The organism is Psychrobacter sp. D2, from assembly GCF_013608135.1.
GTDB lineage: Bacteria > Pseudomonadota > Gammaproteobacteria > Pseudomonadales > Moraxellaceae > Psychrobacter > Psychrobacter cryohalolentis.
The window spans coordinates 115,344-164,303 of sequence record NZ_JACDXZ010000008.1 but is presented as its reverse complement, the minus strand read 5'-3'; the positions used below and the strand labels follow the sequence as shown (position 1 = coordinate 164,303).

The 48,960-nt window shown below is 42.0% G+C and carries 40 protein-coding genes, 2 tRNA genes and 1 other RNA gene; 17 read left to right on the top strand and 26 right to left on the bottom strand.

Going from position 1 to position 48,960, the window contains the following annotated elements; translation table 11 throughout:
• Window positions 1-69: 69 nt before the first annotated feature.
• The 4 genes from H0262_RS10940 to msrB form a co-directional block, all read right to left on the bottom strand.
• A tRNA-Asp gene (locus H0262_RS10940) sits at window positions 70-146 on the bottom strand.
• Between the two features lie 65 nt (window positions 147-211).
• A tRNA-Val gene (locus H0262_RS10935) sits at window positions 212-287 on the bottom strand.
• Window positions 288-510: 223 nt separating this feature from the next.
• Window positions 511-996: a glutathione peroxidase gene (locus tag H0262_RS10930; RefSeq protein WP_181210777.1), complete on the bottom strand. Its 486-nt coding sequence runs from the start codon at window positions 994-996 to the stop codon at window positions 511-513.
• 145 nt (window positions 997-1,141) lie between these two features.
• Window positions 1,142-1,567: a peptide-methionine (R)-S-oxide reductase MsrB gene (gene msrB, locus H0262_RS10925; RefSeq protein ID WP_181210776.1), complete on the bottom strand. Its 426-nt coding sequence runs from the start codon at window positions 1,565-1,567 to the stop codon at window positions 1,142-1,144.
• 451 nt (window positions 1,568-2,018) lie between these two features.
• Here msrB and H0262_RS10920 point away from each other — a divergent pair, with 451 nt between their 5' ends.
• Window positions 2,019-3,653: an aminotransferase class I/II-fold pyridoxal phosphate-dependent enzyme gene (locus tag H0262_RS10920; RefSeq protein WP_181210775.1), complete on the top strand. Its 1,635-nt coding sequence runs from the start codon at window positions 2,019-2,021 to the stop codon at window positions 3,651-3,653.
• Between the two features lie 109 nt (window positions 3,654-3,762).
• Here the strand turns inward: H0262_RS10920 and H0262_RS10915 are convergent, their stop codons facing one another.
• A complete protein-coding gene (locus H0262_RS10915) occupies window positions 3,763-5,370 on the bottom strand; it encodes an inorganic phosphate transporter (RefSeq protein ID WP_149409860.1) in 1,608 nt (535 codons plus the stop codon).
• Window positions 5,371-6,118: 748 nt separating this feature from the next.
• Window positions 6,119-7,789 carry an ATPase gene (locus tag H0262_RS10910; RefSeq protein WP_181210774.1) on the bottom strand — a complete coding sequence of 557 codons (1,671 nt, stop codon included), beginning with the start codon at window positions 7,787-7,789 and terminating at the stop codon, window positions 6,119-6,121.
• Between the two features lie 342 nt (window positions 7,790-8,131).
• Between H0262_RS10910 and H0262_RS10905 the strand changes: the two genes are divergently transcribed.
• The 4 genes from H0262_RS10905 to H0262_RS10890 all read left to right on the top strand — a co-directional run bounded on the left by H0262_RS10905 (window position 8,132) and on the right by H0262_RS10890 (window position 12,542).
• Window positions 8,132-8,842: an FFLEELY motif protein gene (locus H0262_RS10905; RefSeq protein ID WP_181210773.1), complete on the top strand. Its 711-nt coding sequence runs from the start codon at window positions 8,132-8,134 to the stop codon at window positions 8,840-8,842.
• A 78-nt stretch (window positions 8,843-8,920) separates the two neighbouring features.
• Window positions 8,921-10,009, top strand: a complete 1,089-nt coding sequence (ubiE, locus tag H0262_RS10900; RefSeq protein ID WP_020442954.1) for a bifunctional demethylmenaquinone methyltransferase/2-methoxy-6-polyprenyl-1,4-benzoquinol methylase UbiE — start codon at window positions 8,921-8,923, stop codon at window positions 10,007-10,009.
• A 118-nt stretch (window positions 10,010-10,127) separates the two neighbouring features.
• The gene (locus H0262_RS10895; RefSeq protein ID WP_149409857.1) at window positions 10,128-10,823 is read left to right on the top strand and encodes an SCP2 domain-containing protein; all 696 of its coding nucleotides are present in this window, start codon (window positions 10,128-10,130) and stop codon (window positions 10,821-10,823) included.
• 57 nt (window positions 10,824-10,880) lie between these two features.
• Window positions 10,881-12,542, top strand: a complete 1,662-nt coding sequence (locus H0262_RS10890; RefSeq protein WP_181210772.1) for an AarF/ABC1/UbiB kinase family protein — start codon at window positions 10,881-10,883, stop codon at window positions 12,540-12,542.
• Window positions 12,543-12,725: 183 nt separating this feature from the next.
• Here the strand turns inward: H0262_RS10890 and ruvB are convergent, their stop codons facing one another.
• From ruvB to H0262_RS10870, 4 genes are all read right to left on the bottom strand, one after another.
• Window positions 12,726-13,706: a Holliday junction branch migration DNA helicase RuvB gene (ruvB, locus tag H0262_RS10885; RefSeq protein ID WP_041772439.1), complete on the bottom strand. Its 981-nt coding sequence runs from the start codon at window positions 13,704-13,706 to the stop codon at window positions 12,726-12,728.
• Window positions 13,707-13,893: 187 nt separating this feature from the next.
• The gene (gene ruvA, locus H0262_RS10880) at window positions 13,894-14,517 is read right to left on the bottom strand and encodes a Holliday junction branch migration protein RuvA (protein WP_181210771.1); all 624 of its coding nucleotides are present in this window, start codon (window positions 14,515-14,517) and stop codon (window positions 13,894-13,896) included.
• A gap of 91 nt (window positions 14,518-14,608) precedes the next feature.
• The gene (gene fba / locus H0262_RS10875; protein ID WP_020442949.1) at window positions 14,609-15,643 is read right to left on the bottom strand and encodes a class II fructose-bisphosphate aldolase; all 1,035 of its coding nucleotides are present in this window, start codon (window positions 15,641-15,643) and stop codon (window positions 14,609-14,611) included.
• Between the two features lie 471 nt (window positions 15,644-16,114).
• Window positions 16,115-16,501 (bottom strand): hypothetical protein, encoded by a 387-nt coding sequence (locus tag H0262_RS10870; protein WP_020442948.1) that lies wholly within the window; start codon window positions 16,499-16,501, stop codon window positions 16,115-16,117.
• Between the two features lie 231 nt (window positions 16,502-16,732).
• Between H0262_RS10870 and H0262_RS13075 the strand changes: the two genes are divergently transcribed.
• Window positions 16,733-17,074, top strand: a complete 342-nt coding sequence (locus H0262_RS13075) for an IS630 transposase-related protein (RefSeq protein ID WP_220432425.1) — start codon at window positions 16,733-16,735, stop codon at window positions 17,072-17,074.
• Window positions 17,013-17,573, top strand: coding sequence for an IS630 family transposase (locus tag H0262_RS10865; RefSeq protein ID WP_220432424.1), 561 nt, complete (start codon window positions 17,013-17,015; stop codon window positions 17,571-17,573). The genes H0262_RS13075 and H0262_RS10865 overlap by 62 nt, the downstream gene beginning before the upstream one ends.
• Window positions 17,574-17,667: 94 nt before the next feature.
• On the opposite strand, the gene H0262_RS10860 is transcribed toward H0262_RS10865, so the two are convergent.
• Window positions 17,668-18,870: a phosphoglycerate kinase gene (locus H0262_RS10860; protein WP_181210770.1), complete on the bottom strand. Its 1,203-nt coding sequence runs from the start codon at window positions 18,868-18,870 to the stop codon at window positions 17,668-17,670.
• A 322-nt stretch (window positions 18,871-19,192) separates the two neighbouring features.
• Here H0262_RS10860 and H0262_RS10855 point away from each other — a divergent pair, with 322 nt between their 5' ends.
• Window positions 19,193-19,522, top strand: coding sequence for a TraR/DksA family transcriptional regulator (locus tag H0262_RS10855; RefSeq protein WP_181210769.1), 330 nt, complete (start codon window positions 19,193-19,195; stop codon window positions 19,520-19,522).
• Window positions 19,523-19,549: 27 nt separating this feature from the next.
• Here the strand turns inward: H0262_RS10855 and H0262_RS10850 are convergent, their stop codons facing one another.
• Together H0262_RS10850 and H0262_RS10845 are read right to left on the bottom strand one after the other, a co-directional pair.
• Window positions 19,550-20,230 carry a thiamine phosphate synthase gene (locus tag H0262_RS10850; RefSeq protein ID WP_181210768.1) on the bottom strand — a complete coding sequence of 227 codons (681 nt, stop codon included), beginning with the start codon at window positions 20,228-20,230 and terminating at the stop codon, window positions 19,550-19,552.
• A gap of 112 nt (window positions 20,231-20,342) precedes the next feature.
• Window positions 20,343-21,437: a serine hydrolase gene (locus H0262_RS10845; RefSeq protein ID WP_149409851.1), complete on the bottom strand. Its 1,095-nt coding sequence runs from the start codon at window positions 21,435-21,437 to the stop codon at window positions 20,343-20,345.
• A 415-nt stretch (window positions 21,438-21,852) separates the two neighbouring features.
• Between H0262_RS10845 and H0262_RS10840 the strand changes: the two genes are divergently transcribed.
• From H0262_RS10840 to H0262_RS13245, 3 genes are all read left to right on the top strand, one after another.
• A complete protein-coding gene (locus H0262_RS10840) occupies window positions 21,853-22,488 on the top strand; it encodes a response regulator (RefSeq protein WP_011513027.1) in 636 nt (211 codons plus the stop codon).
• A 40-nt stretch (window positions 22,489-22,528) separates the two neighbouring features.
• Entirely contained in the window at window positions 22,529-24,259 is a 1,731-nt protein-coding gene (locus H0262_RS10835; protein WP_181210767.1) for a PAS domain-containing sensor histidine kinase, read from the top strand.
• A gap of 155 nt (window positions 24,260-24,414) precedes the next feature.
• Complete coding sequence (locus H0262_RS13245) at window positions 24,415-26,154, top strand: sigma-54 dependent transcriptional regulator (RefSeq protein WP_181210766.1); 1,740 nt, start codon at window positions 24,415-24,417, stop codon at window positions 26,152-26,154.
• A gap of 28 nt (window positions 26,155-26,182) precedes the next feature.
• Here H0262_RS13245 and H0262_RS10825 read toward each other — a convergent pair whose 3' ends face one another.
• Both H0262_RS10825 and gpmI read right to left on the bottom strand, forming a co-directional pair.
• Window positions 26,183-27,745 (bottom strand): S41 family peptidase, encoded by a 1,563-nt coding sequence (locus H0262_RS10825; protein ID WP_181210765.1) that lies wholly within the window; start codon window positions 27,743-27,745, stop codon window positions 26,183-26,185.
• Window positions 27,746-28,011: 266 nt separating this feature from the next.
• On the bottom strand, window positions 28,012-29,670 hold the full coding sequence (gene gpmI, locus H0262_RS10820; protein ID WP_181210764.1) for a 2,3-bisphosphoglycerate-independent phosphoglycerate mutase: 1,659 nt from the start codon (window positions 29,668-29,670) through the stop codon (window positions 28,012-28,014).
• Window positions 29,671-29,907: 237 nt separating this feature from the next.
• On the opposite strand from gpmI, the gene ssrS reads away from it, so the two are divergent.
• A non-coding RNA gene (gene ssrS / locus H0262_RS10815) (6S RNA) lies at window positions 29,908-30,103 on the top strand.
• Window positions 30,104-30,224: 121 nt separating this feature from the next.
• On the opposite strand, the gene H0262_RS10810 is transcribed toward ssrS, so the two are convergent.
• Window positions 30,225-30,854, bottom strand: a complete 630-nt coding sequence (locus H0262_RS10810; RefSeq protein WP_149492976.1) for an FxsA family protein — start codon at window positions 30,852-30,854, stop codon at window positions 30,225-30,227.
• A 153-nt stretch (window positions 30,855-31,007) separates the two neighbouring features.
• On the opposite strand from H0262_RS10810, the gene ruvC reads away from it, so the two are divergent.
• A complete protein-coding gene (gene ruvC, locus H0262_RS10805) occupies window positions 31,008-31,592 on the top strand; it encodes a crossover junction endodeoxyribonuclease RuvC (protein ID WP_011513021.1) in 585 nt (194 codons plus the stop codon).
• 109 nt (window positions 31,593-31,701) lie between these two features.
• On the opposite strand, the gene H0262_RS10800 is transcribed toward ruvC, so the two are convergent.
• The 5 genes from H0262_RS10800 to H0262_RS10780 form a co-directional block, all read right to left on the bottom strand.
• The gene (locus tag H0262_RS10800; protein WP_181210763.1) at window positions 31,702-32,589 is read right to left on the bottom strand and encodes an META domain-containing protein; all 888 of its coding nucleotides are present in this window, start codon (window positions 32,587-32,589) and stop codon (window positions 31,702-31,704) included.
• A gap of 339 nt (window positions 32,590-32,928) precedes the next feature.
• Window positions 32,929-33,591, bottom strand: a complete 663-nt coding sequence (locus H0262_RS10795) for a glutathione S-transferase family protein (protein WP_011513018.1) — start codon at window positions 33,589-33,591, stop codon at window positions 32,929-32,931.
• A gap of 288 nt (window positions 33,592-33,879) precedes the next feature.
• Window positions 33,880-34,518, bottom strand: a complete 639-nt coding sequence (locus tag H0262_RS10790) for a peroxiredoxin (RefSeq protein ID WP_149409844.1) — start codon at window positions 34,516-34,518, stop codon at window positions 33,880-33,882.
• 262 nt (window positions 34,519-34,780) lie between these two features.
• The gene (locus H0262_RS10785) at window positions 34,781-35,536 is read right to left on the bottom strand and encodes a phospholipase D family protein (protein WP_181210762.1); all 756 of its coding nucleotides are present in this window, start codon (window positions 35,534-35,536) and stop codon (window positions 34,781-34,783) included.
• A gap of 142 nt (window positions 35,537-35,678) precedes the next feature.
• Complete coding sequence (locus H0262_RS10780) at window positions 35,679-37,418, bottom strand: glutamine--tRNA ligase/YqeY domain fusion protein (protein ID WP_181210761.1); 1,740 nt, start codon at window positions 37,416-37,418, stop codon at window positions 35,679-35,681.
• 371 nt (window positions 37,419-37,789) lie between these two features.
• On the opposite strand from H0262_RS10780, the gene H0262_RS10775 reads away from it, so the two are divergent.
• Together H0262_RS10775 and H0262_RS10770 are read left to right on the top strand one after the other, a co-directional pair.
• Entirely contained in the window at window positions 37,790-38,305 is a 516-nt protein-coding gene (locus H0262_RS10775; protein ID WP_020442935.1) for a peptidylprolyl isomerase, read from the top strand.
• Between the two features lie 87 nt (window positions 38,306-38,392).
• The gene (locus H0262_RS10770; RefSeq protein WP_181210760.1) at window positions 38,393-39,241 is read left to right on the top strand and encodes a UDP-2,3-diacylglucosamine diphosphatase; all 849 of its coding nucleotides are present in this window, start codon (window positions 38,393-38,395) and stop codon (window positions 39,239-39,241) included.
• A gap of 145 nt (window positions 39,242-39,386) precedes the next feature.
• On the opposite strand, the gene H0262_RS10765 is transcribed toward H0262_RS10770, so the two are convergent.
• The 3 genes from H0262_RS10765 to surE all read right to left on the bottom strand — a co-directional run bounded on the left by H0262_RS10765 (window position 39,387) and on the right by surE (window position 42,501).
• Window positions 39,387-40,688 carry a lytic murein transglycosylase gene (locus H0262_RS10765; protein ID WP_181210759.1) on the bottom strand — a complete coding sequence of 434 codons (1,302 nt, stop codon included), beginning with the start codon at window positions 40,686-40,688 and terminating at the stop codon, window positions 39,387-39,389.
• Window positions 40,689-40,764: 76 nt separating this feature from the next.
• Window positions 40,765-41,568 (bottom strand): M23 family metallopeptidase, encoded by an 804-nt coding sequence (locus tag H0262_RS10760; protein WP_181210758.1) that lies wholly within the window; start codon window positions 41,566-41,568, stop codon window positions 40,765-40,767.
• A 123-nt stretch (window positions 41,569-41,691) separates the two neighbouring features.
• A complete protein-coding gene (gene surE / locus H0262_RS10755) occupies window positions 41,692-42,501 on the bottom strand; it encodes a 5'/3'-nucleotidase SurE (protein ID WP_181210757.1) in 810 nt (269 codons plus the stop codon).
• 517 nt (window positions 42,502-43,018) lie between these two features.
• On the opposite strand from surE, the gene H0262_RS10750 reads away from it, so the two are divergent.
• Entirely contained in the window at window positions 43,019-43,456 is a 438-nt protein-coding gene (locus H0262_RS10750) for an MCR_0457 family protein (protein WP_011513009.1), read from the top strand.
• Window positions 43,457-43,953: 497 nt separating this feature from the next.
• The gene (locus tag H0262_RS10745) at window positions 43,954-45,120 is read left to right on the top strand and encodes a D-alanyl-D-alanine carboxypeptidase family protein (protein WP_181210756.1); all 1,167 of its coding nucleotides are present in this window, start codon (window positions 43,954-43,956) and stop codon (window positions 45,118-45,120) included.
• A 111-nt stretch (window positions 45,121-45,231) separates the two neighbouring features.
• On the opposite strand, the gene H0262_RS10740 is transcribed toward H0262_RS10745, so the two are convergent.
• On the bottom strand, window positions 45,232-47,088 hold the full coding sequence (locus H0262_RS10740; RefSeq protein WP_181210755.1) for a HAMP domain-containing sensor histidine kinase: 1,857 nt from the start codon (window positions 47,086-47,088) through the stop codon (window positions 45,232-45,234).
• Between the two features lie 228 nt (window positions 47,089-47,316).
• The gene (gene der / locus H0262_RS10735) at window positions 47,317-48,759 is read right to left on the bottom strand and encodes a ribosome biogenesis GTPase Der (RefSeq protein ID WP_011513006.1); all 1,443 of its coding nucleotides are present in this window, start codon (window positions 48,757-48,759) and stop codon (window positions 47,317-47,319) included.
• Window positions 48,760-48,960 lie beyond the last annotated feature (201 nt).

The window sequence follows — 48,960 nt, the reverse complement described above, 5'->3', positions numbered from 1 at the left end:
AAACACAAAAAAACCTCAAATATAAATACTTGAGGTTGAAACTTTTGTATTAAAACTAAGTTTTAAATATGGCGCAGCGGACGGGACTCGAACCCGCGACCCCCGGCGTGACAGGCCGGTATTCTAACCAACTGAACTACCGCTGCTTAGGTCGTACTTAGTTTATTTAACCACTTAGCCTACTACTTAAGAGTAACGCTATACTAAATAGTGGTGGGTGATGACGGATTCGAACCGCCGACATTCTGCGTGTAAGGCAGACGCTCTACCAACTGAGCTAATCACCCTTCGAACAATTGCTAAGCAATTTATTCAACATCAGCTGAGCTCTAAGTTTGTCACTAAGCTCTGCTGCTGTGGGTGTGTATTATATAGATTTACACATGGCTGTCAAACACTATTTTGATATTTATCGCAGATTTTTGCTTATTTTCTTGATTAAATTTATAAGCATCTGTTTTAATTGATTTTATAATTTCGCAGAATAATTAATCTTTTTCACTCTAGTACTTACTTTGCCGCCAGCGCTTGTTCTATATCTGCCTTGAGCGCTTCAGGTTTGGTCGTTGGTGCATAACGAGCAATTACCTGCCCTTTACTATCAATTAAAAACTTGGTGAAATTCCATTTGATACCGTCTGTGAGAAGCCCGCCTTTTTGATTTTTTAGCCATTCAAACACAGGATGAGCATCACTGCCATTGACGTCGACTTTTGCCATCATTGGAAAGCTGACACCATAGTTCTTTTGGCAAAATGCGCCAATTTCATCATTATTAGCAGGATCTTGGTTGCCGAATTGATTACAGGGAAAGCCGATAATTACCAAACCTTGATCTTTATATTGCTGATACAGTGCTTCTAAGCCCTCAAACTGCGGCGTAAAGCCACACTTGCTTGCGGTATTAACAATTAGCAACACTTGATCTTTATAGTCAGAGAAATTTTGCGTCGTGCCATCCATACGCTCAGCACTAAAATCATAAATAGTAGTCATTATTCATCCTTAAGTGAGTTATTTTTTTGCTATCAAGCATTAGACACTGTGGTCAATAAGCTTAGTGATATTAATAATAAGTAGAGAGATATCAATACTCCCTACTCTTTTTACTACTATCTCATTAGCTTACACGCTGCTGTCACTATTCTTCAGACTTCTCTAAATCGATAGATAACGAGTTGATGCAATAGCGCATGCCAGTGGTCTCACTTGGACCGTCAGGGAATACATGGCCCAAATGCGCGCCGCAATTGCTGCAAGTCACTTCAGTACGGCGCATGCCTAGCGAATCATCGACATGCTCATCGATGGCGCTATTATCGATACCTTGATCAAAGCTTGGCCAACCGCACCCTGCATCAAACTTATTGTCTGATTCAAACAAGTTAGCACCGCATCCTTTACAGCGATAAATGCCCTTATCATTAATATCGTTGTAAACGCCTGTAAATGGTCGCTCTGTGCCCTTCTCGCGCAGCACATGATACTCCTCAGCACTTAAGCGCTCTTTCCAGTCAGCCTCGGTCAATTGGCTGATTTCTTCTTTGCTCAGTTGATTGTCTTGCATAACGTATCCTTATGGAATGACTGATTGTCTACTCTATCGTGAGTAATGGTTTATCGAGGCTTTATCGCTATTTTTTATAAAAACGATAGGCTTTATCTGTTGGCGAGCGTCTTATTATTCAAGATGTTTATAACAAGAATACTCACTGCATTGAATGGCAGTGCCAGATACTGTAGGCAATTTGATATCGAAAAATCACAAGTTAGATCGTTTCTTATTGAGCTGAAGTCTCTCAATGCATTATAGATCTCTGCAATGCAAGATTTTCTTACATCGTGAAAATCTATAATATACAAAGAACTTGCATTTAATTTCTATATGCAATAATATCTTGCATTAACAGTTAATTAAAAGTAGTTCTCTTTTAAAGCATTAGCCTAATACTTATCCAAGAGAGTTGGTTTCGTTATTTGATTAATGACAGATTCATAAAACAAAAAAGGCTTACATAATGACGGCTGATGACAAGACTAAAAGCACACAAGCTGAACGACTGGTACAGCTGCGCCGTGACAAAGGAATGACGGCAGAGCAGCTGGCACAAGCGATGACTGCTGCTGGTGCTAAGGTCAGCCGCGGTGCTATCTCTAATTGGGAGCGTGGGACCAATGGGATTGTCTCATCTAAGCTACCTACCCTTGCGCGACTCTTAGGTTGTAGCGAAGGGTATTTGTTGCGCGGTGAGCTTGAAAGTGACAGCAAATCAAATGACGATTCTGACAGTATATCGTCTGATAATGATAAAGCTGTCGATGCAGGTGATCAAGCTCATAGCACTAGTCAAAATACACCAACAACTACCTCTTCTACTCCCCGCAAAAATTCACCAAATAACCTGATGAGTGGTCACTCTATGAACTCAATAAAAAAATCCGATAAATTACAAAACGTCTGCTACGACATTCGCGGTCCTCTGCTGCAAACTGCTAATAAAATGGAAGCTGAAGGCAAGCGTATCTTAAAGCTAAATATAGGCAACCCTGCTCCTTTTGGTTTAGAAGCACCGCATGAGATTTTGCGTGATGTGGCGATGAATCTGCCGGAAGCGACGGGCTACTCAGACTCGCAAGGGATTTTTTCAGCGCGTAAAGCCGTATTGCAATATTACCAATCAAAGGGACTGCTATCGGCAGTTGATGTTCGTGATGTCTATCTAGGCAATGGCGTCTCTGAGCTGATTGTCATGACCATGCAAGCGCTGATGAATGATGGCGATGAAGTGCTGGTTCCGATGCCAGACTACCCACTGTGGACGGCAGCTGCCAATCTCGCAGGCGGTACGGCGGTACATTATCGCTGTAATGAAGAAGACAATTGGCATCCTGATATTGAAGACATCAAATCCAAAATCACCAGCAAAACCAAAGGCATCGTAGTTATTAATCCCAATAATCCGACAGGCGCGCTGTACAGTGATGAAATACTGCTGCAAATCGTCGAGGTCGCAAAAGAGCATGATTTAATCATCATGGCGGATGAGATTTATGACCGTATTCTCTATGATGATATGGAACATACGCCGATGAGCACTTTGACCGATGAAGTACTGGTGTTGTCCTATAATGGTTTATCAAAATCACATCGTATCGCAGGCTTTCGTGCCGGTTGGATGATGGTTTCAGGTCGTAAAGAACATGCGGCTGACTTTATCGAAGGTTTAGATATGCTTGCATCTATGCGTCTATGCTCTAACGTTCAAGGACAATATGCGATTCAGACAGCGATGGGTGGCTATCAAAGCATGAAGGACCTAACGTCTAAAAAAGGGCGCTTATACAAGCAGCGCGAGTTGGCAGTGACCCGTCTTAATGCGATAAAAGGTATCTCTTGTACCATGCCACAAGGCGCGTTTTACTGCTTTCCAAAGATGGATCCTGAGATTTACCCTATCAAAGATGATATGCAGTTTATGATGGATTTATTGTTAGAAGAAAATGTATTGATGGTACAAGGCACAGGATTTAACTGGGATAAAAATGACCATTTCCGCTTGGTGTTTTTACCCAACTTACACGACTTAGAAGACGCTATGGATCGCTTAGACCGCTTTTTTGCTAAGAAGCGTAAGCAGTTTGGTACTGACTAATATATAGATGACACCTATATTTTTCTATAAAAAAACGCTTACCGATATGATATCGATAAGCGTTTTTTATTTGTATTAATCAAAAATTAAATGACTTTGATTTCAAATTTTAAAAGATATTTATCAGCACTATATAACTGATTGCAGACATACTTGCTGCTGCAGGAAGGGTAATAATCCATGCCAAACCAATTGGTTTCATCAGTGCCCAGTTAGTGTCTCTATTGACGATACCAATGCCAAGTACAGCACCGACCAAGATATGCGTGCTCGATACTGGTATACCCATCGTCGATGCACCCATCACAACCGCAGCCGCAGCCAATTCAGCTGAGAAACCAGAAGCAGGATGCATTTTTGCCAAATTGGTACCGACAGTTTGAATCACTTCTTTACCAATAAACCAAAGACCGACAATCAATGCCACACCAAAGGTTAACATCACAGCAGGTGGTACTGCTGCTTCTGTTGAAATACTATTGGTACGGATAACATCCATAATCGCTGCAAATGGACCAACAGCATTAGCAATATCGTTCGAGCCATGACTAAAAGCAAATGCTGATGCAGTAAAGACTTGCATCCAGCTAAACATAATAAACGTGGCTTTGGTCAAATCTTCTTTGTGCTTACCGCGGATACTCTTAGTATAAATATAAGTCGCAAGCCATACTAATGCTGCGATCATCCCCATGATTAAAAAGCCTTGCAACGTCGTCATACCATTATTGACGTTTTTCAGACCTTTGAAGATGACCAAAGAGGCCATGACTGCGCCGCCTGCAGCCGCCATAATAGGCGCCCATTGCTTGAGTGCTTTTAAGGTATCGAGGTTGCTGCGCTCGTTTTCAATCTCATAAAGTTCTTTGTAATAATTCGTCTCTAAATCTTCAACGACGCAATCATCATCTTTATAGATTTCTTGGTCACGTAACAACGCTGACGTATAAGCCAACTGCTCAGACTCGGTTAGACCATCCAAATACGCTTTATGCGTCAGTTTTAGCGTCTTTTTACTGTCTTTCAGAGTAGCAATATGCGCCTCTGTTTTATCGTTATACTCAATGATGTTTTTCTTAATCTGTCCATATAACAGATAAGAAAAAATGCCGCCTAATAGCGGTGATATAATCCAAGAGATGGCAATCATGCCAATCTTGTCCCAATTCACTGTTGATAACGCCATTTCAGTACCACCTAAGGTGATACCCAATACAATAGAGCTACCCACTATGCCACCAATAATCGCATGTGTGGTCGAAACCGGCAAACCTTTTTTGGTGGCAAACAACAGCCAAAATGCAGCAGCAATGAGCGCTGAAAGCATGACATAAATGAACTGATTGGGTGTCACTGACAACCCATCTAAATTGACAATGCCGCTCCGAACGGTATCGGTCACTTCACCACCAGCAAGTACCGCCCCTGATACTTCAAATATCGCTGCCACACCTAGGGCTTGTGGAATCGTTAACGTCCCTGCACCAACTGAGGTGCCAAATGAATTGGCAACGTCATTACCGCCGATATTGAATGCCATGAAAACACCAAAAGCAGTGGCGACAATAAATAGCGTTGTCTGCTGATGCATGGTGTAATCTAGACCCCACCACAAAAAGTAGGCAGTCATTCCAATCATTAAAATGGCAAAAAGTAGGTTAATTTTCATAGAGCCGACTGATTTTGTTGGTCCTGTAGAGCTACTGCTAATACCCATACGTTGATACGTCCTGCGTAAGCTGATTGAAATTATTGACAAATGATGACATTACGCGGCTATTAATGATGTGATTATTATCACCCAAAAATACAATAACATGCGCGCAACGTGGTTATTTGAAATACAATTTTAGAATACTGTGTTGAGACAGCTGCCTCAACGCTTTGACACCTTCCTTATTATCTTATCTTAGCGGTTATAGCCATTTGCAAATAAGCAATTGAGCTTAACGACAATCATAAACTAAGATAAAACGCCTAAGTAAAATGTCATAAAGCCGCAAGTGGTATTGCCAAATCGTCTGATTAAAGCATCTTGCGGCTTACGTTTTTATGATAATAGCGTTCTTCTATACAAGCTATTTATCGTGAATAATACATTGATATTAAAGACAAATAAACAGAAGACCAAGCTATTTTAATAGATAGCAACGCTCATTACGCGCCTATTATATTAAATATAGACGCATAATGCATGATGATATTACAAGATTTGTAACTGTGAATATAAGATTTAAGAAATATATACTTTAGATCAGACGTTATCGGGTTATTTTTAGCTAACATACACTTGAATTGCCATAGTCAATTCAAGGGATAACAGTGGAAAATTAATAGCTATAAATGAATAGGTAGCTGCTTAAGAATAGGATTAAAAGTACCTCTATAAGATAAATAATTTCCGCTTAGCATTTGCTACTCGTTCCAAGGCTTTAAGAAAACTTATCTATGTAGCACTTTATGACTTAGCTGGCAGCAAGCAACGCGGATAGCTGCTCGATAGCGTGGTCTAACACCTCTAAACGTGCTTGGCGCTTGTCATTATTAGCGATCACACACCAAGGGGCGTTCTTAGTATCCGTACGTGCCAGCATATCAGCCGCCGATTGTACATAATCTGACCATTTATCACGGTTACGCCAATCGTCGTCGGTCAATTTAAATTGTTTGTATGCAGTTTCTTCACGCTCCTCAAAACGCTTAAGCTGCTCTTTTTTATCGATTGCCAGCCAGTACTTGATAACCAAAGTACCTGACGCTGCCAAGGCAGCTTCAAAGCGATTGATTTCATCATAGGCGCGCTGCCATTCATCATCCGTCGCAAAGCCTTCGATACGCTCTACCAAGACACGCCCATACCAAGTACGATCAAAAATACCAACACGGCTGATGCGGTCTGTCTGCTCGTTCGGAAGCTTTTGCCAAAAACGCCACAAATAAGGATGCTGTAGCTCATATAACATGGGCGCGCCAATATTATAAATTTGATATTCGCGTGGATCTAGTGGCGCCACCAGTCTTTTAATAGCGCCGCCCTTTCCTGCTGCATCCATACCTTCAAAGGCAAATACCACATGCTGACCTTGACGCGCACGTAACAGTTCTGCCAAGCGCGCCTGCTTCTTAGTCAATGCATCATTGTAGTCAGATTTATCAATATCTGAATTTTCGATATCAGTAAGTACCTTAGGTATTTTTACTCGCTCAAACTTTATTGACTGATACTCTATTTGATTATTATGAATATCCTTCGAATCTTGTGCTTGATCTGATTCTGCACTGTTTTCTCCTCGGCTGCTAACTAAGGCTTTTTGCATCGCATGTAAGACTTCATGACAAAAATGTATGGCTGCTTGCGATTTATCCGCGCCATCGATGATAATCCAATCGCCTTGCTGGCGTAATAATTCGGCAGCAACTTCATTGAACTTAGCCACTATCGTCATATCATGCCAATCAATTTGGTATAGAAATTTCGGATCTGGCTCGTCATCATTAAGCCTCGCCTGCAAAGTCTCGATATCGACATGAAACCAGCACTTTAGTAGCTGCGTTTGATTTGCCACAAGGTCTTGCTCAAAAGCTTGCAATTCCGTTAGCTGCTGGCGTAAATAGTCTTGCCATTGACCAATTGGTAACGCTTCAATATCCCTATTCTTCTTATTTTTTTCTGACTTTTCGCTCTCTGCACTTGCCATGCGCATCACGTTATAAAGTAAATCTGCATACCAGTTGCCAAAATATACCATCACATCACCGTGGCGCGGCATGGCTTTGGTATGCGTCTGCCAAATCGGTTGGTGTGCTAAAGGACAATAACCAATGGTTGCTTCGACCTTAAGCAGGCGCGGATCGACCCACTGGCGCAATTGCGTTACCGCAGTCCCCTTACCTGCTTGCTCCATACCATTGACTAATACTAATAACCCAATGGCTTTATCAGTGCTCGGTGATTCTGGCTGGCGCGTCGCACGCAGAGCGAACTGGGCTGTAACCAATGCCAATCGCAGCGCATCTTCATCCATTGAAAATTTGCTCAAAGGATTGGGCATAAGACGCTGCTCGACGACTTGCTCGTTAAATGGCGCGCTCACATCTTCTGCTAACTTGTCTGTTTTATTCTTTTTTTTGCTCATGTTTATGCTCGCTATAGTCTTATCAAATAATTGGTTTAAAATAATCGTCTAAAATAGCTAAGTTGTTTTATCATAGCACTACGCTCTTTTAGTAAATAACGTGGCTATGTAATTTGTGTTATAAAGTCTTATAAATTGACTACCTGAAAGCGCTGAGCAATCTTTATATGTAACAGTTTGGCATTTGTATTCTGTCTTATTTTCTTTTAAGGTGAACAAAATCTTGAGGGCATGGTTTAATAGCTGCCTATAAGTAGAAAACTTAGCGCTAACCAGCCCCCTTATTATCCAGCTTTTATTATCAACTTGATGACTATTATTATTTTTATAGGATGACCTGCCATGTCTGCTTTAGCCAACTTACAACAGCACCTTAACCGCTTTTGGGCGTTGCCACATCATGAAGATGCTGCATTGAATAAGAAGCTTAATGAAGTACAATCATGGCAACAAGCCCGTATCAAGCGTACGCATAGCACGCTGTTTGAGCAACCAAAAAACCAGCTAATGGCAGATTATTTTTTAACGCAGCTGTATGGTGGTGATGAATTTAAAGTATTGGCAGAGCAATTAGGACGCATTCTCCCTAAAGCCAAGAAACTTGAGCGTCTTGCCAAAGAGTCATCTTTAGAAGCTGGCAGTATGGGCATTCAAGCGTCTATATTGGCGATTGAGCTCGACTTGCATTTGGCGCAGTGGTTACTCGAACAAGAGTTAGCCGTCAATGAAGAAAATATGTTACTCGCTTACCGTACGGTTGATGAAGCTATTGAGCGTCGCGTACAGATTAATAACTTAAAAGACGTTTGCTATCGTACTGACAAAGACTTGAATTCATTTATGCTCAAAAAAGCTTTTGCGATGGCTAAAGGCACCGCATATCGCTACAACTTTCAGCCGCTTTATGATTTTATCGATTCAGGCTTTAAAGCCATGAAACCATTAAAAAGTGTGAGCAGCTTTATTGAACCGTTTTGCGCGCGCGAGCTTGAAGTTATTGATGAAGTCCATGCCATGGATAATGACGGTAAGCCCGCTGCGTTTGCTGTATGATAAGCGCTATTGTCTCAATAACTATTAGTATTTTATCTGACTAAAAACAAGCATAAAAATAAATCATAGGACACCGCGATGACTGATCATGTAAATAATAAAACGACTACTAATGGCCGTATACAAGATAAATTGGTTCAAGACAGTATCACTCATAACCAAAATATTACCGCTCAAGTAAAAGCACGTCAAAATACCGCTACAAGTGTTAATAACGTTATTAACAATGACTTTACTCATGTTGAAGATTTACCCATAGGAACGCCACAAGGGCAACAAACCACTATGCCAAATGCCAATACTGAAAACCATGCTCAAAATAGCACTGTAAATGACGCTGCACAGACAAATACTCAAGCCCCTAAGCAAACGCTTTTTAACCAGCGTGACGATATCAATAATCCACATACGTCTGATACTGATGGTCATGAAGAAACCCATTTTGGCTATAAGACCGTTAATAAAGCAGAAAAACAAGCGCGTGTGGCTGACGTATTTACCTCTGTCGCCAAAAAATACGACATCATGAATGACTTAATGTCATTTGGTATTCATCGCTTATGGAAGCGTTATGCCATCAGCTTATCTGGCGTGCGTGCTGGTCAACATGTATTAGATATCGCTGGCGGTACGGGTGATTTAGCCAAGGTCTTTAGCCGTGAAGTCGGTCGCAACGGTAAAGTCGTGTTGTCTGATATCAATGCGGCAATGCTAGAAGTTGGTCGTGAGCGCTTGATTAATGCTGGCTGTAATAATGTCGATTTTGTTTTGGCGAACGCTGAAACCCTAGCGCCATTTGATGATAATAGCTTTGATCTGCTGACCATCAGCTTTGGTCTACGTAACGTCACAGATAAAGATGCTGCGTTAAAATCGATGTACCGTGTGCTTAAGCCAGGTGGTCGCTTATTAATACTAGAATTCTCAAAACCTATCTTTGAGCCATTATCAAAAGCCTATGATTTATATTCATTCACAGCGCTACCGATGATGGGTAAGCTGGTTGCTAACGATTCAGAAAGCTATAAATACTTAGCTGAATCGATTCGTATGCACCCTGATCAGCAGACACTAAAGCAGATGATGGAGCAAGCAGGCTTTGAAAATTGTGATTATCATAATCTGACAGCTGGTATCGTCGCGGTACATCGCGGCTTTAAAGCATAGGATTAAGTTTTAAATTACAATACATAGCGATAAAAATGCCATTATGTAAAATGATGGCAACTTATATTTATAAATGATGCGCTCTTTTAAGGCGCTCAATTGACTATGCGAGAGCCTTATGCTGACTGTTCTACTTTTGGCCGGTGCTGAAAAGCTGATTAATATGGCTATTGCCAGTGATGAGATTACCAAAGCGGGTTTAGCGCCACTTGCTGGCAAAGTGCTGCGTCTCAACATGGGCACGCCTGAGGTGAATTTAGATGTGCTATTCACTGAAGAGCGCTTGCGTTTTGAGCCAGTGACGACTGAAAGTGTGTTTGAGCAAAGTGGCGCTATGAATGAGCGTCAAAAAGCCAGTATGGATCGTGCGCGTCTTGGTCATAGCCGCCCAGATTGTATTATTACCGTCGATAACCCTGCCCAGCTACTGAATCTCATGCGCGGTACAGAAGGCAACTTGCCTATTGAGGGCGATTACAAAGTACTTATGCAACTCAATCAATTGGTTGCAGGCTTTGATCCTGATGTTGCGGGACAACTTGAACCATTTATTGGTAAATCGATGGCGAGCCAGTTGCACCTCCTGATATCGCAGCTTAAAGGCAGCTGGCGTCATAGTGCCAAGCGTGCTTTTAACGATGTTAGCGATTGGGCAAACGATGTTGCAGGTAATAGTGCACCTGACCCAATAGATGTAACTGAAGTAAATGCGCTTAAGCAGCAACTACTGAAACTGCGCGCCGATGTTGAACGTGAAGAAGCCAAACTAGCCGCTATCAAAGATGAGCAAGCACGTCTAACTCATAGTAGATAATCGCCTTTTCTACAACGCCTACCTTATTTTTGACTTTATCTAGAGTATTTATATCTCATGCTATTATCCCATCGCGCCCGTTTACTTGAGCTATGGCGCATTGCCGCCACCTATCGTATTGACACCCATTTTTCTGTCGAAGAGGCGCCGCAGCTACAATCCTTGGTGCGATTAATTCGTATGCATCCTGCCGCGTGGGGGAAAAAGCATCAGCCTAATGCGATTAAATACGCGCTTGAAGATATGGGGACTCTATTTTTAAAGCTTGGACAATTACTCTCGACCCGCCGTGACCTCGTGCCACCTGAGATTATTGCGCAACTTATTCAACTGCAAGATAAAGTTAAATCTTTCGATTCTGATATCGCGATTGCGCAAATCCAAGACCCTAGACACGGTCTCGGTCAATCTATTGGCTCTTTATTTGCGCGTTTTGACGTCAAGCCTTTAGCAGCTGCTTCTATTGCCCAAGTACATACCGCCGCCTTGCATGATGGGCGTGAAGTGGTGGTAAAAGTGGTTCGTCCTGATATTCGCACGACCATTATTGCAGATTTTGAATTGCTACGAGAACTCGCCAATTGGGCATCGGCGCGTATCGAAGCAGCTCGTGCAATACACATCATCGATATTGTTGAAGACTACCGTCAAGTCATGCTCAACGAGTTAGATTTGACATTAGAGGCAGACAATACAACGCAAATGCGTAACAACTTTTTGGGCTCGGCCTTGATGTATGTGCCAGAAGTCTATGATGCCAATAAAAACGTCATGGTCATGGAGCGCATACAAGGCGTTCCAATCTCACAAATTGAGGTATTTGATCAATTAGGCTATGACCGTGCAGCATTGGCAGAAAAAGGCTTAACGATATTTTTTACCCAAGTATTCCGTGATAACTTCTTCCATGCCGACATGCACCCCGGCAATGTTTTTGTCGAGACGCCACCAGTCAATACCTTGACTGCAAATATGGCCGCCGTGGACTTAGGGCATGAGCCACGTTATATCGGGCTTGATTGTGCCATCATGGGCACCTTATCAAAGGACGATCAGCTTATCGTCGCGCGAATGTTATTGTCCGTGATGAATAACAACTTTACAGCGATGGTTGATATCGTCAGTCGAGCTGGCTGGATACCGCCAAGTGCTGATAAGCATGCATTGATGCGTGATATGAAACGCACTGTCGGTCCGATGTTACAAAAATCCATTAACGATATCGACTTTGCCGGTGTATTAATGCAAATATTAGATATCGCCCGCCGCCATCATATGAGTATTCCACCGCAGTTGATGCTACTCCTCAAAACTTTAGTGCATGTCGAAGGACTTGGTCGCGACTTGTATCCTAATCTTGATATCTGGTCACTTGCCAAGCCAATCTTAAGCAGCTGGATTAAGGAGCAGCTCGATCCGATGCGTAATTTACAACAGCTACGTCAGCAGTTGCCTGAGATTTTATTATCGACCACTGATATCCCAAGACTGCTAGATCAAGGGTTACAGAGTCTTGCTTCACAAGGGTCACGTCAAGACAGTCAACTGCGTGAGATTCAACAAATCCGTGCCGATATGCTAAACGACCGTCGCCGAGATTGGTTGGCGCTGGCGGGCTTTGCTATTTTCATAGCCATTGCAACACAAGTTATTGGTTGGCTCTCACCTATCTTTTACCTCTTAGCGATCTTAGCAGTCGTGTGGCGTATCTTAGCCTAAACCGTTAATAGCTTTGACTAGAAGACTTCTGACAATAACAAGTACTTATTAAAAACAGATAGACATAAGCGTTTGGCTTGAGCCTTTACACACTATTTAATAGATACTATAAAAAATAAAACAAAAAAATGTGCCTACATTTAATATTCTAATTAAGTGTAGGCACATTTTTTTAGACTAACTTTATAGCATCTGATCAATCGCCATCTGCGTTAATACTCGACCACGTGCAGTCCGAAGTACATAGCCTTGTTGGATAAGGTATGGCTCAATCACATCCTCTAACGTACCGCGGTCTTCAGCCATCGCTGCTGCCACCGCTTCAACGCCCGCAGGTCCACCGTCAAAACGCTCGTGCAATATCTCAATATAACGTCTATCCAAATGATCGAGACCACGTCTATCGACTGCGAGCATATCGAGCGCACTACCAGCAATCGCCCCATTGATACTGCCATCGCCTCTGACCTGAGCATAATCACGTACACGTCGTAATAGACGGTTGGCAATCCTTGGCGTACCACGTGCACGGCGCGCAATTTCAACAGCACCATCCTCACTCATTGGCACGCGCATCAACCGCGCGGCGCGACTGACAATAGTGGTTAAATCAGCAATATTATAAAACTCTAGTCGCTGCACGATACCAAAGCGATCTCTCAGTGGTGATGTTAATAATCCGGCTCGGGTGGTTGCTGCAACTAACGTAAATGGCGGCAAATCAAGCTTAATAGAGCGTGCTGCTGGTCCTTCACCGATCATGATATCCAGCTGAAAATCCTCCATCGCTGGATAAAGAATTTCTTCAATTACCGGACTTAAGCGGTGAATCTCATCAATAAATAGGACATCACCAGCTTCCAAATTGGTCAGCATCGCTGCCAAATCGCCAGCGCGCTCAAGGACAGGCCCTGAAGTAGAACGTAGATTGCCACCCATCTCGCGAGCAATAATATTGGCAAGGGTCGTTTTTCCTAAGCCTGGTGGTCCAAAGATGAGCGTATGATCCAACGCTTCATCACGCGCCCGTGCCGCTTGAATAAAGACTTCCATCTGCTCGCGTACGACGGGCTGACCGATATATTCCGCCAATAATGCTGGTCGAATATTGGCATCAGGGGCATCTGACGCCCCTTCTAGCGGATTAATCAAACGATCTTGCATCATATTTTTTGCCATTATGCTTAAAGCATTATTTTTAAAAGATTAGGTAATAAATAGCATAACCAAACGCTGCTCATAAGTCATGCGAAACATGATAAAGCAGGTGCTAAAACGAAAATAAGCGACATCTAATGTCGCTTATTTTCAATCGCTGTTTTTTTAATTAATGTTGTGTTGAAAGATACTCTTATTTAAAACTTTGAAATTGCTGCAAGGTAGCTTTTAACAAACTCTGTGTATCTACAAATGTCTCGCCATTACTTTTTGCCGCCTTAATGGCTTGCTGAGCTTCTTTTTCTTTGTAGCCCAAGCTAATCAATGCGCCTTCAACTTCAGCAATGATACTTCCTTCAGCAGAGATTGGTACCGGCTGCATAGCAAATTCTAAATTGCTGCTGTCGACTTCGATATTCTTAAGCTTATCTTTTAGCTCAATCAATAAGCGCTGCGCTGTCTTTTTTCCGATACCTGGGATACGTGTCAATGCTGATTCTGAATCTTGCTCGACATGCATTTTCAGCTCAGCAGCTGACATTGCAGATAGCATTGCTAATGCCATTTTTGCCCCAACACCGTTGATTTTAATCAGCTGGCGAAAGACATCACGCTCTTTACGGTCGATAAAACCATAGAGCAGCTGCGCATCTTCGCGCACATGGAAATGCGTCCAAATGCTTGCCTGCTCATTAAGACGCAATTGGCAAAATGACGGCAATGGCAGCTCAATATCATAGCCAACACCAGAGGTGGTCATGATACAAGCAGTCGGTGCCATTAAGTATTGCACCTGTCCATTAATCAATCCAATCATAATCCACGATCTCTTATATAGACTATTATAAAAATGAGCTAAACCATCACCTAATTATCAATCAGTCAATCTCTTTTACTATGTCAGCTTACTAGTAAAAATTAACCATACCTTCAAGACTGATTGGACGAATCTTATGCGCTTGACCAGCTGAACCAAAGGCTTCAAAACGATTGGTACAGATATCTGACATCGCAACCATAGAGGCTTTAAAGTATTTACGTGGATCAAATTCGCTAGGGTTTTCTGCAAGGAATTTACGGATAGCGCCAGTTGATGCCAAACGTAAATCGGTATCGATATTTACTTTACGCACACCATGCTTGATCGCTTCAACGATTTGCTCAACCGGTACACCATAAGTCTCACCGATGTTGCCACCATTTTCATTGATGACTTTTAACCATTCTTGTGGTACTGATGATGAGCCATGCATGACTAGGTGAGTGTTAGGAATACGGGCATGAATCTCTTTTACGCGCTCAATCGATAAGATATCGCCTGTCGGTGGACGCGTAAACTTATAAGCACCATGACTGGTACCGATAGCAATCGCTAACGCATCGACATTGGTGTCTTTAACGAACTGCTCTGCTTCATCAGCACTGGTCAATAGCTGCTCATGATCCAACACGCCTTCTGCGCCAGAGCCATCTTCTTCGCCTGCCATGCCAGTTTCAAGACTACCTAAGCAACCAATCTCTCCTTCGACTGAAACACCGCATGCATGAGCCATTTTGACCACTTCGCGAGTCACGCTGGCGTTATAATCATAATCCATCGGCGTTTTACCGTCTGTACCAAGCGAGCCGTCCATCATCACTGATGAGAAGCCAAGCTGAATTGAGCGTTGGCAAATAGCAGGTGACATACCGTGATCTTGGTGCATAACAACTGGAATATGTGGCCACTCTTCGATAGCAGCAATAATCAGATGACGCAAAAACGCAGAGCCTGCATAACTACGGGCACCGGCACTGGCTTGTACAATCACAGGAGAGTCACAGGCGTCAGCCGCCATCATAATGGCACGCATCTGCTCTAAATTATTAACATTGTAAGCAGGAACACCATAGCCGTGTTCAGCAGCATGATCCAAAAGTTGACGTAACGATATTAAGGCCATAAAACGCTCTCTGGTTATATTCTAAAAATAGTATTTTGAAGATGATATTAAAACATCATTTTTAACAATAAGACGTTGTCACGTTTGCACTGCGACCTAGCTTTGCAATGGGTATTCCATTATAAGCCAACAAAAACCACTGCTTTCTGCTCGTCATTATCACGCCGTGATTATAGCAAAAATTACCAGCGCTTCGTAGCGCTTAACTGACTATTTGTTTGTGTGTTTGGTTTTTATGCCTTGTTTGCACAGTTAGATGGTTGATTTCGTCTATAAAAAATTCATGACCTGCTTTTTATGGATCAAATTGATTATTTTTATCCATAAAAAAAGCCTTGGCAATTACCAAAGCTTTTATATATTTTATAGACTTATAAAACAACTTATCAGCCAATAGTCTTCCACTATTATATTAATGAATAGACTGCGCTTTATGTTGCTTGATTTTAAATGACTTAGCCTTTATACGACTTAGTACTGTTGTTCTGCATCAACAGCGACATCATTTGCGCCGTCAGCAACTGCGTTAGCACCGTCAGCAACGGCTGATGCAGTACCTTCAACGACTTTGCTTGTGCCTTCAGCAATAGCATCGCCAGTTTCTTCTAGTGCATTAGTGGCAGCAGCACCAGCAACTTCAGCATTTTCTGCAGCTTCAGCGCCAGCTTCTTGGGCAGCTACTTCAGCTTCAGCAGCAGCGGCTTCTGTATTCGCAGCAGCTTCTTCTGTGTTAGCAGCAGCATCTTCGCCAGCTGACTCAGCAGCAGCATCGGTTTTATCTTGTGTTTCTTGGCTACATGCAGTGATTGCAAAAGTACCAGCAAGAACACTAGCAAGTAATAAATGACGTTTTAACATAACAAATCCCTCATAAATAAAGCATGTCAAATACATGGTTTGCGCTATTTTATAGAGTGCAAATTGGACATGCAATAATAATTTTCATTATAGAAACAAATAATTACCACTTAATAATAATCGATGACAATTCGAACTTATTGCCTTGAAAACAATAAGATATGAATAGTATAGTAGAGCCTTTATAAAAGTGGTACAGTGATTTTAAAGTAAGCGAAAAGTAAAAAGATTATGACTTATTCAGCAGACTTTCGAGCACAAGTGCTTAAAAGTGTCAAACAACAAGGTATGAGTATCAGACAAGCTTGTGCATTCTATGACATTAGTAAGGCCACGCTACAGAATTGGCTCAAAGATCCTAGTATCAAACTCACTCGCAATAAACCACCCAGTAAAATACCTAACGAAGCGTTATTAAAAGATGTTGAACAGTATCCAGACGATTACATGTATGAGAGAGCACAGCGTTTTGGCTGTAGTAAGTCGGGCATCGAGGCCGCTTTAAAACGTCTTGGCATCAGCCAAAAAAAAGACCTTAGCGCATCCAAAAGCTTGCCCATTAAAAAGAGCTAAGTATCTAAGCAAACTTAACGACTACATCGCTCAAGGCTTTACTATTGTATACATGGATGAGAGTGGCTTTGAGGCCGAGACCATTCGCTCTCATGGTTATGCACCTATTGGAGCCCCTTGCATCGATAGCTATAATTGGCAAGGTAAAAAACGAACCAACGTCATTGGTGCTTTGTATGAAAAGATGCTGTTTGCCCTGGATTACTTTGAGAGAAATATCAATGGCGACATATTCTACCACTGGTGCAAAAACACGCTAATACCATGCATCAAAACGAAATGCGTAATCGTCATGGATAACGCCAGCTTTCATAAACGCGTTCAGAGATTACTCAACAGGCATGGTCATCGCTTGTTATTTCTACCGCCTTACAGCCCTGATTTAAACCCTATTGAGAAAAAATGGGCACAGGCTAAGTTTCTACGACAAGGGTGGATGGAGAATAATCTACCTAAACTGTTCCATAATATGGGTTGTACTAATTTTATTGTGGATTGACTATAGCCAAAATATTATCCGTACAGCGTACCTTAGATACTGCGGCTAAGTTGTACGGCTAATGTTACTCATCTGCTGAAGTATCGTTAAGAGGTTATGCATTAATTTGTAAAGCAGCAACCGCTGGCAAGATTTTACCTTCTACAAACTCCAAGAACGCACCGCCACCCGTTGACATGTAGCTGACGCCATCAGCCACTTGATATTTATCAATCGCAGCGAGTGTATCACCGCCACCTGCAATCGAGAAACCTTGGCTATTTTTAACCGCTTCTGCCACTATATGAGTACCCTGACCAAACGCATCCACTTCAAAAACGCCGACTGGACCATTCCATAAAATAGTTTTCGCCTTGGTAATTGCCTCTGCCAATTTTATAGCACTATCTGGTGCGATATCTAATATCATGTCATTTTCGCCAATCGTGTCGACAGATTTGATGGTCGCAGTGGCTTGTTGTAATGAGCCAGTGAAGTCAGCAAAATCAATCTCATTTTTATCAGCAACGACGACATATTCAGGCAATAAAATCTCAGTTTTACCCATGATTTCACGAGCTGTATCGAGCAGATCTGCTTCATAAAGTGACGCACCAACACTATGACCTTGCGCGGCTAAGAAGGTATTGGCAATCCCGCCACCAACGATAATCTGTGAGCAAAGCTCAGCCAAACTATGTAAAACCTCTAATTTGGTAGAAACCTTTGAGCCGCCAACGATAGCGAGCATAGGTTGTGCTGGCGTTTCAAGTGCTAGGCTTAAAGCATCAAGCTCTGCTGCCAATAAAGGTCCAGCACAGGCGGTCTTACCAGCTTTATGCATCGCTTGGGTCACGCCTTCTGTTGATGCTTGGGCACGATGTGCTGTGCCAAAAGCGTCCATCACAAATATATCGCACAAATCAGCATATTTTTGTGCAAGCGCTGCATCATTCTTCTTTTCGCCTTCATTAAAACGTACGTTCTCTAGCAGTACGACTTCACCTGCTTCGATAGCGACGCCTTGAGTGAGGTAGTCACTATTCAGCGTAACAGGCGCGGATAGTTTATCGCTTAAATAGTCAGCAACGGGTGCTAACGAATAGATGGCTTCAGGATTGCCTTCTGTCGGGCGTCCTAAATGCGAGCAGACTATCACTGCTGCACCCTTTTCTAGCGCCATCTTAATCGTCGGCAAACTTGCTTGCAGGCGTGCATCACTAGCCACTTTACCCGCTTTAATAGGGACATTAAGGTCTTCACGAATCAACACTACTTTATCGGTCAAACTCAGCTCGCTCATACGCAAAAAATTCATTACCTGCTCCTATATATCATCTGTTATCAATCTGTATGACGGTTCGCCAACGGTTTATTGGATACTTTTTAGCAAATTTATTTCATCAAATCCTATTGCTGGCATTTTTAGAAAACTGTCCTAGCAAGCATTTAAGGCGGTGTATTCTAACAGTTTTATAGTCTGTACTTATATGTCACCTAAGATAAATTTAGCGATAAGCAAATTTATCTTCTCAAACTAATAACACCCTCATTAACATTTTGTGGTGGTACTGAGTCGTTTAGCTATCTATGATCAATAGCGTACTTGTGCCATAACAATAAATCATTAGGAGAAATAAATGAGTATCGACTTTGAAGCTGCCAAACAAAACCTATTACAACTAAAACAAGAGTACCAAACTCGGATTGCTGATATTGAGGACCATATCCAAAATCCGCAAGATGATCTCAATGAACACTGGGAAGATCAAGCGATTGCTTATCGTCAGAATGACATGCGCAAGAACTTAATGGTTGAGGCACAGCAAAGCTTAGGTTTTGTAGACCACGCTTTAAGCCGTATCGAAAGTGGCAGCTATGGAGAATGTGAGGTATGCGCTGAGCCTATCGAAGCACAGCGCTTGCAAGCATTGCCTTATGCAACTTTATGTATGCAGCACGCTGAATAAATTCGTGCTTATATTTTAAAATAGTATTCATTCAGAAGGCACATTCCACTTATTAAATACTTGCTGCCACTGTTGACAACGCATCGCGATTTGATGGACAGGTAAATCCATGATATCGCCAACGATTGCTATATAAGCAATAGGTAACCCTGCCAGCTCTGAGATGTTTTCTGCCGTTAAACCGCCTATCACGCATATTTTTATATCTTGCTGGCAGCCTTCTATCAGTTGCTGCCGCGAGATAGTGGCAGCATTGGGCTTGGTTGTTGAAACAAAGATTGCACCCATGGCGGCATAGCTTGCGCCTTCATTTTTCGCAGCTTTGACTAGCGTTATATCGCCATGACAAGTGCGACCAATGATTTGATTCGGGGCTAAAGATTGTGCTGCCTCACTAAGATCACCATCTTGCTGTCCCAAATGCACGCCGATACCAAGTTTTTCGGCCAAAGCAATATTGTCATTTATCAATACTGGCACATTATAGGTTTTAGCCAAATTAACGATTTGTAGCGCTTCTTCATAAAGAAGAGACTCACCGTCAGGCAATGCCAATATCTGCTTACGGCGTATTTGTAAAAGAGCAATCAATCCTGTTGCTAAAGCGGCTTCTAACTTTTGATATAAAAGGCTAAACTCATCATCATTAGTCAGCAAATATAGCTTAGGTATAGTATGAGAAACCGTAGAGACTGATGGCTGAATCATGTAATACTCCTTAATATCAACACGTTTTTGACATAATAAAAAGGCTGTTATATCGCATAACAGCCTTTTTATTATAAATGTCTTTTGATACTGCTCATTTAACGCTGTAATCTTATACCGTGCGGCGTGTTGCCAAGCTATTTAAGATATTTTTGGCATCACCCCAGCGCGTCGCTGAGCTATTGGCACCCAAAATTACGATAATAGCAGGACGATTATTGACGCGCGTCTCCATAACAACACAACGCCCTGCTTCATTGATAAAACCTGTCTTTGAGATACCGATAGGATAGCTGCCATCACGAACTAAGCTGCTGGTGTTATTGGCTTTGTAAGTGCGGTTACCACTTGAGAAGTTAGAGACAAAAAAATCATAGCTCTTAGTGGTTGAGAAACGACGAATCACGTCATAGTTACCAGCCGCACGAACCATTTTAACCAAGTCATTTGAGGAAGCAACGTTGCGCTTATCCAGACCAGTTGGGTCACCAAAGAAAGCGGTACTCATGCCAAGCTCTTGTGCTTTACGGTTCATCGCACGTATAAAGGCGCTATAGCCACCCGGATAATTACGGGCAAGACTTTTTGCTGCAGGATTTTCTGATTTCATTAATGCCATTAATAGCATCTCAGCACGATTGAGACGATCGCCTGACTTTAGGTTAGAGCTGGCACGCTTTGGACCAACGAAATCTTCTGGATCAAGTGTTAGCTCTTCACGCATATCTAAGCCGGCATCAAGTACCACGATAGCCGTCATTACCTTGGTAATACTGGCCATTGGACGCGCGATATCCGCATCTTTTTGATAAATTGACTCACCGGTTTCTGCATCAATAACCGCGACACTGCGCGAATCGGTGCTGATCGGAATCATATTACTATTGCCAAAACTACCGCGATACGTGGTGTTGTAGCTATTGGCATTATTATAACTGTTGTTATTACTACTACCAAAACTGGTCGTATTGGTAATACTGGTTGTACCAGAACCGTTATCTATTTTTTTAATCGTAGAGCTATTGCCAGACCTAGACATGATACTGCGCGCTTCAGACAAGCTATCGGCACCGCCCCAGCTCAGGCGAGCACTAGACTCAGAGCTGGCGCTACCATTAATTGTAAGTGCGGCTTGTGCGACACTGCCCAAACTCAATGAAATCATAGCAGCGATTAATTGCTGTTTGGTTAATGGTAGTTGCTTCATTCTGCCTCCTGCTTACGTGCTGTCATCAGTGACATACTGGACATACTGACTGACGCCAACTACGTACGTAGCGTTTATAGGTGTGTTTGTAGATACTCACATAGAGTTTTTGTATTTTTAGTGTATCATGGTTTGCATTTAAGTTTAATGTACTAAATCAATTAGATGGCATTTCAGTGCCACATTCAAATTTTACTACACTTACTTGATGTTACAGCAATATTAGTTAACATTAGCGCAATATAGCATTACATTAATGCTAGTAGACGCCTTATTGCGTCTCTACTGTCCAAATAAAGCAATTAATATTGGCTTTTTTATGCGTAAATGAGTGTTATTGGTCAAATAGATTGATTAAGATGACTTAAATTTAGCAGTGCACCCTTTATTCTGATAGATAGAAAAGAGTATAACAATGATTCGAGTATTAGTAGTAGATGATCATGATTTGGTGCGGATGGGTATTAGCCGTATGCTGGCAGATAGTGCAGATATCGAAGTCGTCGGTGAGGCAGACAGCGGTGATATGGCGATAAAGATGGCAAAACAGCTGCGTCCTGATGTCATATTACTGGATGTAAATATGCCCAATATCGGCGGTTTGGAAGCAACCAAACGCTTGATTCAGCTGGATATGGGTATCAAAATTTTGGCGGTTAGTAGTATGTCAGCTCAACCTTATCCCTCAATGTTGATTAAAGCGGGCGTCAATGGCTATATTACTAAAGGCACACCGCTTGATGAGATGATACGAGCTGTCAAAAAAATCTATCAAGGTGGACGCTATTTTAGCCAAGACGTCGCTGAACAATTAGCTGACGTACTATTATCTGATAATGCCAATTCCCCTTTTGATTTGCTCAGTGATCGTGAGAAGCAAGTAGCAATGATGGTGGTCAACTGTCAAAGCCCTCAACAAATTGCAGACCAGTTATTTGTCAGTGTGAAGACCATCAACACCTATCGCTATCGCATTTATGAAAAAGTAAATGTCGATAGTGATGTGAAATTGACGCATTTAGCGATTCGTCATGGTCTTATTCAGCCTTAATTATCAAGTCTCTCTCATTAAGAACATTAGTTATTAATCCATGAATCCTGCCAAATCTGCCTCCAAGCTTATTGCTGTTATTACTGACTATCTAGAGCGAGATGATATTTTGCCTGTGCCGCAGTTACGCAAACTGGGGATGATTTATAGCAGTTATCGCTTTATCGTCAGCTTGTTTTTTATGCTGATTGTGTATATTACGGTTCGCACGGATGGCAACCCATCATTGCCAAGTTTCTTACAGCAAACTGTGCTCAGTTTTTACGTTTTGCTGAGTTTAATCTTGCTAGGATTATTTTATACCGTTGGTAAGCATATACGCCGACAGCTGGCTTTTGGGTTGGCGCTAGATGTCATTATCCTAAGCTTACTGCTCTATACCTCTGGCGCACCTGATTTGCAGCTGACCATGCTATATATGGTGGTAGTAGCAGCAAGCTTTATGTTATTACATGGCTCACAAGCATTGATTATTACTTTGCTTGCCATTATTTTTGTGATTTATCAGCAGTTTTTTTATGCCATTGCCAATAGTATGAGTTTGGCAAATTTAGGCAATGCCCTACTCATGTCAGCCAGCTTTTTGGCAGTAGGCGGTCTAAGCTGGTCGATATCGCAGCGCTTAGTACAGCTTGAAAAAGTGGCGGTTCGCCATGCCAAAGAAGTCGAGCGTTTAAATAGTATCAATCAAGAAGTCATCTCTCAAATGGTCAATGGTGTCATCGTCATTGATAACAAGCAAGTGGTCTTAGCCAACCTTGCGGCTTATCAACTACTTAGCATCCCAAGCCGTCATGACAATAAGTCAAAACCAGTAGCCGCTTTTGAGCAGCAACTTGGTCAACAACATCTGCAATTGTTTAATGCTTGCTTATCGGTAGCCGCAGGACTAACGCGTACTTTCATTTATGAGCTGCCTGCTGTTGCCAACTCTTCTATCATTGGCAAGCTACGTGTCGATATTATTCCGTTAAAAGACGATAGTAAACTCATTATACTAGAGGATTTACGCCGTGAACAAGCCAGTGCGCAACAATTAAAGCTCGCCTCACTTGGACAGTTGACCGCCAGTATCGCTCATGAAATCAGAAACCCTTTGGCAGCTATTTCGCAAGCTAGCCAGTTGCTAATAGAAGATGTTATAGAAAGCGAGATGGACAATGACAATGCCCTAAATCCTTTCGCTAATAATAATATAAATAGTCAGATGACTGGCAACCATGAGCTTTATAAAATGATATTTTCGCAAACAAAACGCGTTAATCGCATTATCGAAGACGTATTAAAACTGTCGCGCCAGCAAACGGCCAATCAACAAACCATTATCCTTGCTGATTGGATGCCTGTATTTTTAGACAATTACTTTAAAGGACATGATGTCTTTTTACATGTTCTTACCCAGCCTACCATCTCTTTTGATATTCATCAGTTAGAGCAGGTACTCATCAATTTAATCAATAATGGTTTACGCTATAGTAGTTACGCCCACCCTCATGCCTTTGTGGAAATCGAAATTTATTGTGCCGATAACGATGTTATAATCGATGTTTTGGATGGCGGTACTGGTGTTAATGCAGATGATTTAAGCGCTTTATTTAATCCATTTTTTACCACCGAACAATCAGGCACAGGGCTTGGGCTATATTTATCACAAGCCTTTTGTGAAGCCAATCAGGCACGCTTACTGTATGTGCCTGAGCATCAAAAAACCTGCTTTAGGCTAATTTTTCCTGCTGTTCATAATGACATGGTTAGTCCAACTTTTATCTAAAGAAGAAAGAACTACTTCTCAAAGAAAATGTAAAACAAAAGGCTTTATATTGTTCATTAAAAAATACCTGTAACCAATGCAGTTATTAAGACTGATAAACCCTTAGAGAGTTATTTTATATACTTTTGTAGCACTTGAAAACAATGAGATGATGTATGACAACCACCGCGCTAGTCGTTGATGACGAAGTAGATTTATGCCGTTTGATGCAAATCACCCTGACCAAAATGGGTATCAAAAGTGATGTTGCCTATACATTGTCGCAAGCGAAATCGTACTGGCAAGACAATGACTATGATTTTTGTCTAACCGATTTAAAACTCCCTGATGGTTCGGGATTAGAGTTGGTCAAACATATCAGTGCCAGCTCTAGTAAGCCCATTGCGGTGATTACAGCGCATGGTAGTATGGATTTAGCGATTGAAGCACTAAAACTTGGGGCTTTTGATTTCGTCAATAAACCGCTTGAGCTACCACGCTTACGGCAATTGGTTGAAAACGCGCTAAAGGTAATACAACAAGATTTGAATGCCAAGTCCACACCGCAACGCTCACCTGAACAGCAGATGCTTGATGAGCGCCTGATTGGTGATTCGGCGGTAATGCATCCTTTAAAAAACACGATTTTAAAATTGGCTCGCTCACAAGCGCCGGTATTTTTGTCAGGGGCGTCAGGTACAGGTAAAGAAGTCGTTGCGCGGCTCATTCATGACTTAAGCCCGCGACGTGACGGCAGTTTTGTGCCAGTCAATTGCGGGGCAATACCTTCAGAGCTGATGGAATCAGAGTTTTTTGGTCATAAAAAAGGCAGCTTTACAGGTGCCGTTGCGGATAAGCAAGGTTTATTTCAGCAAGCCAATGGCGGTACTTTGTTTTTAGATGAGGTAGCAGACCTGCCTTTGGCTATGCAAGTGAAGTTGCTGCGGGCTATTCAAGAGAAAACTGTACGCGCGATTGGCGATACCAAAGAAGTGCCTGTCGATATTCGTATCTTGTCAGCCACGCATAAAGATTTAAACCAGCTGGTACAGACAGGGTTGTTCCGTCAGGATTTATATTACCGCATTAACGTGATTGAGCTTAAATTACCAACATTGAATGCACGGCGCGATGACATACCGGTATTAGCCACGCATTTTTTAGCGCTGATTGCTGAAGAGTGGCAGTTGGATTCGCAGCCTTTATTAACTGCAGAGGCGTGCCTGCGTTTACAGCAGCATGATTTTGCGGGTAACGTTCGTGAGCTGCGTAATGTACTTGAACGTGCCGTTACTTTGGCTGAAACCTCAACTATTGATATAAGCCATCTCGGCTTATCTGACTTAGATGCCCATCAACAGGCTCATATGCCTCAAAAAATCAATGAAAATAACACATCTGATTCAATAGAAAATATAGATAAAGACGATAGTGAACCATCATCTATCAAAAGTGTCTCGACGCAGCAAGCAACAGCTAATCTGCATCCTTATCGTACGATGACTCATCACTATGCTGCAGTGAAGCAGCCTTCGATATCCGGTACGATATCTAACTCATCGTCTTCCGCAATAGGAATAGAGCAGCAATCAGTGACAGCAATGGCGGAGCGCGCTGAATCAGTAAACAAGGATGCAAATAGTGATAAGACCGATTCTGTAGCCAATATCGACAGTGGTATTGATGGCAATATTGATATATTAAACAGTATCGCGATAAAAAGCAGCGTCAGTGGTCAGCTACCAGCACAAGGGTTAGAGCACTATCTCCAAGAGCAAGAAAGGCAACTTATTATCACTGCACTTAAGCAAACTGGCTGGAATAAAACCCAAGCCGCTGAACTATTAGGAACCACTTTTCGATCCTTACGCTATCGTATGACCAAACTTGAGATTGCAGAAGATCAAGCTGAATAAGGGGCTTTGATATAGAATTGTGACTAGATTAGAGCTTTTCCTTAGATGTTGGTTTTTCAATAACATTCTTTATAGCTGTATTGTTTTTAATAATACTATTTTTAGGATCGGGCTTTTTCTCAGAGCGTACAAATCGAATACCTGAAGTAAGTGCTTTCTTTCGTAATAAATCAAGCGCTTGCTGCTCCCACGTGCTTTCACTGCCCGATAGAGCGATATCAGGCTCTACCCCAATACCATCTATCTTTTTACCTGAAGCAGTCATATAGTTGGCAACCGTGAGCTTGACCGCTTGCTCATCGTTAAGCGGTATCACCGATTGTACAGAGCCTTTGCCGTAACTGACCTCACCTAAGACAGTGCCACGCTTTTGCGCTTGCAAGCTACTGGTCAACACTTCTGCCGCTGACGCCGAATAGCGATTTTGCAATACCACTACCGGTAACGCCTCAAGCAATGCTGCACCTCTAGTCGACAATGTACGGGAATCTGCTTGGCGACTCTTTATCTGTACCACATCCGTATCTGTCATAAATAGGCTAGCAACGCTCACAGCGGATGCCAATACGCCACCTGGATTATCACGTAAATCTAGTAGTATTCCTGTGACAGGCTTATCTAAATCGATCAAACTTTGTAGCAGTTTTTCACGGCTATTATTTTGAAATGCTGGTAACCTAACAATGGCCATACCATCTACAAAACGAGTTTCAATAATTTGAGGATGGCTATTATTACGTTGTAAAGTGGTGACATGTTTACGGCGTCCTGCCTTGGACGTCACCACATCTACTTGCGTACCGGCAATGCCTGTCAAAAGCTGCTCGATATCGTTACTTTCTTCATCTTCGCCAAGCTTAAACTCATCGACTTGGTGTAGATAATCGCCAACTGCGATACCCTTTTTATCGGCAGGTGAATCATCCAGTACCTCAGTGATGACCCAATAGCCCAAGGCTGATTGATACTCAACCTTGATACCAATATCGCCGACATCGCCTTCCGTAAAAGCACGCAGATTTTCATAGGCTTCGGCATCCAAAAATTCCGCATGGCTATCAAGCTTGGTTAACATACCGCTCATAGCATTATTAAACAGTTCTTCATCATTAACCGTATCGACATATTCACGACGCACCAAATCAATCAAAACAACAAAGGTCTTCAACGTTTCAGGAGAAATAGCATTTAATGACACTTGAGCGACTTCAGCAGGAATGTCGGTATTAATAATAGGCGATTCATTGTTCAGCACACTTTCATCCGCCACACTATCAATTAAATCGTCAGCTTGATCAGCAGATTCAAGCATATCAGCTATATCTGATAGATCATCTGCGCCGTTATCTAATGGTACATTATCAGCATTTAAACTGATGAGTTGTAAGCTTGCCGTACGACTCGCGTTGCGCCCTGCCGCAGTATCTTTGACAGCCGCTTGCGCTGGTATAGCAATCATACTTAAGCCCAGAAAACCCACGATAAGCGTCGGCTTTAAGACGTTAGTGTAGCTAGATATCGTACTCATTGATTGCTCGAGTCTTTTAGAGGTCAATGGAAATGTACGACTGATAGGATTGTTAAAATGCATAAAAATCACCTGAAAATTTGTCCAAAGTTAAGCCATCATTATTATAAGATTGTTATATGGTTACTATTGAATAATAGCCCATAAGATAGCATCAAGCACCCTCATAAGAATAGGAGAGTATTGCAAGTAACTGAGGTGAAATGTTAGACAAAATGTAGCAACAAAAAAGGGAGAGCTGATCAATAGCTCTCCCTTTTAATATTAATTTACTTTGAAAGTAATGTAACGCTACTAGTATAAATTTCTAGCGCCTTACTATAATTGGATTATTGAGCGGCAACCAACAGACTTTCGCCTGTCATCTCTTTCGGCGCTTCGATATCCATTAAGGCCAGAATAGTAGGTGCAACATCACTAAGCTTACCGCCGCTACGGACTTGTACTTTTTTCTCACCGACATAAATCAGTGGCACGTGTTCAGTAGTATGCTGAGTATGGACTTGACCACTCTCATAGTCTTGCATCTGCTCACAGTTGCCATGATCTGCTGTAATCAGCATATCGCCACCTGCCGCACGTACTGCTTCTGCCACGCGCCCAACGCAGATATCTAACGCTTCTACTGCTTGCACCGCAGCATCAAAAATACCAGTGTGACCGACCATATCACCATTAGCATAATTGACAACTAGCACGTCATATTTACCAGATTCAATCGCTTCCACCAATCTATCTGTCACTTCAGGCGCGCTCATCTCAGGCTGCAAGTCATAAGTAGCAACATCTGGCGATGGCACTAAGATGCGTGTCTCACCCTTATATTCATCTTCACGCCCACCACTAAAGAAGAATGTCACATGCGCATATTTTTCAGTTTCAGCAATACGTAACTGGGTTTTGCCCTTATCTTGCAAATACTCGCCAAGAGTATTGGTCAATGAAGTTGGATAATAAGCAATGCTGGTTTTAGGATTATCTGCTAACACATCAGAATACTTGGTCAACATCACAAATGCCGCAAGTTTTGGCTGCTTATTGCGGGCAAATCCTGAAAACTCATGATCCGGTAATACGAAAGCTTGTGCAAGCTCACGAGCACGGTCAGCACGGAAATTCATAAAAATAAGGGCATCATTGTCATCAACGGTATAAGGCACTTCGTCACGCCCAATCACGACCGTTGGATTAATGAATTCGTCGGTTTCGCGTGCTTTGTACGCAGCTTGCACTGCCCCATCAGCACGAGTTGCTAAACGATCCGCTTTACCTTCAGTGATCAGCTCATAAGCTTTTTGCACGCGATCCCAGCGATTGTCACGATCCATCGCATAGTAACGCCCGATAATACTGGCAATCTGTACACGACCACTCTCATAATGCGCATTCAGCTTTGCGATATGATCACGAAGACGATTGATGTATTTATCAGCAGACTTAGGCGGCGTGTCACGTCCATCTAAAAAGCAATGCACAAAGACGTTTTTGGCACCATGTACCAATGCGGAATGACACATTGCTTCAATATGGTCTTGATGAGAATGGACGCCACCATCTGACAGCAAGCCCATAATATGCACATTGCCGCCCAATGTATTGGCGGCTTTTACTGCATTTACCAAGGCTTCGTTTTTATAAAAATCACGACTGGCAACTTCACTTGAGATACGAGTTGAATCTTGATAAAGCACGCGCCCAGCGCCCAAATTCATATGCCCAACTTCTGAATTACCAAACTGACCATCTGGCAAACCAACATCTTCTCCTGACGCTGATATCAATCCATGCGGATATTGCTCATAAATATTATCTAAATTTGGCATATTAGCGGCAGCAATGGCATTGTCTTTATCGTCTTCACGATGCCCAAACCCATCTAATATCATTAATACACGCGGCACTTTCTTGTTATTATCACTATCTTGCTGCTTGCTTAATTGTGCCTGATTATCGTCGATAGATTCTGATTGTTGCTGGGTATTGGTCATGAATTACCGCTCCTCAAGTGAATGAACGCCTATAATGCTGTATTAGGATGTCTAAAGTTGTCTATATTAGCACACATCTTGAAATAGCTGAAAAGTGAGCTTCTAAGTCAACAATTGATTACTATATAAATAGATTAGGATTTAATAATAATCTTATGGTAATCATGCTAATTATCAAACTCACGTAGTAATCTGTAAATCGTACTTGCAATCACTCAAACCATTGGTTAAGATAATTATATTCTGAAGTGTTGGCTAGCAGATGTTTATTCCCTGAGCCGATAATGCTTTACCAGGATGTGGTACCTATTGCTTCATTGTGTATGCCTGCACCGCTTGCGGTGTATCAGGAAACCTGCCGAGGCAGTGACGCATCCGCCCTGAACTTCACGGTTCATGGGTCACCATCTTGCGGCGGCACTTCGGTTGTTATATTCGGTTAGTAGTTTTTTTATTTATAAGCACTATATTTATAAACAATGAATTACAGCTACTAAAAAGCCCCTTTTGTCATTGACGAAAGGGGCTTTTTCTATGCTTGTCTATTAATTCAACTATTCGTCATTAGCAGATTTAGTGATTTTTTTCACGTCTTTAGGAATGGTTTTTGCTGTCCCATCAATCGTTGTATGCTGCTTAAACACATCACCAAACGGTTTTTGCTGTTGACCAAACGGGTTCTGATTATTCATACCACCTGCGCCGCCAAACGGGTTTTGACCACCCATGCCGCCAGCACCACCAAATGGATTTTGTCCGCCGCCCATTTGTCCACCCATCTGCTTGGCCATCATCTCCATCATTTTTTGTTGATTGTTCATGACGTAATTATTGGCAAAGTCTTTGAGCTTTTTCTGCACGGGTGGCAAGATAACCAGTAACGCCAATAAGTCACTAAGCACACCGGGAATGAGTAGCAAAATACCAGCCGCTGCCATAGCCACACTTTTGATCATGGTTGACTCTTGCGGACGCATCGACGGATTCATCATACCGCCTGCTTTCATCTGCTGGGCCATTGGGTTGAGAGCGGCCATACCTTTGCGCAGGAGCGAAATACCGATGACGGCGGCGATAATAAACCAAATAAACACCAACCAGCCACTCGTAAATTGAGCAAGCAAATACCAAAGCAGCATCTCGATAATAAACCATACGATGGCAATACCAACTATCTGACCCATAAAGTGTCGTCCTATAAAATAAAAACCAATAAATTGAGCGCCATGCAAATTAAAATGGCTAACATATGATGTATATGGGGATTGATTGCTATACTATCAAACTTACGGCTAATTTTTAAGCCATAAAACAAAATGTAAGTAAGACGGAACACTATGGCAATTATTATTGGGATTGATCCAGGTTCACGCATGACCGGCTATGGCATCCTTCAACAAACAGGCGATAAGCTCACCTATATTGATTCAGGCACCATTCGTACAGATACTAAAGAGATGCCTGAACGCCTAAAACGCATTTTTAATGGCTTGACGCGTATTACTCAGCATCATCTAAAATATGCAGATGAGCCTATTTATACGGCAATTGAACAAGTATTTATGGCAGAAAACCCTGATTCAGCGCTTAAGCTTGGGCAAGCACGTGGCGCAGCCATTGCAGCGATGGTAGCCCTGGATTTGGAAGTTTCAGAATATACTGCACGCCAAATCAAACAAGCCGTTTGCGGCTATGGTGCAGCAGCAAAAGAGCAAGTACAAGAAATGGTGTGCCGGATACTGACTCTGGATTTTGTACCACAACAAGATGCGGCAGACGGTCTTGCCTGCGCCATCTGTCATGCGCATTCAAGCCATTCAATGAACAAATTGATATTAAATAGTGCCATGCGCGGGCGCGGTGCGTCTAAGAAAAAGGGACGCTGGCGTTTAACTGAAGAAGACTTAGGTAATTTGCGTTAAAAAGCTCATTAAATAAGGACAAAAAACACGCACCTTTTCGGACGCGTGTTTTTTATGACTTATCTAATACCACTATTGAACATCGGTAGTTAATTATAACCAATCAGCCCTACTCTACGACTGAGCTTTCAATAACGGCGTCCAAGACATAGGCATATTCTTCACCTTCTGATACCTTATCGCTGTCTAATTGATAACGTTGTAGGCGTAGCACTTCATCATGCTTACCATCATGCTCATAGCCATCAATCTCACCATTAAATGCAGCCCACTTGCCTTCACTGACTTTAATACCTTGATCATTATAGGTGACTGGTTTTACTTGCAAACACATCTCTAAGCTATTATCAGAGCACACTGTTTCATTGGCATTTACGGCCCAAAATACCGTCTCACCTTTACTATTGTACTTGGCTTGTGACGTCAACCTACCTTTCCAAGTCAAAGTAACCGCATTGCTGGTCACTTGCGTTAGGACTGGGTTATCACCTTCAGTGACACTGAGCTCACTAGTACCCTGCATCAAAGTATCTAAACGATTTTCTGCCTTATTTAGATTTTCGCATAGCATTTTGGTACTCATGCTGTCTTCTGTCGTTAACGTATGACCTTGCAACTCATAACCTGCACTCATAGTGTTACAGCCTACACCATAATTTAGTGTGTTATGACCTTGGTTTTGTTTAAACGACAGCATTACTTGGTTTTTAATATCTACAAGCGTCGTTATGACAGGTCCACCACTTTTATCATCAATATCGATTAGTGTCCAACGATAACGTGCAAGATTTTCAATCATTTGTTCTTCAGCACTCATCTCGCTTGCCTTAGCTAACGTGGTATTATTATTCGCTATATCAGCATCTGCAGTGCTAACATTGGTATCAGCTGACTCGAGATTTGCATCCGTTGGAACAGACGCATCTTGGCAAGCACTTAATGCCAGACTTATCGCTAGCATACTTGGCAATAGGGCGGATTTAAAAGATAGTGTCATGAAGATCATACCTTGCAGTTATACTTTTTAATTCAACTTTTTGACCCATTTAATCTACAAAATCTGACTGTCACAATTATAAGACGGATATCAGTCAAATTCTTCAAAGGGCATTTAAAAAGATGCTTATAAAAGGGTAATAATCTGACCACTATAGCGCTCATAAGTGATATGGGTGTAACGAAGTGTTTAATTTTATAGATTCATAGTAAATTTCACATATATGCTGATCCTATTTTTAATGTTAACCATAGCAAAACAGCCCTGCGTCGTTAGGAATTATCCTCGTTACGCAAAGCTGTTGCTGCTTATCATTACATTTTTAAAAAATTTACTACTTTAATCTTCTTCATGAACAGGTTTGGCTTTTGCCATGTTTTTGATGCTAAAACGCTCGTTCATCATTTGGTAAAAACGGGCAAGATTGTCGCCTTGTTCGTTGGGATTGACTTGAAGGACTTTGCCAAAATCTAAACCCAAATACAGCACAATATCAGCAAAGCTCAGCTGGTCACCGACCAGATACTCATGACCCTCCAACAGGGTTTCAAAATATGCTAATGCTTTGACAGCACGCGCGATAGATGGCGCGACAAACTCTGGTACTTGCTCAACACGCTGGGCTTTTGAGGGGTGGCTATGCTGAAAGGCGAGCATAAAGTTGTATAGCACCTCAAATTCGGCGATACGGCGCATAGAGCATACTTGCGCACGCTGTACCACATCATTGCCCATCACCGAGCGCTCACCATAAACACGGTCGAGATATTCGCACACTGCCTGCGAGTCATTGAGTACAGTCCCATCATCTAATGTCAAAACGGGTACGGTTTGCATGGGATTTATTTTGGTAAATGCCTCTGACATTTGCTCGTTGGCAGCAAAATCGATATCAATCACATCGAGGTCATCCATATCATCAATATCGATACCTTTTGATGCTAGCAAAATAAGTGCTTTCCGTGGATTAGGTGCTGTACGGGTGACATATAGTTTTTTCATAAAAACTCCTTGTAAGGTGGGCTTAAAAGCGATTTAGCGCTGCTATACTTTATTATGATTGTTGTGCCATCAAGTATCAAATGCACTATTAACTCAAGTATTAACGATAACGATTCATCTCTAAATCATGCATACTTGATTTAATAGTTATAGCGTACTCTGTTTATCATAGCAAAGCCTTATTTAGCTGATGCTTCTGATGTTAAGCTGAATAACAGAAAGCCCCACAATTTTGCATTATGGGGCTTTTTAAATTATATCTTCATCAAGCTCACATGCTCCAGCTTATTATTTATTAGGTGCAGGAGTGGTACGTAGATACGGCTTAATTTCTGTGTGACCTTTTGGATATTTGGCAGCGATATCTTCGTTTTTAACACTTGGCGGAATGATAACGTCATCACCATCTTTCCAGTCTACTGGCGTTGCGATGTTGTATTCATCAGACAATTGCAGTGCGTCAATCACACGAAGGATCTCGTCAAAGTTACGACCACAGCTAGCAGGATAGGTCAATGTTAGTCGAATCTTTTTGCTTGGGTCAATAATAAAGACGCTACGTACGGTATGCGTGCTGTCTGCATTTGGATGCATCATGTCATACAGCTCAGCCACTTCTTTATTAGGATCAGCGATGATTGGGAAGTTCAGTTCAGTGCCTTGAGTTTCACCAATATCTTTTGCCCAGGCATGATGGTCATCGATACCGTCAACAGAGATACAAATTGGCTTCACGCCGCGCTTTTGAAATTCGCCATTTAGCGCAGCAGCACGACCAAGCTCAGTGGTACATACTGGGGTAAAATCGGCTGGATGTGAGAAGAAAACTACCCAATTATCGCCCGCCCATTCATGAAAATTGATTTCACCATCGGTGGTGGTTGCATCAAAATTTGGTGCGGTATCGCCTAAACGTAAATGTGCCATGCTTGATTCCTTATTTATGATTGTGACGAGCGCTATTATCGAATGCTATCTACGCGCTCTCTTATTATCAACGACATACTCAGCGATTAAAATATCTACCAAGCATCTCAACAAAAAAACTGACTTTATCTTAACAAACTGGTTATGAATGTCTTGTGACGGATTGTAATGCGGTTATTCCTTTTATTACTAACACGAATGTAGCAAAATTATTCTTTGAAAACAAAGTAATGAGTTAAAAACCGAGAAGTTAAATAGACGTTTATATCACCATCCCTGAATCCCACAGACAAAACTCACCAAACTTTCCACGCTTACTCGTACCACCTGCGGCACGCCCAGCATCTGTTAATAACAACTCACCTTCTTGCTCTTGCAAATACCCCGCTGTCAGTAATTTATCGTTTAATTCTTGGGTTTTAAAGCCCAGTTCTTTGGCAAGCTTTGCCGTCGTTAACTTAGAATAATTAGGTGTTGCTACTTCTGTAGGTTTAGCAGAATGAGTTTCAGTAGGGACTTGAGAAGCACTCTCAGAACTAAGGTTGTTATCAACGCTACTACTAGGCTCAATTATTTTTTCAAGTGACATTCTGACTTCGTCACTGATACGGATAATGCGCTGGGCCTCTTCATAAGTATCGGCATAGAGTTTCGCATCTTCATTACGGTAAATCAGTACGCCCATTTCATTATTATTGACTTGGCTGAATTCATAAAGGTTTAAGCTCGTAATAATGCACTCATTTTCGTTCAGGTAACACTTTGCATGCAAGTTTTTACAAAAGCTGGTGCGAATAAAAGTCAGATTTTTGAGCCAGTTTATTTCTTCAGGGTGTAAATCATTCTTACCATAAACGATACGGATATCAATTTTGAGACGATTACGATCTTCTAACAGCTCTTTGATACGCTCATTAAGCTTTAGATAGGGGCTAATAATAATCAATCTATCAGACGCATTTTTAATCAACTCTTCTAAATGATAAGTCGTGCCACTGCTGTTTAAAAATTTTGCCATTTCAATACCCTCACCATCTACGATTAAAATTTATACTTATTCACAAAAAAGCCCATCCCTAGCGTACTAGAAATGGGCAACATTGCAAACCACTATTGTTCAGTATTTTCTTACAATAAATATGAACTGCGCTAATGATAAATTAAGCGGGTTTATAGCTATCACGTAAGCTGACGATTTGGTTAAAGACAGGCTTGTCACTGCTATGATCTTCGCTATCAGAGATAAAGTAACCTTCACGCTCAAACTGGAAGCGCGTGCCAGCATCTGCATTGACCAATGATGGCTCAACTACAGCATTTAGCTCAGTCAATGAGTTAGGATTCAAGGCTTGATGGACGTCAGCGACGCCACTTGGGTCTTCGACACTAAATAGCTGCTCATACATACGCACCGTTGCTGGAACGCCTTGGCTAGCCGATACCCAATGAATCACGCCTTTAACCTTACGACCTTCAGGATTGTTGCCCAAAGTCGCCGGATCAATCGTTGCTTTAAGCTCAATCACGTTACCGCTATCATCTAAAATATGCTCCGTCACGGCCAATACATAGGTATTACGCAGACGAATTTCATTCTTCTCTGGTGATAAACGCTTATAACCTGCTGGCGGCTCAATTTCATAATCGCCTTGGTCAATATAAATGGTTTCAGTAAATGGAATTTCACGTTCACCCATATCGACATTGGGATGATTGGGCTGAGTTAACCATAAAGTCTGCGAGGCATCGTCAAAACGAGCTTGAACGGTGTCAGCCTTTTGCAAATCCCAACTGCTAACAGCATCGCTAAAGTTGGTAATGGTCACTTTTAATGGCTTAAGCACTGCCATACCGCGACCTGTGGTCGTCTCTAATGATTGGCGAATACTAAATTCTAATAAGCGAAAGTCAACGACGCTGTCTACTTTGGTTACACCAACACGCTCACAGAAATCACGTAAGCCTTCTGGTGTATAGCCACGGCGACGCATGCCAGCAATCGTCGGCATACGTGGATCATCCCAACCGCTAACGATATTTTCATCAACCAGCTGCTTTAATTTGCGTTTACTGGTTAATGTATGGTCAACATTTAGACGAGAGAACTCATACTGATGCGGCGGTTGCTCAAAGCCAACTTTTTCTATTGCCCAGTCATAAAATGGACGATGGTCTTCAAACTCTAACGTACATAATGAATGGGTAATGCCTTCAAGCGCATCAGATAACGGGTGAGCAAAGTCATACATCGGATAAATGCACCATTTATCCCCCGTTTGGTGATGTGCTTGATGCATAATTCGATAGATAACAGGATCACGCATATTCATATTAGGGCTTGCCATATCAATCTTGGCACGTAGCACTGCTGTACCTTCAGCATATTTGCTCTCTTTCATATCATCAAAGAGTTGCAAATTTTCTTCAACACTGGCATTACGATGTGGGGACGCCGTCCCTGCTTCATTAAATGAGCCACGATTTTCTTTGATTTGCTCAGGCGATTGCAAATCTACATAAGCATCGCCTTGCTTGATCAGCTGAATCGCCCAAGCATGAAGTTGGTCGAAATATCCTGAGGCATGGTACGCCTCTCCTGCCCACTCAAAGCCCAACCATTTTACATCATTCTCGATGTTATCAATGAAGTCTTGCTTTTCTGCGGTTGGGTTGGTGTCATCAAAGCGCAGGTTGCAGATACCGCCAAACTCCTCAGCCACACCAAAGTTTAGGCAAATGGATTTCACGTGCCCCAAGTGCAAGTAACCATTGGGCTCAGGTGGGAAACGGGTGACAATCTGTTGGTATTTCTGCGCATTAACATCATCACGAATAATATTACGAATAAAGTCGTTTTTGTGTTCGTCTTTTTGTGCATTATTGCTTGAGTGCTCACTCATCGGGCATTGCTCCTAACGCAAATGGTCAATTCATGCGACGTGCCATCACGCCTCATGGAAAATTCAAAATATTTGATAAAGTAAAACGATATCGTAAAACAAGCCTCAGCCATTAAATTTAAGCCAATTTACAAAAATTTGGGTTATAAAAACAGTGTGTTATAAACACCAAGCTATGATGACTTTTTGTCAAAATCGTTTAGAAATGGGTAAAGTTGCGTTATTCTATCAGCTTTTGCAAACGCATTAACAGCCTGATACATGACACGGGATAAAAAAGCCGTTAGACTAGCCATAACTTTTTATCCGCCAACTTTTTATCCACCACTTAACAGCGTCATTTTAGGCGCTGCAATAAAGAGGAATATCCCATGGTAGACATGCCACCAGTAGTAGAACTTGACACCAGTATGGGTGCGATCGTTATCGAACTCAATGAAGAAAAAGCACCAAAAACCGTTGAAAACTTTTTAAACTACGTAAAATCTGGTCATTATGATGGCACGATTTTCCATCGCATCATTGACGGCTTTATGATTCAAGGCGGTGGAATGGACGCTGACATGAATGAAAAAGCCACCAACAAGCCAGTAGAAAACGAAGCAGACAACGGTCTAAAGAACGACGCTGGCACGATTGCTATGGCGCGTACGCAAGATCCACATTCAGCGACTAGCCAATTTTTTGTCAACGTAAAAGACAACGATTTCTTAAACCATTCTGGCAAAAACATGCAAGGTTGGGGTTATACCGTATTTGGTAAAGTAACAAGCGGTATGGACGTCATCGAAAAAATGCGTGGCGTCCCAACCGGTCGTTTCGGCATGCATGCTGATGTACCAAAAGAGCCAGTGGTTATCAATTCAGCCACCATCATCACTCAGTAATCATTCTTCAATAGTTATTACTCAGTAGCGATGAATCAGTGAAAGCTTATGAGTCGTTACTGTTTAAAGTTATGAGGATAAGGATAAATGCAAAGTTTCAGCCACCTAATTACCACCCGCCCTCATGAGGTGCGACAAGTATTGATTAGCGATTTGCATTTATCGCCTGAAGAGCCTGCCTTAGTGCAGGCTTTTTTGGCACTGCTTAATGATTGCCTTGCCTTGCCTGCCCTTAAACGCCTATTTATATTAGGTGACTGGTTTGAAGTCTGGCTTGGTGATGATTTTTATTTGTCTTTATCCGAAGAGGAACGACAAAAACATTGGCTCACACCACTTATCATTAAATTAAAGAAACTGCGCATAGCTGGCTGCGAGATTTTGGTCATGCACGGCAATCGCGATTTTTTGTTAGGGCAGCCTTTTTGTAATATATTCGGTGGCGAGCTTATTTATGAGCCATATACCTTAACCGTTGGGCAGCAAAACTATCGCTTAGAACACGGTGATGCACTATGCGTTGATGATAAAAAGTATCAGTTTTTTCGTAAAGTAATGCGTAATCGTTTGACGCAGTGGTATTTGCTCAATAAATCGTTAGAGAAACGCTTGGCGATTGCTGATAATATGCGGCAAAAAAGTCAGCAAAATAATGCCAATAAAGCGGCACATATCATGGATGTTAATGAAGCAGCAGTGAATAAAGCTATTTATCGCTTTGACGCCCTACTACATGGTCATACCCATCGTCCTGAAATCCACCAAAGTAATGAGGGTAAAACTCGCTATGTACTTGGTGATTGGCGACTGTTAAATAAGGACAAGCGCCAGCAAAAAGTGAGTGCCGTGATTGGTGCGATTACAGCAAGCGTAGATGAAGGTATTATGGCTGAGAGTGCAGAGTTTAACTTATTTGAATTTAACATTACTATTTAAATACCTAAACATCAAAACTGCTGCTGTTATCCTTATACAATGAAAAACTCCGTTATAAAACGGAGTTTTTTTATTTATTAACATCGTTATTTTTAAACAACCTTTGAAAACAACGATTATCCAAAAATAGTGATTTCAACCTATCTCACCACCCTGCCAACGAAGACGCGCTACGCTGAGTAATAAAACCATCTGGCGTTTGACCGTTGGCTGCTTGCCAGCGCTGGAACGCATTACGAGTATTGGTCCCCACGATACCGTCAGCACCTTTGGTATCATAGCCCAAGCTCGTCAAACGCTGCTGTAAATTGCGTACTTGCGATGTCGATAACGGACGCTCATAACGTGGCCATGACTTTTGTAAACCGCCTTGTCCGATAAGTGCTTTACCTAATAAGCTGACACCAAGGGCATAGCTTGATGAATTGTTATAGACTTTTATGACATCAAAATTTGGACTGAGTAGCAGTACTGGACCGTCTTTCCCCGCTGGCAGCCACAACTCCATTTGAGTGTTACCATCCAAGGACACATCGGCTATGGTATCGACGCCCATCGACGCCCATCTAGCAGCAGGCTGCTTAGTACCAACCAGTGTGTAATCAAATGATGACGGAATGGTTGCTTCATAAAATGGTGCCAAACCACGTACCCAACCTGAATTGCTCAGATAATTAGCAGTAGACGCCAAGGCGTCGCCCGTCGACCATGGGTTACGGTGACCGTTACCATCACCGTCAACCCCATGCTTAAGCCACGTATCAGGGATAAACTGCGTCTGCCCCATACCGCCTGCCCAGGAGCCATCGAGCTGTGACCAAGATACATCGCCGCGCTGTAATAGTGTCGCTAGTGATAATAGCTGAGTTTCGGCAAATTCTTGACGGCGCCCATCATAAGCAAGGCTAGCTAGCGAGCTTGGAATACTACTATTGCCCGTTACTACGCCGTATGACGACTCCATGCCCCAAATCGCTGCAATGATTTCTGCATTGACGCCATATTGCGACTGTAACTGCGATAAATACGTGCGTTGCTCAGCGAACTTACGCTTACCAGTACTGACGCGACCATCTGATACCGCAGAATCGACATACTCCCATGGCATTTTTGAAAACTCTGGCTGTCCTGAATCAAGCGAGATGACTTGTTGATTTAAATACGCAGAATCGAGCAGACGACGAACCGTAGCAGCATCATGACCTGATGAAATGGCACGCATAGAAAAATCAGACTTCCAATCAGAAAAACTATTGTAGCTTGGCTTTGCGGGTGTTGGTTTAATGACCGGTGCTGGAGTCGGCTTCACTTGAATGGTTTGAGTCTGGGTAATTTGCACATTACCTTGACGAACTGGCTTATTAGGTTGCTGCATCGCCTGCTGACTGGTACAGCCAACCATCACTAAGGCAGGGAAAAAGGCAAGGTAGTGTTTATTTAATCGCATAAGAGGTCTCAAGTATCCGTAAGTAAGGTGCAATGTGGCTTAGATAATTCCATTTAATCGCCAAACAATAAGAAATTTAACGCCCTAGTACCGCTCGTGGATCAATAGGGTTGCCATTTAAGCGTACTTGAAATTCCAAACCCACTTGATTGGTCTGACCACTATTACCCATATTTGCGATACGTTGACCGCGTTGGACGCTATCGCCCTCTTTAACCAATAGCTGACTGTTATGGGCATAAGCAGTGATATAGTTGTCACTATGACGAATCATAATCAAGTTGCCATACTCTGGCAGACCGTTACCCGAATAAAGAACCGTACCTGATTGACTTGCTTGCACTGGATCACCTACGTTACCAGCAAACCACATGCCCATCGTGCTAGATGCTGCATCGAAATTGCGGATTATTTGATTGCGAGTCGGATACTCATAGCCTGACGTTGCATTGGCAGTCACTTCATAGACGGGAGGCTGTGAATAGTTAGGCGTGCTGGTCACAGGCGGTGTATAAGTAGGTTGTACTGGTGCAGATTGAGTATTGTAGCGATTACTATTATTGGCGCTTGCCGGCTCACCTTGCCATAGTTTGAGCCACTGACCACTATAAATGGTGTATTTACTGTCTAAGCCATTCAGTGAACCAATTTGACGGTAATTGAGATTATAGCGCGCCGCCACTTGACTGACCGTATCGCCGCGCTGCACCCGATGATAGTTAGGAACCCCTTGATTATTGGTAATAATCTTCGGTCCCGCTTGGTTGGCTGATTGGTAAGTGGGTTTGGTGGCACAGCCTACCATCGTTACTGTGGCAGCAGCCATCGTGCCCAGCAATGCCACTGTGATAAATCGCGATCCAGCAATAAGCTTCTTCATACAAGATTTCCTATTCTTTATGTTACGTACAAACTCCTTGTGTGACTCACAAGCATTTTGCTAACTGTTATACCGTTTAAGTGTTTAGCTATCTTAGCTGCCATCATCAATATTCGATTCATCTTACAGCATTAACGCTGATAGCATATCGAGTGTGGCGGCTGGCGTATGGTGCAAACGTACAGGCGATAGACTGATGTAACCTGCGGCAACCGCTTGATCATCAGTCATAGTAGTACCAGACGAAACATGATCAGTATTATCTGCCAATATATCCTGACGCTTGCGTAGTGATAACCAATATGCATCTCGCCCGCGTGGATCTACCACATGGTGGACAGGACGCGCTATCTTCCTATGCCCCAAAACTGTCATTTTGCGACCGTTAATCTCATCAGCATTACTCACATCAGGAATATTAACGTTTAATACGTGATAGGGCAAATTTTTGCAAATATCCAATATTGGCGTATCTGTCAATAATTTCACAATCTCACTTGCTGCCATTTGATAATGACGCTCACATTCCTGCTCACTGCTTTTTGCCCCACCGCCTACCAATGAGGTCGCAATAGCGGGTATACCAAATAACTGAGCGGTTAATGCCGCCCCAAAAGTGCCTGAAAACAAAACGTCTTGACCAAGATTGGCACCTGAATTGATCCCCGTAATCACACAATCAAAATCCGTGTCAGAATATATTTCGTTTAATGCCAGATAGATACAGTCAGCTGGTGTGCCATTGACAGCAATAAAACCAGAAGGCAATTGATGCGTATATAAGGGTGTGGTGATACTTAAGGCACTGGCGCAGCCACTTTGCTCGCTATCTGGCGCAACCACCATGACCTCGGCAATAGTAGATAATGCCTCATATAGTGCCAGCAAACCTGGTGCATAAACACCATCGTCATTGCTTATTAAAATCTTCATATTTACTCAATCTATTTATGAATGACCGTTCATCCACTTATCTATGTTATTTGCGTAAAGTTGTTATAATCACCGCTATTGGCACTAAGGTCATTCTACTTAAAAGCATAATAATCAAAGCTATATCAGTTGTTTATACTGCTCGTCTATGTTTGTTTGCATAGTAAATAGCTATGATTATTTCGGGCGATTATACCCTAATAGATTATTGAGACGAACCCACTCTTTATACATAATTTGCATAATAACTTAGTTTATTGAATGATTTTCCCAGAGCAAGACTCCTATTTTTCATCATTAAAAACCTGCGCTGAGGTTACAGTAGGCTACAACCCACAACATTTACAACTTATACTTTTATGTTGAGGTAACTTACCGGTTTATAATACGGCTATGTTGCTGGAGAGCTGATTTAGCTCACAATATCTCTACACATAAATCAATATTTTATGTGACATTTGTTTTTTTACCCATTAACATAGCACCATTAAATAAAGATAAGCGAGTGTGATACTGAATGAAAAATCAATCGATATTATCTATGACTTCTGTATTGGCAAGAAGTGCCTCAAAAGTCGGGCTAGCAGCATTGATAACATCTATTGCGATGCTGTCTCAAGCCACAAATGCTGCACCCAATTCTGCGACGACCATACCTTTAGATTTATCTGGTATCAATATCACAAAACATGAAATTGCGGTTATGCAAGTGCTGTCAGAGATATGCCCACCGATGCTAAATGGTAAGCAAAAGCAACGTTTTTATAAGTCTTATAACGTGCAGCTTCACGAGTTGATGCCGTCATTAGAAGACCCAAAAGCAGCTATCCAGTACTTATCTACTCAGCAAGATTATCGTCAAATTCTGCAAGGTATTCGTAGCTGGACGATGGGGTTTTCTAAGCAAGACAATAAAGCATTGTGTGAAGATTTAGCGAATGCTGAATATCAGTAGTAGCCCTTTATTGATACGCTATGTTATCGAAATACGTTTTTAAGCCATATTAAGAGATTAAATAGGTAAAGATCGCCATAATTAACGATAACAATCTACTTTCTTATCTCTTTAACATCTGTATAAAGTGGTCAAATAAGTATTATATAAGCCAGTTCTAAATGCTTATTTATTTAGATGACTCGCTACAAAAAGCTTGCTGCCATCCCTATTATTTAATAAGGATAGCAGCAAGCTTTTTTATGAGTGAAGTTTATAAAATTATTCGCTTTATTTTTAATAACGTCTTATTTTATTGTATTTATCGTTTCCCCATCGGGCGGCATTTTGCTAAGATAAGGCGTTAATTTTATGTCCGTTGCTTTAGTCTCCTCTACTCTCAAAAAATCCATGGTTTAACTTGAGATTTAACATAGTCTGCCAAAGATTGTGTAAAGGTAGTGGTGTTGGGAAAAAGCGACCGATACATTTGGTTTTATGATGCGGTGTAACAATCTATGACAGTAAAGCGTGTGAAAAAACAGCTGGTGCAGCTGGTAGTGGGTGTCAGTATTTCTATGGGTGCAGTGATGGCAAGTGCAGCCATACAGCCGCCTGAGATGGCAAATACTGCGTATGTATTAATGGACTATAACACGGGTGAAATTTTGGCACAGAAAAATGCCAATCAAGCCTTGCCGCCAGCATCTTTGACCAAAATGATGACCAGTTACATCATTGAACAGCGCTTAGCTTCAGGCGACCTCAAAGAAACCGATCAGGTATTGATGAGTCCAAGTGCTTGGTGCCGCGGCAGTAGTAGCCAGTCGTGCATGTATGTACCGGTGAATAAGAGCGCAAGTGTTATAGATATGCTACGCGGTATTATTATACAATCAGGTAATGACGCCTCAAAAGCAATGGCTGAGCATATTGCTGGTAGCGAAGCATCGTTTGCTATCTTGATGAATGAGCAAGCGCAAAAGATTGGTATGAAGAATACCCATTTCGTCAACTCTACTGGTATGCCTGATGATGGTCACCAAGCGTCTGCTCTAGATTTGGCCAAGCTATCACGCGCCATTATCAAAAACAGCGGCGATTACTACAGCATTTATTCAGAAAAAGAGTTTACCTATAACGGTATTACTCAAGGTAATCGTAATGCCCTACTCGCTACCGACCCTACTGTTGATGGTCTAAAAACAGGACATACGGATGCAGCTGGGTATTGCTTAGCAGCCTCGAGCAACCGTGAAGGTATGCGCCTAATCTCTGTCATTATGGGCACTGAAAGTCAGCAAGCACGTGCTGATCAGTCGCGTGAATTGCTCAATTGGGGTTTTGGTCACTTCACAACGGTTACTCAAGCACCTGCTGGTCAGTTTGTCAGCAAAGTTCCTGTCTGGTTTGGTGAAGCAAAAGAGATAGAAGTAGCGACTGGTGATAATTTGCAGATTTTGACCACTAAAACTCAAAAGAATAAAATCACTACTGTGGTCGATATTCCTGAAAGCTTAGAAGCGCCTATCAAAAAGGGTCAAGAAATCGGTAAAATGATGGCTGTGATAGATGGCAAAGCAGTGGCTTCTGTGCCTGTGATTGCGACAAGCGATATTGAGCAATCAGGCTTTATGAGCCGTATCTGGCAACGTTTTTCTCGTTGGACCCAGAACTTATTTTAAGCACAATGATAGCGTTTTGAAATAATGCTTTTATCATGAAGTTCAACATAAAAAAGACGTCTCTATCGAGGCGTCTTTTTTATGTCTAAAATTTTATATTTCTAGCTATTGTTATGACCATGTCAGCCAGCTTTTTAGTAAATCACTTAACGCTTTGTCTTCGTATTTGGCAACTTCGCAGTAGTCTATACCTGCAGCCTTTAGACCAAACTCAAAATCGGCTAAATGTTTTGCTTGCTGCTGTGGATACCAAAACACCAGTAACGTTCGATACTCTGTCTCAGCCGCACGAATATGACTCGCTAATGAAGCTGCTTTTCTGGGGAACACATCTTCTGCAAACATCAGCATGTCAAATTGCTTTTCATGTACCTCATCGATAACCAGCTGTTCATGTTGATAGCAGGCCACATCAGCACCCAAATGCTGTAATTGATCTACCAACAACCCTTTTTCATGATAGTAGTAATAAATAATTTTTAGGCCGCGCAGATGTTGCTGTTGTTGAGAATGGTGTTGATTAGACATAGGAATAGTAACTGTAAAATTCGTACCAATACCTAAAGTGCTATCCACTTCAATGCTGGCTCCCATCAGCTGAGCCATTTGCTTAACCACTGGCAGACCAATTCCCGACCCTTCGTACTGGCGAGTATGCGATGAATCTACCTGAAAAAATGGATTAAAAATATCTTCAATAAAACTGCTATCAATCCCGATACCACTGTCTTTTACGCTAATCTGCCAGCGATTGCTGTTATCAAAATGGGTCAGTTGCGACGTAATGGTGATTTGACCTGCTGGTGTGAACTTCATGGCGTTACTGACCAGTATCGCTAAAATTTGCTCTATTCTTTCAGCATCGCCTTCGAGTATATAATCGTTATGATGGATATGACTGATTAACGTTAAGCCCTTTTTTTTAATAGCTGGCTCAAACTCTGCCAATAAGTCAGCGATTAGTTGCAATGGATTAAATTCGTGCACATGTAGGCTGATTTGACCTTTCTGGATTTGATTTAACTGAATAATTTGATCCAAGGTTAAGACCAGCTTTTCACTACCCTCTCGAATAATATCAACCGCGTCTCTTTGCTCGTGATTTAACTTTTCATCATCTAGTAGCTGTAAGCCGCCAACGATCGCATTTAATGAAGTTTTTAGCTCATGGGTAATCATACTTTGAAAATTATGTAGCTGCACATCAAGCGACACATCTTTATGATGCAGTTGTTGCTCGAAAGCCGCAAGTGCATGATAATCTTGCTTTGCAATTTGTAGGCGATCAAATAGGATAGTAAAAGCCTGTTTAATCTGTACCAACTCCTGAAACTCAAAACGCTGTTGAATCAGAGGTAACTGCTCAATATCTGGATTTTTTATAACTATATCGCAAGCTGCCGTCAGATTAGCGATATCTTTTGACGGCCAATTCAGCTTACGCAGGATAAACAACGCCCAAATAATCGCCAATAGCGTTGTCATAAGCCATAGCAGTAGGTTCTTTTTAATCCAATTCTCACGCAGCGTCGCCACATCTAAAGTGATATTCAGATAACCAACCAAAGCATCTTCTTTAGGTGAAATAATTTTATTAGTAGGATCGCCAACGACTGGATAGTTAAAGCTAACTGTATTAGCAAATAATGCATTTTTCCAATCATCTCTTAGTTGATTGGCTTCAACAATAGGCTGAGAGGTGGTATAAAATAAAATACTCTCAATGCCTTGCTCTTTTTCTAATAAAAAATGTATTTGTTCATCGACGATATCGGTGGAATCTGCTATCGATGCGCTGATAGTCAGTAATGTCGCTAAATCCTGAATATGCTGGCGCGTGTCTTTGTAATAGTGAACAAAGCCATAAATAAAAGACACTAATAGACCTGCCAAAACAGCCAAAACCATGGTCTGCATGATAGAGTGCCAGATAAGCGTAGGAAGTGTTTGATGCGGGCGGTTGTTCATATCACTCAACTGAGTTAGACAACTTTTGATTATAGTACAGGTATTTTATAGCGGTTATAAGTGAAAATTGATATTTTAAGGCAATTAATGAATAGTGCCCTAAATTGTAAAATGCCATGACAACTGATACAGCCGTCATGACAAAGCACATTTAAAAAGCCTGATAGATAGTATCAAAGGATTTTTATCGGCTAGCTACTACTCGCCAAAAGCGCAAATATGATTACATTAACGCTTTTTATCTTTGTTGGTAAATCTCGGCTTATCTTTGGTGGTAAATTTCTGCGCACGATTACGTTCACGTTGACGTAACTGTTGGGTTTTGGCTTTGGTTGGCGTATCGCTTTTATTAGCATACGGGTTTTCATTCAGTTTAAAGACTACGTTTAGTGGCGTGCCTTCTAACTTAAATACCTGACGGAATTGATTTTCAAGATAGCGCTGATAGCTCTTAGGTAACGAACCAGTTTGATTACCATGAATGACGATAACGGGCGGATTGTGTCCACCGATATGCGCATAACGCAACTTAATACGGCGACCAGCGACCGTTGGCGGTGGATTGGCAGTAACAGCATCTTGCAAAATCTGCGTCAAACGGTTGGTTGATACCTCAAACATTGACGATTGATAAGCACGCAAAATAGACGGATATAAATTACCTACGCCTGTACCATGTAATGCTGAGATTTGATGGACTTTTACATAAGGAATAAAGTTAAAACGGCGATCCATCTCAATTTTGATATAGTTCTTTTGATCGGCAGTCAGACCATCCCACTTATTAATTGCAACTACAAGCGCACGACCTGCATCCAACGCATAGCCAATCATATGCAAATCTTGATCAACAATACCTTCATGAGCATCAATAACAATAACGGTCACGTTAGAGTCTTCAATCGCTTGTAAGGTTTTGATAACTGAGAATTTCTCGACTTTTTCATCGATTTTACCACGGCGACGAACACCAGCCGTATCAATCAATACGTAATCTTTACCTTCACGCGTATATGGGATATAGATACTATCACGAGTGGTACCCGGCATATCAAAGACGACAACGCGGTCTTCACCAAGCAAACGGTTGACTAGCGTCGACTTACCAACGTTTGGACGACCGATAATAGCAAGTTTCAAACCTCTTGGCTCAACCACATTTTCCTGACTAGGCATATCAGCGGTTAATACTTCGAGCAGATTGCCGACCCCGCGACCGTGACTTGCCGCCATTGGATATGGTTCGCCTAGACCTAATGCATAAAATTCAGCAGGCGCCGAATCATGCACACCATCGACTTTGTTGGCAACGACATATACAGGCTTGCCAAGGGTGTGTAAAAACTTACCAATCTCAGCATCGGCACCAATCATCCCTGCACGTGCATCAACCACAAATACAATGATATCGGCTTCATGAATGGCAGTATACGACTGCTCAGACATATAATCATCGATATCGCCTCTGCCGTCGTCCGCTTCACCAATACCACCGGTATCAACGACAATAAAAGCTTTGTCTTCGTAGGTCGCATCACCGTATTGACGGTCACGAGTCAATCCTGACAAATCAGCAACCAATGCCTGCCGACTTTTAGTGAACTGATTAAATAAGGTGGATTTACCGACGTTTGGACGACCAATTAAGGCGACCACAGGCTTGATACTCATGGGTTACTCTCAGTGAAAGGCACAATGACGGACAGTGCAACTACTTAGATACAATCTCTTTTGCAACGTAAATTTACCGTTATAAAAAAGCAAAAAGTAGCAGCCGTTGACCGCAAATTTAAATGAATGATAAGATAAAACGATAGTCAGAAAATAGTTCTTGGCTATCTTACAATGAATAAATGATATTCAGAGGAATGC

Excerpts from the sequence above, each read along its gene's own strand:
- H0262_RS10930 (WP_181210777.1), bottom strand. The coding sequence starts at position 996 with ATGACTACTATTTATGATTTTAGTGCTGAGCGTATGGATGGCACGACG.
- msrB (WP_181210776.1), bottom strand. The coding sequence starts at position 1,567 with ATGCAAGACAATCAACTGAGCAAAGAAGAAATCAGCCAATTGACCGAG.
- H0262_RS10920 (WP_181210775.1), top strand. The coding sequence starts at position 2,019 with ATGACGGCTGATGACAAGACTAAAAGCACACAAGCTGAACGACTGGTA.
- H0262_RS10915 (WP_149409860.1), bottom strand. The coding sequence starts at position 5,370 with ATGGGTATTAGCAGTAGCTCTACAGGACCAACAAAATCAGTCGGCTCT.
- H0262_RS10910 (WP_181210774.1), bottom strand. The coding sequence starts at position 7,789 with ATGAGCAAAAAAAAGAATAAAACAGACAAGTTAGCAGAAGATGTGAGC.
- H0262_RS10905 (WP_181210773.1), top strand. The coding sequence starts at position 8,132 with ATGTCTGCTTTAGCCAACTTACAACAGCACCTTAACCGCTTTTGGGCG.
- ubiE (WP_020442954.1), top strand. The coding sequence starts at position 8,921 with ATGACTGATCATGTAAATAATAAAACGACTACTAATGGCCGTATACAA.
- H0262_RS10895 (WP_149409857.1), top strand. The coding sequence starts at position 10,128 with ATGCTGACTGTTCTACTTTTGGCCGGTGCTGAAAAGCTGATTAATATG.
- H0262_RS10890 (WP_181210772.1), top strand. The coding sequence starts at position 10,881 with ATGCTATTATCCCATCGCGCCCGTTTACTTGAGCTATGGCGCATTGCC.
- ruvB (WP_041772439.1), bottom strand. The coding sequence starts at position 13,706 with ATGCAAGATCGTTTGATTAATCCGCTAGAAGGGGCGTCAGATGCCCCT.
- ruvA (WP_181210771.1), bottom strand. The coding sequence starts at position 14,517 with ATGATTGGATTGATTAATGGACAGGTGCAATACTTAATGGCACCGACT.
- fba (WP_020442949.1), bottom strand. The coding sequence starts at position 15,643 with ATGGCCTTAATATCGTTACGTCAACTTTTGGATCATGCTGCTGAACAC.
- H0262_RS10870 (WP_020442948.1), bottom strand. The coding sequence starts at position 16,501 with ATGTTAAAACGTCATTTATTACTTGCTAGTGTTCTTGCTGGTACTTTT.
- H0262_RS13075 (WP_220432425.1), top strand. The coding sequence starts at position 16,733 with ATGACTTATTCAGCAGACTTTCGAGCACAAGTGCTTAAAAGTGTCAAA.
- H0262_RS10860 (WP_181210770.1), bottom strand. The coding sequence starts at position 18,870 with ATGAATTTTTTGCGTATGAGCGAGCTGAGTTTGACCGATAAAGTAGTG.
- H0262_RS10855 (WP_181210769.1), top strand. The coding sequence starts at position 19,193 with ATGAGTATCGACTTTGAAGCTGCCAAACAAAACCTATTACAACTAAAA.
- H0262_RS10850 (WP_181210768.1), bottom strand. The coding sequence starts at position 20,230 with ATGATTCAGCCATCAGTCTCTACGGTTTCTCATACTATACCTAAGCTA.
- H0262_RS10845 (WP_149409851.1), bottom strand. The coding sequence starts at position 21,437 with ATGAAGCAACTACCATTAACCAAACAGCAATTAATCGCTGCTATGATT.
- H0262_RS10840 (WP_011513027.1), top strand. The coding sequence starts at position 21,853 with ATGATTCGAGTATTAGTAGTAGATGATCATGATTTGGTGCGGATGGGT.
- H0262_RS10835 (WP_181210767.1), top strand. The coding sequence starts at position 22,529 with ATGAATCCTGCCAAATCTGCCTCCAAGCTTATTGCTGTTATTACTGAC.
- H0262_RS13245 (WP_181210766.1), top strand. The coding sequence starts at position 24,415 with ATGACAACCACCGCGCTAGTCGTTGATGACGAAGTAGATTTATGCCGT.
- H0262_RS10825 (WP_181210765.1), bottom strand. The coding sequence starts at position 27,745 with ATGCATTTTAACAATCCTATCAGTCGTACATTTCCATTGACCTCTAAA.
- gpmI (WP_181210764.1), bottom strand. The coding sequence starts at position 29,670 with ATGACCAATACCCAGCAACAATCAGAATCTATCGACGATAATCAGGCA.
- H0262_RS10810 (WP_149492976.1), bottom strand. The coding sequence starts at position 30,854 with ATGGGTCAGATAGTTGGTATTGCCATCGTATGGTTTATTATCGAGATG.
- ruvC (WP_011513021.1), top strand. The coding sequence starts at position 31,008 with ATGGCAATTATTATTGGGATTGATCCAGGTTCACGCATGACCGGCTAT.
- H0262_RS10800 (WP_181210763.1), bottom strand. The coding sequence starts at position 32,589 with ATGACACTATCTTTTAAATCCGCCCTATTGCCAAGTATGCTAGCGATA.
- H0262_RS10795 (WP_011513018.1), bottom strand. The coding sequence starts at position 33,591 with ATGAAAAAACTATATGTCACCCGTACAGCACCTAATCCACGGAAAGCA.
- H0262_RS10790 (WP_149409844.1), bottom strand. The coding sequence starts at position 34,518 with ATGGCACATTTACGTTTAGGCGATACCGCACCAAATTTTGATGCAACC.
- H0262_RS10785 (WP_181210762.1), bottom strand. The coding sequence starts at position 35,536 with ATGGCAAAATTTTTAAACAGCAGTGGCACGACTTATCATTTAGAAGAG.
- H0262_RS10780 (WP_181210761.1), bottom strand. The coding sequence starts at position 37,418 with ATGAGTGAGCACTCAAGCAATAATGCACAAAAAGACGAACACAAAAAC.
- H0262_RS10775 (WP_020442935.1), top strand. The coding sequence starts at position 37,790 with ATGGTAGACATGCCACCAGTAGTAGAACTTGACACCAGTATGGGTGCG.
- H0262_RS10770 (WP_181210760.1), top strand. The coding sequence starts at position 38,393 with ATGCAAAGTTTCAGCCACCTAATTACCACCCGCCCTCATGAGGTGCGA.
- H0262_RS10765 (WP_181210759.1), bottom strand. The coding sequence starts at position 40,688 with ATGCGATTAAATAAACACTACCTTGCCTTTTTCCCTGCCTTAGTGATG.
- H0262_RS10760 (WP_181210758.1), bottom strand. The coding sequence starts at position 41,568 with ATGAAGAAGCTTATTGCTGGATCGCGATTTATCACAGTGGCATTGCTG.
- surE (WP_181210757.1), bottom strand. The coding sequence starts at position 42,501 with ATGAAGATTTTAATAAGCAATGACGATGGTGTTTATGCACCAGGTTTG.
- H0262_RS10750 (WP_011513009.1), top strand. The coding sequence starts at position 43,019 with ATGAAAAATCAATCGATATTATCTATGACTTCTGTATTGGCAAGAAGT.
- H0262_RS10745 (WP_181210756.1), top strand. The coding sequence starts at position 43,954 with ATGACAGTAAAGCGTGTGAAAAAACAGCTGGTGCAGCTGGTAGTGGGT.
- H0262_RS10740 (WP_181210755.1), bottom strand. The coding sequence starts at position 47,088 with ATGAACAACCGCCCGCATCAAACACTTCCTACGCTTATCTGGCACTCT.
- der (WP_011513006.1), bottom strand. The coding sequence starts at position 48,759 with ATGAGTATCAAGCCTGTGGTCGCCTTAATTGGTCGTCCAAACGTCGGT.